Raw genomic sequence first — 56,485 nt, 5'->3', positions numbered from 1 at the left:
GGGCCGTACTGCGTCGGCACGGGCGGGCCGTCCGGCGGCCACCGTGCGCGGGGTCCGCTTGGGCAGCCCCTTGTCGGTGACGGCCTCGGGTCCCGCGTCGGGGTGGCTCCCCTGGCGGGGGACCCAGTCGGCCTCGTCGGGTGCGTGCCGGTGGGGCTCCGCCGGGCCGTCGGGGGCGACGGCGGTGGCGGTCTGCCCGGGGAGCGGCAGTCCTTGTTCCGGTACGTCGGCCCGCGGGCCGGCATCGGGCAGCCGGTCGGCGGGCGCCGGGCCGGGGTCGGACCCCGCGAAGGCCTCCGGTCCCGCGTCGGGGACGACCCGCGCGAGGAGCTCGTCGCCGGGATCCCGCTCGACCGGGACCTCTGCCTCTGCAGCCCGGTCCGCCACGGTGGGCACCTGCTCGGCGGTCGGCGACTCGGGCTCCGCCTCCGCCGGAACGACCCGGGCCAGCAGCTCGTCGGCCGATCCGCTCGCCGCGGTGAACACCTGGTCGGCGGGCGGGAGCCCACCCTCCACGGCCGGCGCGTGCGCATCCCCGTCGGGCTCGAGCCCCCCGGCCAGATCCGGACCGAAGTCCGGGGCCAGGTCCGCGCCCGAAACCTCGGTGGCGGCCGTGGCCTCGTCAAGCGGCACACCGGGGTCGTCACCGGGCCCCGCAGCCGGATCCTGGCCGCCGAAGTCCGGGGCCGGGTCCGGGAGCACGTCCGATTCCGGGGTGAAGTCCGGGAGCTGGGCCAGGTCCGGGCCCAGGGGCTCGTCCGTGGCGGCCGGCGCGGTGGTGTCCCACTCCATGCTCCGCAGGAGCTCCGCGTCCGCCTCCGGGCCCGGGTCCTGGAAGGGGTCGGGCGTGGGCTCGGGGGCGGAGACGGCGGCCTCGGCCTGGGGCTCCGCGTCCCGCTCCACCGCCGGAGGCACCCGGCGGGGCGGGATGGTGTTCTCGTTCGCCTCGGCGATCACGCCCGGCAGCCGGAGCTCCGGCACGCCTGGCGTGGCGAAGGTGTGCACCGGCGAGCTCGGCGGGGTGTCCGGGAGCAGCGACGCCGGCACGACCACCAGGGCCTCCGTGCCGCCGTGCCGCCCCGCGCGCAGCTCCGCGGTGACCCCGTGCCGGGCCGCGAGGCGCCCCGCCACGTACAGGCCGAGGCCCAGGCCGTGTTCCGCTTCGGGCTCCTCGTCGTACGCCTCGGGCGTGGCCAGCCGGGCGTTCAGCGCCTCCAGCCGGTCGGCGGTGACGCCGATGCCCTCGTCCACGACGGACAGCACCACGTCACCCGAGTCGAGCAGCCATCCGGAGACCCTCACCTTGGCCTCGGGCGGCGAGAACGTCGTCGCGTTCTCCAGCAGCTCGGCGAGCACGTGCGAGATGTCGTCGGCCGCGTGCCCCGCGACCTGGGTGAACGGGGGCAGCGCCGCCAGCTCGACGCGCTCGTAGCGCTCGATCTCGCTGACCGCGGCCCTCATGACGTCGACCAGCGGGACCGGGGCGCCGGCGCCGTGGCCGTGCTCCTGTCCGGCCAGGACCAGCAGGTTCTCGTTGTGGCGGCGCATGACCGTCGCCAGGTGGTCCATCTTGAACAGGGTCGCCAGCCGGTCCGGGTCCTGTTCCTTGGACTCCAGCTCCTCGATGACCGCGAGCTGGCGCTCGACCAGCCCCAGCGTGCGCAGCGACAGCGAGACCGACGTCGTCGACATGACGCGGCGGTGCTCTTCGAGGCCGGCCCGCAGCTGTGTCAGCTCCGCCTCCAGCGCTTCCCGGCCCGAGCTCAGCGCCTCGTTGCGGCCGATGAGCCGGCGCGCGTCGGCGTCGAGGCCGGCGATCCGGGTGTGCAGGGAGACCGTCTGGTCGCGGACCGCGTTGAGGTGGCGTACGACCTCGGCGAACTCGTCGTTGCGGCCGGTGAAGCGGACCGGCTCCACCGAGCCCTCGGGGGTAGCCAGCCGGGCCGCCCCGCGGCGCAGGACGGACAGCGGCCGGGTCAGCGAGCGCGCCACGGCCGTCGAGAAGCCGACGGCGACCAGGAACAGCAGGCCGAGGGCCGCGACCAGCATCTCCAGCCGGGTCACGTCGTCGTCGCGCAGGGTGGCGAGCGCGGTGGCCCGCTGCCCGGCGAGGGTGGACTCCACGGACCGCATGCGGTCGATGCGGGCGGTGAGCGCGGGGGCGACGCTGGCGCCGTCGAGTTTGCGGTCGGCGGAGGACAGCGTGGGCCGCTCCGTGAGCCGCTTGAGGTAGTCGTCGGCCGTCTTGACCTCGGGACCGGTGACGGTGGCGGCGAGGGTCTGGCGTACGTCGGGCCGCGCGACCCGGGTGAAGTCGTCGAGGGCGGCCTGCTCCCGTACGCGGGCCCGCTGGGCGGCGGTGGTCAGTTCGTCCACGACCGCGGAGTTGGGGGGCTGCTCGCCGCGGGGGACGGCCAGCGCGGCAAGCAGGAGTCCACGGGTGGCCGAGGCCTGTTCCACGGCCTGGCCGAGGGGGGCCAGCGGGCGGTTGGTGGCGAGGGCGGCGCCTGCCCGCGGCGGGGTCAGCTCGGCGAGCCGGTCGCCCGGGGCGAGCAGTTCCGCGATGACGCCCGCGTACGCCTGGTGGGCGGCGAGGGCGCTGCCCTTGCCGTCGACGGCCTCGCTGCGGACGGCCTGGACCCGGCCGAGGGCCAGGGCGAGCGCCTCGTCGGCCTCGTTCCGGACCTCGGCGAGCTGGCGGTCGGTGAGCGCGGTGCGCTCCTGGACGACGCCCTTCGCCTGTGCGCCGGGGCGGCCCTTGGCCACGTACTCGACGACGGCGTCGCGCTCGTCGCCGAGGAGGTGCGCGAGGGTGAGGGTGTGCTGGGTCTGCTCGGCGAGCGTGACCAGCTGCTGGGAGTCGTTCAGCTCCCGTGTCGCGGAGACCACGGCTGGTGTGCCGGCCGCGAGGACGGTGAGGCCGGCGACGGCGACGCCGAGGACGAGCCTGCTGCGCACGCGGACGCGGCGTCCTGCGGGGGCGGGTCCGTCGGTGGCGGTGCCGTTCTTCCGAGACCGCTTCTTCTGCACCGGTGCTCGCAATCCTGTACGTGTGCTCGTGCTCGTCTACTCGTGTGGCCGAGGTAACGGCCGGTCAACAAGTAAACGCCCCCTGCCCCCTCGTACCGCCTCAGACCTTTGCAGCGTGTTGGGGAGAGAGCCTGACATCGCCCACCCGGCCACTCGAACGAGTGAACATCACGGATGAGTTGGCAACCAACTCGGCAGGGCGCCGTCAGAGGGCCGTCACGGCCGGGTGGTTGAAAGATCGATGGGGGCTTTGGCAATATGCCCGCCCACATCCCGCCGGGGGGCCGCGGAGCGCCTCGGCGGACGGCCGGGCGGCGGCCGTCCCGCCGGTTGCGCATTGGTACGGACTTTTCGGCGCATCACGGCCACCCCGTACATGCGGGGCGGGCAGAATGTCCGCATGCGCATCGACCTCGCCTCGGCCCCCGGCAACCCGGAACGCCCCAACGAGGACTGGCTATCGGCGGCGATGCCCGCTGCGGGCGGCGGAGTCCTGGTCGCCCTGGACGGGGTCACTCCGCCGAGCGGCGAGGTGGGGTGCACGCACGGCGTGCCCTGGTTCACGGCCCGGCTCGGGGGCCGATTGACCGAACTGTCCGGATCGCGACGGGACATGCCGCTGGACCGGATCCTGGCGGAGGCGATCCGCGACACCGCCGACGCACACCGCGACACCTGTGACCTTTCTCACGTACGGACCCCGCAGGCGACCGTGGTGATGGTGCGCTGGGACGAGGCGTCCGTGGAGCACCTCGTGCTCTCGGACTCCGTACTGCTCCTCGAGACGCCCGGGGGCGAGGTGACGCCGGTGCTCGACGACCGGCTGGAACGGATCCCGCGCGAGCTGCTGCGCACGCAGACCTCGGCGGACGCGCTGCGCAATGCGGAGGGCGGGTTCTTCACGGCGGCCGCGGACCCGGCGGTGGCCGCCCGCGCGGTGACGGGCCGGACCCCGCGCGAGCGGGTGCGGGCACTGGCGGCGCTCACGGACGGGGCGAGCCGGTGGACGGACACGTTCCGGGAGGGCGACTGGGCGCAGTGCCTGGCGGTGCTCCGGAAGGAGGGCGCGGAGGGCCTGATCGGCCGGGTCCGCACCCTGGAATCCGATGCGTCCCGCCCCCTCACCCGGGGCAAACGCCACGACGACGCCTCGGCGGCGTACGCGGAGCTGTAGCGAATCCGGCCCCGGGGGCTATTCCTCGCCCTGGTTCAACTGGTTCAGAAGTCGCGCGAGTTCCGCGACCTCCCCCCGGTCCCAGTCGGCGAGCTTGCGCATGTACTGCTCGCGCCGGGCCCCGCGCACCCGCAGGAACCGCTCCCGCCCCTCGTTCGTGAGCCCGACCAGGAACGCCCGGCCATCCGCCGGGTCCGGTTCCCGCGCCACCAGCCCCAGGACCTCCAGCGCCCGCAGCTGCCGGCTCATGGTGGCCTTGCCCACCCCGAAGTACGCGGCGAGCTCGGTGGCCCGCTGGCGGCCCGCGGCCTCCAGGCGGACGAGCAGCCCGTACGCGGCGGGCTCCAGCTCGGGGTGCAGGGCGCGCGCCATCTCCCCGGAGGAGGCCCTGGCGCGCCGGAGGAAGACGGACAGCTCCCGCTCCAGGGCAAGGAACTCCTGGTCTTCACTACCGTGCACGTCCGCTCCCATCGGTGGTGTCCTGAGGCACCAGTATTTCGCAGCGGGTACGGCGACGGCCCGGGGCCCCGCCTGCAGGTCCCCCCGGACGGAGTCCGGGGGGAGGAGGGGTCCCGGGCCGTACACACGCCGGCCGGTGCCGGGCCCGGATCAGGCGGCCGCGGTGACCACGGCCTCCGCCCGGCTGAGCGCCAGTTCCAGGACCTGGCGCACGTCCGTCACCGGGTGCACCTCCAGCCCCTCCAGCACCTCGGACGGGACGTCGTCCAGGTCGGCCTCGTTCCGCTTCGGGATGATCACGGTGGTCAGGCCCGCCCGGTGCGCGGCGAGCAGCTTCTGCTTGACCCCGCCGATGGGCAGGACCCGCCCGGTCAGCGAGACCTCGCCGGTCATGGCCACGTCTGTCCGGACCTGCCGCCCCGACAGCAGCGAGGCCAGCGCCGTCGTCATCGTGATGCCCGCGCTCGGCCCGTCCTTCGGGACGGCGCCGGCCGGGAAGTGGATGTGCACGCCCCGGTCCTTCAGATCGGCGACCGGGAGCTCGAGCTCCGCGCCGTGCGAGCGCAGGAAGCTGAGCGCGATCTGCGCGGACTCCTTCATCACGTCGCCGAGCTGCCCGGTCAGGGTGAGCCCGGCCGCCCCCGTCTCGGGATCGGCCAGCGAGGCCTCGACGAACAGGACGTCGCCGCCCGCGCCGGTCACCGCGAGCCCGGTGGCCACGCCGGGGACGGCGGTGCGCCGCTCGGCGGGGTCCTGTGCGGACTCCGGGACGTGGTGCGGGCGCCCGATGAGCCCCCGCAGGTCGTCGGCGCCGATGCGCAACGGCAACTCCCGCTCCCCCAGCTCGTGCTGGGAGGTCACCTTGCGCAGCAGCCGGGCGATGGACCGCTCCAGGGTGCGTACGCCGGCCTCGCGGGTGTACTCCCCCGCCAGCCTGCGCAGCGCGTCCTCCTCCAGGACGACTTCCTCGGCGCCGAGTCCGGCGCGCTCCAGCTGGCGGGGCAGCAGGTGGTCGCGGGCGATGACGACCTTCTCGTCCTCGGTGTAGCCGTCGAGGCGGACGAGCTCCATGCGGTCGGCGAGCGCCTCCGGGATGGCTTCCAGGACATTGGCGGTGGCCAGGAAGACGACGTCGCTCAGGTCCAGCTCCACCTCCAGGTAGTGGTCCCGGAAGGTGTGGTTCTGGGCGGGGTCGAGCACCTCCAGCAGTGCGGCCGCCGGGTCGCCCCGGAAGTCGGACCCGACCTTGTCGATCTCGTCGAGCAGGACGACGGGGTTCATGGACCCGGCTTCCTTGATGGCCCGCACGATCCGGCCGGGCAGCGCGCCGACGTACGTACGCCGGTGGCCGCGGATCTCGGCCTCGTCCCGGACGCCGCCGAGGGCGACGCGTACGAACTTGCGCCCCATGGCGTGGGCGACGGACTCCCCGAGGGAGGTCTTGCCGACGCCGGGAGGCCCGACGAGCGCCAGTACGGCTCCGCCGCGGCGGCCGCCGATGACGCCCATGCCGCGCTCGGTACGCCGCTTGCGCACGGCGAGGTACTCGGTGATGCGGTCCTTCACGTCGCTCAGCCCGGCGTGCTCGGCGTCCAGGATCGCCCGGGCGCCGCGGATGTCGTACTCGTCCTCGGTCCGCTCGTTCCAGGGCAGTTCGAGCACGGTGTCCAGCCATGTGCGGATCCAGGAGCCCTCCGGGGACTGGTCGCTGGACCGCTCCAGCTTGTCGACCTCCTTGAGCGCGGCCTCCCGTACCTTCTCGGGGAGGTCGGCGCCCTCGACGCGGGCCCGGTAGTCGTCGGACTCCTCGCCGTCCTTCTCTCCGTTGAGCTCGCGCAATTCCTTGCGCACGGCCTCCAGCTGGCGGCGCAGCAGGAACTCGCGCTGCTGCTTCTCGACGCCGTCCTGCACGTCCTTGGCGATGGACTCGGCGACGTCCTGCTCGGCGAGGTGGTCGCGGAGCCAGGAGATGGCCAGCTTGAGGCGCGCGACGGGGTCGGCGGTCTCCAGCAGCTCGACCTTCTGGGCGACGGTCAGGAACGGCGAGTAGCCGGAATTGTCGGCGAGGGCCGAGACGCCCTCGATCTGCTGGACGCGGTCGACGACCTGCCAGGCCCCGCGCTTCTTGAGCCAGCTGGTGGCGAGCGCCTTGTACTCCTTGACGAGCTCGGTGACCGACCCCGGCAGCGGATCGGGCAGTCTCTCGTCGACGCTCTCGCCCTCGACCCAGAGCGCTGCCCCGGGCCCGGTGGTCCCGGCCCCGATCCGGACGCGGCCGACACCGCGGATGAGTGCCCCGGGATCCCCGTCGGAGAGCCGCCCCACCTGCTCGACGGTCCCGAGCACACCGGTGCCGGCGTACTTCCCGTCGACCCGCGGCACGAGCAGCACCCGGGGCTTCCCGCTCCGGACCGCCGCCTGGGCGGCCTCGACGGCCCCCCGTACCTCGGCATCGGACAGGTCCAGCGGAACGACCATCCCAGGCAGCACGACCTCGTCGTCAAGCGGCAGCACGGGCAGGGTGAGCGTTACGGACGTCGAAGCCATGATCTTCCCTCCGGCAGTGAAGTTGAGCTATGCCGACTCAATGCATGTGCGCCCCCCAATGTTCCCCAACACCCGTTCGCCCCCGGCGAACACGGATTCCGACGAGCTCAGGCCGCGGGGGTGATGCGGATGTCGCCCGAGGCCGTGTGGACCGAGAGGCGGGACGGGGCCTTGGGGGTCGCGGGGAGGATGTCCTGCTTGCCTGACGTCGTCACTGTCGTGATCTCGTACGGGGCTTGCGGGACGGTCAGCGTGACGTCGCCCGAGCTCGTCTGCGCCGTCACCGACACCGGGGGCTTCGCGAAGGCCAGGCGGGCGTCGCCCGAGGAGGCCCGGAGCTCCGCGGTCGGGCCGGTCAGGGCGGTGGCGGTGATGGAACCCGACGAGGTGCGGACCCTCAGGGGGCCGGCGATGCGGTCCGCCGTGACGTCGCCGGAGGAGGACGAGAGGTCCGCCGCTGCCACCCCGGCCACCGTGATGCGGCCGCTGCTGCTCTCCAGCCTGACCGTCGCCGAGGCCGGGACCTCGAGGCGGTAGTCGATGTAGCAGGTGTCCGCGCAGTCGTTCGTGAAGGTGAGGACGCCCGCCGAGACCTGCTGGGCCGGCTTCGGTGTCCCGTCGCCCCGGTAGTGGACCGTCCGGTGGATCGTGACCCCCGGGCCCGTGCCGGGGGTGACCTCGATGGAGCCGCGCCGGGTCTCCTTCACCTCGACCGCCGTGACTGCCTCGGCGACCGTCGCGTCGGCGGTCGCCGTCTTCTGCTCGGTGTCCTCGAAGGAGCAGCCGCAGAGCAGCAGTCCGGCGGCAAGGGCGGCAACCGCCGTCCGGCCGAGGCGGGATGACGTGATGTGAGAAGGCATGCGCATCACTTTGGTGCGTCGCGGGCCGCCTGCCGATGGGGGCCGTACCCGGCCTCGGGGTGGGGTTATCCCCCGTCGGCCGGACTCAGATGCCGATCGCTCCGTCGATCCGCTCGCGCAGCAGGTCCGCGTGGCCGTTGTGGCGGGCGTACTCCTCGATCATGTGGATCAGCACCCACCGCAGTGACACCTTCCCGCGCCACCCGTCCTCGCCCTCCACGTCCAGGTCGGGCGCGGCGGCCGTGAACGACTCCGCGAACGCCACCTCCTCCCGCCAGGTCTCCCACGCCGCCGCGACGGCCCCCGGGCCGGACACCGCACCGTCGAAGTCGCCGTCCGGGTTCGCCACCGACGAGAACAGGGCCGGCGCCTCCTGCCCGGCCAGGACCTGGCGGAACCAGCGGCGCTCCACGTCCGCGAGGTGCCGGACCAGGCCGAGCAGCGAGAGCGTGGACGGCTCCACGGACCTGAGGGCCATGGGCTCCGCGCCCAGACCGGTGCACTTCAGCTCCAGCGTCGTGCGCTGCGCCGCCAGGACGTCCGTGAGCAGTACCCGCTCGTCGCCCGTCGCGGGTCCGCTGAACCGGGCCTCCGACGCCCCGAAGAACTCCCCGCGCCGGCCCGTCACCGCGGGCCGCTCCGGGCGCACGGCCCAGTCCGTCCACGAGCCGTCGTACACCGCGAGGGAGGAGTAGCCGGCCAGCGTGGCGCCCAGGGCCAGGACGCAGGCCGTCACGCCCGAGCCGCAGCTGAAGTACAGCCGCTCCCGGTCACCGGCCAACGCGGCGAAGGCCTCGCGGAGTTCCCCGGCGGGCCGCATCAGGCCGCCCTCCCGCTGGAGGTCCCCGAACGGCAGGTTCACCGCGCCCGGCATGTGGCCCCCGCGCAGCCCCGCCCGCGGTTCCGGTGCGGTGCCCGTGAAGCGTTCGCGCGTACGGGCGTCCAGTACGACCGCCGCCGGATCGGCGAGGGCCGCCCCGACCGCATCGGCGTCCACCAGCAGCTCCGTCCGCGGCCGGGCCGTGAACGAGCCGCGCGGGCCCTCGTACGCGGGACCGCACGCCTCGACGGGCAGCCCGGCGGCGGTCCACGCAGGCAGCCCGCCGTCCAGGACGGCGGCCCGGTCGAAGCCCATGGCGCGCAGCATCCACCAGGCCCGCGCACTGGAGTAGATGCCGGCGCCGTCGTAGACGACGACGGTGCTGGTGTCGTCGACGCCGAGCGCGCGTATCGCCTCCTCGAACGCGGCGGCACCGGGCATGGCGTGGGGGGCGGGGGCGTCGTGGTCGGACAGGGCGCCGTCGAGGTCGAAGGGCCGCGCGCCCGGGATCCGCCGGTCCGCGCCGCGGTGGGCGCCGACGGAGGCGTCGAACACGACGAGCCCAGGCGCGCCGAGCCGGCCGGCCAGCCAGTCCACCCCTGCCAACGGTCCGGGCACGGCGACGGGGGCGTCGCCGGCGGCGGGGCGGGACGGGGTCATACGGCACCTCCGGGTGAGTCGGCGGGCCGACAAGCAGGAAGCGGCCCGCACGCATCCCCCCAGGATGCCGAACGCCCTTGCAAAGTGCCTTGCTGGGAGGGGAGTTCGCGAGGATCCTGTGCCCTACATCAGGGCATAGGGGGAGAGACCGTATGGCCAAGAGCGTCGTCACCGATGTCATCGTCAGCCGAAGAGTCCTCTGGATCGGTGCGGAGGCATATCCCCTGAACAACATCGCCCGGGCGACCACCGTCAAGGTCGAGCCGCCGCGCAAGCAGGCGATCTCTCGCTTCGTCAAATCCGCCGTGACCGTGATCATCCTGGCGGTCGCCGCCCTCGCCGCGATCCAGGCCGCCGATCTGACCGGCGACGACCGGTCGACGTACCAGGACGCGGTGCCGGTCGTCGCGCTCGTACTGGTCGGTCTCTTCGTGCTGCAACTCGTCAGCGTCCTGCTGAGGAAGACGTACTACGCGCTGGTGATCGAGACGGCGGGCACCCCGAACACCGCACTCGTCACCACCGACCGGGCGCTCGTCCACGACCTCGTCCGCATGATCATGGAGGCGATCGACAACCCGCAGGCCAGCTTCCACCAGCAGGTCACCAACTACATCGGCCAGGTCGGCGACAACTTCAAGGTGTTCGGCAGCGGCAACGTCGGGAAGGTGGGCAATTGACCGGCAACGAGGACTTCCGGATCGGGCAGGTCGGGGACAACTTCCAGGTCTACGGGACGAACAACATCGGCAAGATCGGCACGCAGAACAACGCGCCGCAGGACCCGCAGGCGGCCCTCCAGGAGCTGATCAGCCTGGTCCAGGTCCTGCGGGGACGCGTACAGGAGGACGACCGCACGGACCTGGACGAGTCCCTGGACACCCTCACCGAGGACGACGTGGAGCGCGGGGCGTTCCGCCGGGCGCTGGGGCGCATCTCCGGCGTCGCCCAGCTGGCCGGCGATGTCGGACTCCCGGTGGCCGAGGCCGTCCGGCGGGTGCTGGCGCTCTTCGGCACGTAGGAATCGGCATGTGGGAAACCGCCGCATCCGCTTAGGGTGCGGCGATGGATCCGGAAACGATCACTGTCCTGGACGGCCGCGAGTGGACCCTCGATCCGGAGCCGGTCCACCGGATCCTCGCGGACCTGGTCGCCGGCGGCGCGGCGCTCGGCTGGGTGGACCCGCCCTCCCCGGAGGAGGTCGCGCAGCTGCTCGAGCAGGTGCTGTCGGCGGCCCGGTCCGGGGATGCGGCCTTGCGCGTCGCCTGCCTGGGCGGCCGCCTCGTCGGGCTGGGCTACTGGCTGCGCTACGCCCGGCCGACGCACCGGCCGCATGCCGATCTGGAGAAGGTCGCGGTGGACGCGGCGGCCCACGGGCGCGGCATCGGCCGGGCGCTGACCGCCGCGCTGCTCGAGGACGCCCGGTCCGCGGGCATCGAGGTCCTCACCCTGGACGCCCGGGGCGACAACGCCCACGCCCTGGGGCTCTACCGCTCACTGGGCTTCACCGAGTACGGCCGCCTCCGCGACTTCGTCGCCGTCGGGGACCGCCGCTACGACAAGGTGTTCTGCATGCAGGACTTGCGCGGTGGGCACGCGGCCGAGGCCCACCGGAAGGCGGCACCTCACGGGCAGCGCCCCGGCTGCGCGTAGACCGCGATCCGGGCCCCCCGGACCTCGTCCACCGAGCAGAGGTCGAAGTGCGAGGCCAGCGTCTGGCGTTTGACCGCTTCCCGGGGGTACGGGTCCAGCGGCTGGCCCGCCGGGTCCAGCAGGGCCACCACCCGGGGGGCGTCCACCAGGCGGGCCCAGATCTCCGCGGTCGCCAGCTCCGTGCCCTGCAGGCCGTGCGAAGCCGCCGGGGTACGGGCCAGGGCCAGGTCTCGCAGGCTCCCGTACACCTCCGGCGAGGACAGCAGCCACTCGCGCCGCCGCGACGGCATGAACAGCACCGCGTCCCCCGGCCGGGCCCGTTCCCGGACCGCGGCGGCCACCGCGAGCACGTCGTCCTTGCGGCTGTCCGGGGTCCGCAGCCACACCGACCACCACCCGAACGGCACCAGCAGGGCGGCCACCAGCAGCCAGGGCCACCACCCCCGCGCCGCCGCCAGCCGGGTCCCCGCGAGCAGGGCGAGCCCGGCCAGCGCGTAGAGCACGTACCGGTCGACGTACCAGGGGTGGACGAGGGAGACCGCCATCAGCAGCCCCGGCGGCAGCAGGGCCAGCGGCGCCGCCACCCGTACGAGCTCCCGCGGGACCGAGGGGCCCCGCGCGAGGAGCAGCACCGCGACCGCGACCACCCCGTACGCCGCCCAGTCCTGCCAGCCCGGCCGCCCGAGCCAGCCCAGCTGCTGCTCCGCCTGCCGGGCGCTCACCACGGCCAGCGGCAGCAGCAGGACCACGACCACCGCGGCGCTCCACCGCCAGCCGCGCGAGCGCCGGGCGCTCACCCCGTGCGCGAGCAGGGCCAGTACGGCGAACTCGTGCAGCCAGCAGCCGAGCAGCAGGACCACGGCGTACGCGACCCACCGCTCGCGCAGCATCAGGTACGTCGCCCACACCACGGCCGCCGCGACGAGGGCGTACGAGCGGCCCTCCTGGGCGTACATCTGCACGGGCGGCAGCACGGCGTAGGCCACGCCGGAGCAGAGTGCGGCCCGCTCCCCCGCGAGCCGGTGGGCGACGGCGGCCACCCCGGCGGCCGCGAGGGCGGTGGCGGCGACGGAGGGCAGGCGCAGCGCCCACAGGCCGCCGGCCGCCGGCCCGCCGCCGTCCCAGACCTCGAAGACCGCGTGCATCAGCAGGTAGTACAGCCCGTGCACGGCGTCGACCTGCCCGAGCAGTTCCCAGATCCCGCCGAGCGGCCGGTGCGCGACCTGCCAGGTGACGGACTCGTCGCGCCACATGCTGCCGCGGCCGCCCGCGCCGGCGCGCTCCAGGCCCCAGAGGCCGAGGAGGACGGCGAGCAGCGGCGGCAGCCAGCGCCAGGCGGCGATGCGGCGGATGTCGTCCTCCTGGTGCTTTCGGTACGGGGGGTGCCGACTCCATACTCGGGGTCGGTCCGGAAACCTGCGGGGGTGGGGTGTGCGCGCGTTACGAGCGGTGGCGGCGGTGCTGCTGGGTGCGGTGGTCCTGAGCGGATGCGGTTCGGGGGGTGGCGGGTCGGCCGACAAGCCGACCACGGGTGCCCCGGCCGGCGGCGGGAGCAGCGGCAATGGTGCGTCCGCTTCTGCGCAGCCGTCTCCCGGACCCGGTTCGAGCGCGACCGCCGAGCCGCCGGGGCAGCCGACGAGTACGCCGACGGCCTCGTCCGCGCCCGTCCCCCCGGCGCCCTCCTCGGCGCTGGAGCGCCTGGTCACGGTCACGCGGACCGGGGGGCTCGCCGGGAGGACGAGCACTCTGCTGGTCAAGGGCGACGGCTCGTGGACCCGGCTGGACGGGCAGGCGCACCCGGCCGGCACCGGGAAGCTGTCGGCGGACGGGGTGGAGAAGCTGCGCGCCGCGCTCCGGCAGGCGGACTTCGCGCACCTGCCCCGGGTCCCGAAGGGCGGGGCGACGATCTTCGACGGGTTCTACTACGCCTTCGTGCACGGCGGTTACGAGGTGGCCGCCGAGCAGGGGTCGCTGACGCCGGGCCTGCAGGGCGTGCTGGACGGGCTGCCCCCGTTCGAGGCGGGGTAGTCCGGCCCGGGGTGGTCGCCCGGGGTGGTCCGGCCCGGGCGGGCTGCTTTGACTTTCCCCAGGTCACGGCATTGACTGAAGGAAGAGCGACTACGGCAACAGAGGTCTGCCGGGACGCCCCGCGAGAAAGGTGGCGGCCCATGTATCGCAGACGTTCGAACGTGGTCGCGCGCACGCTCCCCGTCCTCGCCGCGGCTGCGTTGTCCCAGGTTCTCGTCGTGGGGGGATTCACCGCCCAGGCCTCACCGCTTCCGGCCAGGGCCGCGGTGGCGGCTGCTCCGGATTTCACCTGCCCCGCCGGTCATGACCCTCACGGGCAGGACTGCCGCAAGGGACACGGCGAGGGTTGTCCTCCGCTACGGCCGATCCCCGACGACCCGCCGGCACCGCAAGTGCCGCCCGCACCGCAGGTGCCGCCCGGCGCACGCGCGCACCAGCACACCTGATGACGCAGCAGCCGGGGCAACCGGAGCAGCCCTAGGGGGTGTCCGGCAGGCCCGTTCCCGACGTCGAGATCCCGCGCAGCTGCCGGTCGAGGTATCCGTGCAGCCGGGTCGGCATGTCCACGGCCTCGGGGGCCAGGACCCACTGGATCTGCAGGCCGTCCATGACGGCGAGGGTCTCGCGGGCGACGGCCTCGCAGTCGGTGCCGGGCCGGAGCTCACCCCGGGCGACACCCGCCTCCAGCAGCCGGACGTTGTGGGCGAGCACCCGGGCGTAGCGCTGCGTGAAGTACTCGTGCGCGGGGTGGCCGGGGTTGCCGGACTCGCCGACCAGCGTGTTGTACATCCGTACGAGTCCGGGCCGGCGGGCGTTGTCCGCGGCCAGGGCGACGACGGTGGCGTAGTACGCGGCCACGGACTCCTCCGGCCCGCTGAACAGGCGCTCCACGTCGCGCTGCTCGCTCTGCGCCAGCACCGCCAGGAGCAGGTCCTCCTTGCTGCGGAAGTGGTGCAGCAGCCCGCCCTGGGTGATCCCGCAGTCGTTGGCGATGCGGGCGAGCGAGGAGGCGTGGAAGCCCCATTGCGCGAAGTGCTCCACCGCGGTGTCGAGGATCTTCGCGCGGCGGGCGTCGCCCACCGCGTAGGTCCCCCGGCCGGTGGCCTTCGGGGCGGTCCGCTCCTTGTCCTGTGCCATGCGACCCACCCTAGGTCGTGTCGTTTCCGGCCTCGCGAGGGCGTGATTCAGGTCACTTTTCCAAAACCTAGTGGGTACATGGTTTTCGCGTTTACGGTGAGCACCCTCCGCCGGACCGCACCCAGGAGCCGTACGCCGATGAACGCCACGCCCGACGCCATCCCCCCGTACAAGGACGCCGCTCTCCCGGTGGACGTGCGCGTGGCGGACCTGCTCTCCCGGATGACGCTGGAGGAGAAGGCCGGCCAGCTCTTCCACTCCATGCTGATGATGAATCCGGACGGCACCCCGGTCACCGAGACCGACGGCTCGATGCTTCCGTTCACCACGCCCGAGCTGGTCGGGGACCGCTTCCTCAGCCACTTCAACCTGCTCGGCACGTACGGCGCCCGCGAGATGGCGCAGTGGCAGAACGCGGTGCAGGAGATGGCCGCGGCCACCCGGCTCGGCATCCCGGTCACGGTCTCTACCGACCCGCGGCACGCCTTCACCGACAACGTCGGCGCCTCCTTCAACGCCGGCGCCTTCTCCGCCTGGCCGGAGGCGCTGGGCCTGGCCGCGATCGGCGACCCGGAGCTGGTCTTCCGCTTCGCGGACACCGTCCGCCGCGAGTACCTCGCCGTCGGCTTCCGGGTCGCCCTGCACCCGCAGATCGACCTGGCGAGCGAGCCGCGCTGGGCCCGCCAGACGGGCACGTTCGGCTCGGACGCACGGCTGACGGGCGAGTTGGTGCGGGCGTACATCCGCGGGCTCCAGGGCCCGGAGCTCGGCCCCGGGTCCGTCTCGGCGATGGTCAAGCACTTCCCCGGCGGCGGCCCGCAGAAGGACGGCGAAGACCCCCACTTCGCGCACGGCAAGGAGCAGGTCTACCCGGGCGGGATGCGCGAGCACCACCTGGAGCCGTTCCGGGCGGCCGTCGCGGCGGGCTGCGCGCAGATGATGCCGTACTACGGCCAGCCGATCGGGACGGACTGGGAGGAGGTCGGCTTCGGCTTCAACAAGGGCGTGGTCACGGGCCTGCTCCGCGAGGAGCTCGGTTTCGAGGGGATCGTCTGCACCGACTGGGGGCTGCTCAACGACGCGGCGATCTTCGGCGAGGTCCACCCGGCGCGGGCCTGGGGCCTGGAGCACCTGACGGTCGCCGAGCGGGCGGCCCGGGCGCTGGACGCCGGGGCCGACCAGTTCGGCGGGGAACAGTGTCCGGAGGTGATCGTGGATCTGGTCCGCTCGGGCCGGATCCCGGAGTCCCGGATCGACGCGTCGGTGGCCCGGCTGCTGCGGGAGAAGTTCGTGCTGGGCCTGTTCGAGAACCCGTACGTGGACCCGGACGTGGCGGCGCAGACGGTGGGCCGGGCCGATTTCGCGGCGGCGGGGGCGGCGGCCCAGCGCCGCTCGCTCACGGTGCTGACCAACCGCGGCGGGCTGCTGCCGGCCCCCGGGCGCCCGAAGCTGTACGTGCAGGGCGTGGACGAGGCGGTCGCGGCGGGGTACGGCGAGGTGGTCTCCGACCCGGGGGCGGCGGACCTGGCCGTACTGCGGCTGCGCACCCCGTACGAGCCGCGGGAGAACATCTTCGAGTCGTACTTCCACTCGGGCTCGCTGGCCTTCGCGGAGCCGGAGCTGTCCCGGATCCTGGCGCTCCTGGACGCCGTCCCGACGCTGGTCTGCATCAACCTGGAGCGGGCGGCGGTCATCCCGGAGATCGCCGAGCGGGCGGCGGCGCTGATCGCGGACTACGGCGCCGAGGACGCCGCGCTGCTGGACGTGGCGTTCGGCCGGGCCGTGCCCGAGGGGCGGCTCCCCTTCGAGCTGCCGCGGTCGATGGCGGCCGTGGAGGCCTCGCGGCCCGATGTGCCGAACGACACCCTCGACCCCGTGTTCGAGCACGGACACGGGCTGGCCCTGTAGGGGGTCGACAAAAGCGCGCGGTGGCCGACGATCACCGCGCACCGGGTGGCCGTGCCGTGGGGGGACGGCCACCCGGCATCACCGCCCATATCCCCATTCCCGCCATAATCGGAACCGTTGCCTCCGCTGTTTTCCCTGTCTGAACCCCGCATAGCCGCAGGCCGGTGGCTCCTCTACGCTGCACCCCTACCACGCGGATCTTCAGGGGCGGGAAATGGAACAGACACACACCACCCACAGCGGCGCCGCGGCCACCCCCGGCGCTCAGCGGCGCGTGCTCGTGGTCGAGGACGACCGCACGATCGCCGACGCCATCGCTGCCCGGCTGCGCGCCGAGGGCTTCCAGGTGCAGGCCGCCTTCGACGGCCCGGCCGCCGTCGCCGCGGCCGAGAGCTGGCAGCCCGAGCTGCTGGTCCTCGACGTGATGCTGCCCGGCTTCGACGGCCTCGAGGTCTGCCGCCGGGTCCAGGCGCAGCGGCCGGTGCCGGTGCTGATGCTCACCGCGCGCGACGACGAGACCGACATGCTGGTCGGGCTCGGGGTCGGCGCGGACGACTACATGACGAAGCCGTTCTCGATGCGCGAGCTCGCGGCGCGGGTCCACGTCCTGCTGCGCCGCGTGGAGCGGGCCACCCTGGCCGCCACCGCCCCGCGCGGGGCCACGCTGCGCCTGGGAGATCTGGAGATCGACCACGCGCAGCGCCGGGTCCGGGTTCAGGCCGAGGACGTACACCTGACGCCGACCGAGTTCGACCTGCTGGTGTGCCTGGCCGGCACCCCGCGGGCGGTGCTCTCCCGGGAGCAGCTGCTCGCGGAGGTGTGGGACTGGGCCGACGCGTCCGGGACCCGTACGGTCGACAGCCACATCAAGGCCCTGCGCCGCAAGATCGGGGCGGAGCGGATCCGTACGGTCCACGGCGTCGGGTACGCCCTGGAGACCCCGGCCCAGGCATGAGCGGCGGACGCCCCGGCCGGGGGCACGGCGCCGGCCGCTCCGGTGGAGCCGGTGCCCGCACCGGGGGGCTGAGGCCGTTCTCCCCGTTCTCGATCAAGACCAAGCTGGGCACGCTCGTCGTGGTCTCGGTCTTCATCACGACGGGGCTGCTGATGGTGGCGCTGCGCACGGACACCGAGCTGCGGTTCATCACGGTGTTCTCGGTGATCGCCTCGATGCTGATCACCCAGTTCGTGGCGCACAGCCTGACGGCGCCGCTGGACGACATGACCCGGGTGGCCCGGGCGATCTCCCACGGGGACTACACGCGCCGGGTGCGCGGGGCCGGGCGCCGCGACGAGCTGGGCGACCTGGCCTCCACGATCAACCTGATGGCCGACGACCTGGAAGCCGTGGACCGGCACCGCAAGGAGCTGGTCGCCAACGTCTCGCACGAGCTGCGCACGCCGATCGCGGCGCTGCGGGCGGTGCTGGAGAACGTGGTGGACGGGGTCTCCGAGGCCGACCCGGAGACCATGCGGACGATGCTGAAGCAGACCGAACGCCTCGGCCGGCTCGTGGAGACCCTGCTGGACCTGTCCCGGGTGGACAACGGGGTGGTCCCGCTGAAGGCCCGCCGCTTCGAGGTGTGGCCGTACCTGTCGGGGGTCCTGAAGGAATCGGGCCTCGCGGCCGCCGGCCGGCCGGGCCTGCTCTCCGGCTCCGGCGGGCACACCCGCAACGACGTGCACCTGCATCTGGACGTGTTCCCGCCCGAGCTCACGGCGTACGCGGACGCCGAGCGCCTGCACCAGGTGGTGGCGAACCTGATCGACAACGCGGTCAAGCACAGCCCGCCGCACGGCAGGGTCACCGTCCGTGCCCGGGTCGGAGACGCACCCGGCAGCCTCGCGCTGGAGGTACGGGACGAAGGCCCCGGCATCCCGGAGGCGGAGCGGCACCGGGTCTTCGAGCGGTTCAACCGGGGCAGCGCGAACGGTGGCGACGGCGGTACCGGGCTGGGCCTGGCCATCGCCCGCTGGGCCGTCGGCCTGCACGGAGGGCATATCGGGGTGGCCGAATCGTCACGCGGCTGCCGGATCCTCGTCACGCTTCCGGGCAGCTCCCAGGCGTCACATTGACGTAGGGTTCGAGTGCGTAGGACATGATCTCGGCCACACGTGCCCGGGGTCCGTCAGGGGTGCGAAGCCATGGGGGCCGCAACCACGGTGCCCCCTACCCGAACCAGGCTGGTTTCCCGCCATTCAGAGCGGCGAAACCCGCCGTTCGGTGTGACCTACATGACGTAAGTCCCGCCCGGTCTGCATCCAGCGGCCAGGGAGGCGTAGCCTTTATTCCCGCTGTCCATACCTTGTGAAGCGGAAGAGGGCGGTTGCCGCCGTGTCGCCACAGTCCCCCAGTAACTCGAGCACCACGACCGAAGCAGCAGAGGGCGGGAAGACCCCTGCCTCAGGCTTCGGCGCCAATGAGTGGCTCGTCGACGAGATCTATCAGCAGTACCTCCAGGACCCGAATTCGGTCGATCGGGCCTGGTGGGACTTCTTCGCCGACTACAAGCCGGGGGGCACTGCGTCTCCGGTGAAGCCGGACGAGCCCAAGAAGTCCCCGACGACGGACGGCGCCTCCGCACAGGCCGCCCCTGCCGTCGCCCCACAGGTCTCCGACGCCGCCGCCACGGGGGCGGCGAGCGCCGCCGCGCCCTCTCTTGCCGCCGCGCCCACGCCTGTGTCAGCTCCTGCCCCTGCTCCTGCCACCCCCTCTGGTGCCCCTGCTGTGACTGTCACCTCCCAGGCCCAGGCCGCCGCACCGGCCGCCGCCGCCCCTCAGGCCCCGGCTCCGGCTCCGGCTCCGGCCGCCGCCCCCGTCGCCGCCCAGAAGCCCGCGCCCGCTGCCGCGCCCACCACCGGGGCCCCTGCGGGCCCCGAGCTGGTGACGCTCCGCGGCCCGGCCGCCGCGGTCGCCAAGAACATGAACGCCTCCCTCGACGTCCCGACGGCCACGTCCGTCCGCGCCGTCCCGGTGAAGCTGCTGTTCGACAACCGCATCGTCATCAACAACCACCTGAAGCGCGCCCGGGGCGGGAAGATCTCCTTCACCCACCTCATCGGCTACGCGATGGTGCAGGCCATCAAGGCCATGCCGTCGATGAACTACTCCTTCGCGGAGAAGGACGGCAAGCCCACCCTGGTCAAGCCGGAGCACGTGAACTTCGGCCTCGCGATCGACCTGGTGAAGCCGAACGGCGACCGCCAGCTCGTCGTCGCCGGCATCAAGAAGGCCGAGACCCTCAACTTCTTCGAGTTCTGGCAGGCGTACGAGGACATCGTCCGCCGCGCCCGCGTCGGCAAGCTGACGATGGACGACTTCACCGGCGTCACCGTCTCGCTGACCAACCCCGGCGGCCTGGGCACCGTCCACTCCGTGCCCCGCCTGATGCCCGGACAGTCGGTCATCATGGGCGTCGGCTCCATGGACTACCCCGCCGAGTTCCAGGGCACCTCGCAGGACACCCTGAACAAGCTGGGCATCTCCAAGGTCATGACCCTGACCTCGACCTACGACCACCGGGTCATCCAGGGCGCGGCCTCCGGCGAGTTCCTGCGCATCGTCGCGAACATGCTGCTCGGCGAGAGCGGCTTCTACGACGACGTCTTCGAGGCCCTGCGCATCCCGTACGAGCCGGTCCGCTGGCTCCGGGACATCGACGCCTCGCACGACGACGACGTCACGAAGGCCGCCCGCGTCTTCGAGCTGATCCACTCCTACCGGGTCCGCGGCCACGTCATGGCCGACACCGACCCGCTGGAGTACAAGCAGCGCAAGCACCCCGACCTCGACATCACCGAGCACGGCCTCACCCTGTGGGACCTGGAGCGCGAGTTCGCGGTCGGCGGCTTCTCCGGCAAGTCGATGATGAAGCTCCGCGACATCCTCGGCGTGCTGCGCGACTCGTACTGCCGCACCACCGGCGTCGAGTTCATGCACATCCAGGACCCGAAGCAGCGCCGCTGGATCCAGGACCGCATCGAGCGCCCGCACTCCAAGCCGGAGCGCGAGGAGCAGCTGCGCATCCTGCGCCGCCTGAACGCGGCGGAGGCGTTCGAGACCTTCCTGCAGACGAAGTACGTCGGCCAGAAGCGCTTCTCCCTGGAGGGCGGCGAGTCCGTCATCCCGCTGCTCGACGCGGTCATCGACTCGGCCGCCGAGGCCCGCCTCGACGAGGTCGCGATCGGCATGGCCCACCGCGGCCGCCTGAACGTCCTCGCGAACATCGTCGGCAAGTCGTACGCGCAGATCTTCCGCGAGTTCGAGGGCAACCTCGACCCGAAGTCCATGCACGGCTCCGGCGACGTCAAGTACCACCTGGGCGCCGAGGGCACCTTCACGGGCCTGGACGGGGAGCAGATCAAGGTCTCGCTCGTCGCCAACCCCTCGCACCTGGAGGCGGTGGACCCGGTCCTGGAGGGCGTCGTCCGCGCCAAGCAGGACGTCATCAACAAGGGCGGCACGGACTTCACCGTCCTGCCCGTCGCCCTGCACGGTGACGCGGCCTTCGCCGGCCAGGGCGTCGTCGCCGAGACGCTGAACATGTCGCAGCTGCGCGGCTACCGCACCGGCGGCACCGTCCACGTCGTCATCAACAACCAGGTCGGCTTCACCGCCGCCCCGGAGTCCTCGCGTTCCTCGATGTACGCGACCGACGTGGCCCGCATGATCGAGGCGCCGATCTTCCACGTGAACGGTGACGACCCGGAGGCCGTGGTCCGCATCGCGCGGCTCGCCTTCGAGTTCCGCCAGGCGTTCAACAAGGACGTCGTCATCGACCTCATCTGCTACCGCCGCCGCGGTCACAACGAGTCGGACAACCCGGCGTTCACGCAGCCGCTGATGTACGACCTGATCGACAAGAAGCGCTCGGTGCGCAAGCTGTACACCGAGTCCCTCATCGGTCGCGGCGACATCACCCTGGAAGAGGCGGAGCAGGCGCTCCAGGACTTCCAGGGCCAGCTGGAGAAGGTCTTCGCGGAGGTCCGCGAGGCCGCCACGCAGCCCGCGATCGCCCCGCCGGTCGCCCCCTCGCAGGCCGACTTCCCGGTACCGGTGACCACCGCGATCTCGCAGGACGTCGTCAAGCGCATCGCCGAGTCCCAGGTCAACGTCCCGGACCACGTCACCGTGCACCCGCGTCTGCAGCCGCAGCTGCAGCGCCGCGCGGCGATGATCGACGAGGGCACCATCGACTGGGGCATGGGCGAGACCCTCGCCTTCGGCTCGCTGCTGATGGAGGGCACCCCGGTCCGGCTGTCCGGCCAGGACTCCCGCCGCGGCACGTTCGGCCAGCGCCACGCGGTGCTGATCGACCGGGAGACCGGCGAGGACTACACCCCGCTGCAGTACCTGTCGGACGACCAGGCCCGCTTCAACGTCTACGACTCGCTGCTCTCCGAGTACGCGGCCATGGGCTTCGAGTACGGCTACTCGCTGGCCCGCCCGGACGCGCTGGTCCTCTGGGAGGCCCAGTTCGGTGACTTCGTCAACGGCGCGCAGACCGTCGTCGACGAGTTCATCTCCTCCGCGGAGCAGAAGTGGGGCCAGACCAGCGGTGTCACGCTGCTCCTGCCGCACGGCTACGAGGGCCAGGGCCCGGACCACTCGTCCGCGCGTCCCGAGCGCTTCCTCCAGATGTGCGCGCAGGACAACATGACGGTCGCGATGCCGACCCTGCCGTCGAACTACTTCCACCTGCTGCGCTGGCAGGTCCACAACCCGCACCACAAGCCGCTCATCGTCTTCACCCCGAAGTCGATGCTGCGTCTGAAGGCGGCGGCGTCGAAGGCGGAGGAGTTCACCACCGGTTCGTTCCGTCCGGTCATCGGTGACACCACGGTGGACGCGAACGCGGTCCGCAAGGTCGTCTTCTGCGCCGGCAAGGTCTACTACGACCTGGAGGCCGAGCGCGAGAAGCGCGGCATCACGGACACCGCGATCATCCGCATCGAGCGGCTGTACCCGCTGGCGGGCGCGGAACTCCAGGCGGAGATCGCCAAGTTCCCGAACGCCGCGAAGTACATCTGGGCGCAGGAGGAGCCGGCGAACCAGGGTGCGTGGCCGTTCATCGCGCTGAACCTGATCGACCACCTCGACCTGGCGGTCGGCGCGGACGTCCCGGCGGGCGAGCGCCTGCGGCGCATCTCGCGCCCGCACGGCTCCTCCCCCGCGGTGGGCTCGGCGAAGCGCCACCAGGCGGAGCAGCAGCTCCTGCTGAACGAGGTCTTCGAGGCGTAAGCCTCGCCGTACCGACGGAAGGCCCGGCACCCCTGGGGGGTGCCGGGCCTTCCGGCTGTCGGGTTGTCGGGTGTCCGGGTGTCGGGTGTCCGGGTGTCGGGTGTCCGGGTGTCGGGTGTCCGGGTGTCGGGTGTCGGGTGTCCGGCTTCCGGCTGTCCGCCGGGCTTTGCTTTGCTCGGGGCCTTCACCCCACCACCGCCTGACGGTGGCTGCCCACCCGCCCCCATCGACGGCGAGGTGGGGCGGAGCAGTGGATCGCCCGGACGGGGCCGCGAGCAGCGGCATTCCGCTGAGCCGAGTCGGCCGGCGAGGGGCGGTGGCTTCGGGGGTGCGGCACCCAATCACCCGGAATCAGAGAGGGTTTGGGGGTTTCCCGTCAGTCTCATCGTCTCTCCGGGCCGAGCCGCCCTGTCAAGGGCGCTCCCTGCGGTCGCGTCGCTACGCGATGGCCTTCGGCCACCCTGGACAGACCGTCCCGGCCCGGACATACGAAGACTGCCGGGAAGCCCCCAAAAGAACGGCACGGGTCAGAGTGCAATGAGCGGGGAGATCAGGGAGGGACTGCCGTGTTCCCGGGCCCGGCCGAGGCCCACCACCCCGGCCGGGCAGGGTCGAGGCCCAGGCATCGGGCAGGCTTCCGCCCGGGGCCCATCGGCAGGCACATTCCGGGTCGGGGGCGGCTCTGCCTGCACGAAACAGCGACCAGCAGCCCATCGGGAGCCGCTGATCGCGTCAAATCGCTACGCGCTCCTCATCGACGGCGTCCGCCGGTCGTCTGGGGCTGGGCATAGGCCGCCACAGATCGCTACGCGGCTGAGGTGCCCTGGCGGCGATCAGCCCGCCAGGGCTGGGCGCTCAGCGGCGGGCCCGGAGTTCGGGGTGGTGCCTCATGATCAGCACGTTCATGTCGCTGACGCGGGAGCGGTCACGATCCACCTGGGCCTGGAAGCGGGCCAAGACGTGAGCGGCGCACTCGGCGCAGGAGTCCGGAGGTACCGGCAACCTCGGAAACAGGTCGGCGGCCTCCATTACACGGCCTCGATGTTGGCCACGGCCATGGAGATCTCCCGGCCGGACGGTCCCCGGACGTACGCCAGCTTTACCCAGTGCTCACGGACCGGCGTGTCGGAGACGTCCTCCCGGACCACGGCCATCAGCTCGCCCTCGAGACCGGAGGCGATGTCGCGGACCCGGCGGCGCAGGAGACGGTGGGGTACGTATGCGTACTGCTCACTACTCATCGGACGTTCCCTGCAAGGTGTCGAGGAAGCGCTCCCAGCCAGCCAGCGCCCGTTCCAGTAGACCCGCGCTGGGCTCATGTGCCGCCGCCACCCTCACCGAAACGACGTCCCCCGAGTCGGCGCTGGGTGCATCACGATCTTGCGACATCCAGATCACTCCTCTCTAGAGATGTATCCACTACAGCTGGTGCGCACTGCAGCCGTCAAGAGATCTCTAGAGATCTCAGCCGAAGGGGGTGGACGGTCTGGTGCGTGCGGCGGCCCACTGGTGGCCCTAGGGTGTCTAGAGAGGAGAAGGAGTGATCGGTTTCATGACCAGCCAGGGCAGCGCCCGCCGGCCGAAGTACCAGCGGATCGCTGATGCGCTGAGGACCGCCATCCAGGCAGGCGAGTACGGCCCGGGCGACCGACTGCCAGGGGAGAACGACCTCATGGCCACCTACGAGGTCGCCCGGATGACCGCACGCCAGGCCCTCGGCGTACTGCAGAACGAAGGCCTCGCGGAAGCGCGGAAAGGTGCCGGCGTCTTCGTCCGCGCGTTCAGGCCCCTGCGGCGGCGCGGTATCCAGCGACTGGCGCACGAGCTGTGGGGCTCAGGCCGCTCGATCTGGTCCGCCGATTCCGAGGATCGAGAGCTGGTCGTCGATCAGATCGAAGTACGTGAAGAAGAGGCGAACAACCGGATCTCCGACGCCCTTGCCGTGCCTACAGGGGCTCACGTGTGGGTACGTAGGCGCCGGTTCGTCCTCGAGGGCAAACCCGTGCTTCTCGCGACGTCGTTTCTGCCGTCGGACATCGTTGCGGACTCTGCCGTCACTCAGATCGACACGGGACCCGGCGGTACGTACGCGCGACTGACCGAGCTGGGGCATGGCCCCGTCCACTTCCGAGAGGAAATCCGGTCCCGGATGCCTTCGGCCGACGAAGCCGAGCGACTTTCGCTCGCCATGGGCACACCGGTGATCCAGATCGTCCGTACCGCGTTCGCCGAAGGCGGGCGGCCCATTGAGATCAACGAGATGACTCTGGACTCCGCTTCCTACGTCCTTGAGTACGACTTCGACGCGTGATCCACGGTGGGTCGAGCCACCGGACAGCTTTCATCCCCGAGCGGCCGTCGGCCGCCGTCGTGGAGGAGCGCGTAGCGATCTGCTGCGCTCCTGCCTCCGATGGGCTGCTGAGCGCTGTTTGGTGCAGGTTAGAACCACCACCGACCCGGAACATGCCTGCGTATCCGCCCCGGGCGGAAGGTTGCCTGATGCCCGCGTCCTCGCCCCTGCCCGGCTGGGTGGTGGGCCTTGGCTGGGGAGCTCAGGGAGCGGGCAGTCGGTCCCTGATCTGCCTGCTCATTGCTCTCTGACCCGTGCCGTTCTTTTGGGGGCTTCCCGTCAGTCCTTTGTCTTTCCGGGGTGGGACGGTCGGTCAAGGGTGGCCGTAGGCCATCGCGGAGCGACGTGACCGCAGGGAGCGCCCTTGACGGGCCGACCCGCACCGGAAGGACTATGGGACTGACGGGAAACCCCCAAACCCTCCCTGATGCCGGGTGATGGGGTGCCGCCTCCCGCCGACCCTGCCCGACAGGCCGCCGGGCCCCGGCTTCCGCGCCGGTGGGGGCGCCTAAGGCTGGGGTTCGAAGTCCCAGTACGGGCGGTTCTGCTGGCGGGCCGAGACCGTGTGGACGTGTTGGGGGCCCAGGGTGCGGGTCAGGGCCTTGAGGCCGGCGTCCTCGTGTTTCTGGGCCTCGGTGTCCTCGCGGACCGAGCGGAGGTCGGCCGCCAGGGCGATCTGGGCGCTCAGGGTCATCGGGTGGTCCGGGCCCAGGATCTGTTCGCAGGAGCGCAACGTTTCGCGGCTCAGGTCCAGGGCGTCCGCCAGGCGGCCCGTGATGTTGCGGTGGCCCGTGGCGTTGAGGGCGCAGCCCAGGGTCCACGGGTGGCGGTCCCCGACCGCGCCGCGCATGCCGACCAGGGCCTGTTCGGCCAGGTTGAGGGCCTCGGTGCGCTCGCCCTGGGCGCGCAGGACGAGGCCGAGGTTGCCTACCGTGCCGATGCTGTACGGGTGGGCCAGCCCCAGCTGCGTCTGGTAGCCGCGGACGACCTCCTCCGAGATCCGGCGGGCCTCGCCGATGTCCCCGTACTCCCGCAGGTACGTCGCGTAGTCCGAGGCCACCATCAGCGTCCACGGGAACTCCGCGCCGAACACCCTCGTGGAGCGCTCCAGGACGCTGCGCAGCCGGGCCCCGGCGCCGGGGATGTCCCCGGAGCGGCGCAGGCACATGCCGAGGTTGTGCTCGGCGCGCAGGGTCTGGGGGTGGTTGAGGCCGAGGACCTGGGAGTTGAGCTTGAGGCCCTGTTCCTGCCGGGCGAGGGCTTCGCGGTAGCGGCCCATCAGCCGCAGTCCCATGGCGCAGCCGATGCCGGAGGACAGGGTCGCGATGTGCCGTACGCGCAGTACCCGCTCGCGCCGCCGCAGGGTGTCGAGGTCGGCTTCGTACGCCTCCTGGTAGCGGCCCAGCAGCCTCAGCGCGACGGCGACGTTGTTCTCGGCGTTGAGGGTGGTGGAGTCGTCCTCGCCGAGCAGCTCGCGGTAGCGGGCGAAGGCGTGCTCCAGCAGTTCGCGGGCCTGGTCGAACTTGGCGGTGCTGAGCAGCACCCCGGCGTACGTGCTGGTGGCGCGCAGCGTCTCCAGGTCACGGTCGCCCCGCTCGGCCAGCAGCCGGTCGGCGACCGATTTGGCGAGGGTCTCGGCGCGCTTGAAGTGCCCGAGCATCCGCAGGGCGCCGCCGTAGTGGTAGCTGAGCTCGCGGACCTGGTCGTGGTCGTCGCCGAGCATCGTGCGCCACACCGCGTCGGTCTGCTCGGCGAGCCGCAGGCAGGTGCGGTACTCCCCGGCGAGGATCAGGTAGCGCAGGCAGTGCAGCAGGAAGGTCTGGATCCGCGGGTTGCTGCTGGTCAGCACGCCGGCGGTCTCCAGGTGCGGGATCAGTTCGGCGTAGCGGGGCCACAGCCGGGAGTCGGACGGGCGGCCCGGGTCGGCGGCGGCGAGGACCTGCCGGACGGCGCGGGAGAGGGGCTCGGCCTCGTCCTCGGAGAGGTTCTCGCGGACGATCCCGTGCACCATGCGGTGCAGCTGTACGGTCTCCAGCCCGCCGCCCTCCTCCACGGACAGGTCGGAGTACTCGAGGCGGACGACGGAGAACTGGACGAGCTTGTTGAGAGCGGCGTTCCACCGGATCTGGTCGTTGATCAGCCCGGCGAGCTGCTCGGGCACGTCGTCGGCGGGGAACTCGCGCAGCAGCCGCAGCGGCACCGGCCCGGGGGCGAAGAACACGAACAGCCGCAGCAGGGAGAGCGCGTCGGGGAAGTTCTCCCGGACGTTGTTCAGCAGTATCGCGAGGGCGGTCGGGAAGGGCAGCGGGTAGTCGTCGGAGACGGTGACGGCCTCCCGGGAGTCCAGTCTGCGCTGGAGCAGGGCCAGGTAGTCGCCCACCGTCAGCGGTGAGTCGGCGAGCCAGCCGGCGGTCTGGTCGAGGGCGAGGGGGTAGTCCTCCAGGGCCTCGGCGAGCTGGTCGGCCTCCTCGCCGGTGAGCCGGCGGGCCCGGCGGCGGATGAAGGTGATGGACTCGGGCCGGGCGTACAGCGGGACTTCGAGGAGGCTGGTGTGCCGGGAGGCCCATTCGCGGTTGCGGGAGGTGATGATGACGTCGCCCGCGCCGGACGGCAGCAGGTCGGTGAGGTCGTCGGGGTTGTCGCAGCCGTCGAAGACCACCAGCCAGCGGCTGTACGGGGATCCGCGCCGCAGCGCCTCGAGGACGGCCCGGATCTGCTCGCCGTAGCTGCCGGCGCCGCGCGGCAGGCCCATCGCGGGGGCCAGGTCGGCGAGCCGCTCGCGCAGGGTGGGCCGGTCCTCGGCGGGGACCCACCACACCACGTCGTACTCGGAGGCGAAGCGGTATGCGTACTCGGTGGCGACCTGCGTCTTGCCCACCCCGGACAGCCCGAGCAGGGTGACGGTCGAGGCGCCGGGCGGGGCGTCGGCGAGGGCGGCGCGCAGCCGGCCGATGACGTCGTTGCGGCCGGTGAAGCGCGGGTTGCGGCGCGGGACCCGGCCCCAGATCTCGGGCGGGTCGTTGGGGAAGCGGGGGCCGCGGCGGCCGGTCTCGGCGCCGATCCGGTCGGTGGGCAGTTCGAGCCGGCGCAGCACCCGGTACTCCGCCTCGTACGCGTCCAGCCCCCACAGGTCGGTCTTCTCCAGCACGGCGACGGCGCTGGGCAGCGGCGCGTCCGTGAGGCAGACGGCCGCGAACCGGTCGGGGTGGTGGTCGGTGACGGTGCGCAGTGCGGTGTTCCACTCCTCGTCGGTGTGGGTGCCGGCGGAGAAGTAGCGCTCGCTGAGGATGAGCAGGACCCGGCTGCCGCTGCGGGCCAGGTCGTCGAGGGCGGGGGCGAGGCCGGGGCTGGACTGCGGGTCCCAGCGCGCGAGGGCGACCCGGTGGCCGTGCTCCTCGAGGCGGTGGGCGATCCACACGGCCCAGGGCCGGTTGAACCCCGCGAAGCTGATGACGAAGCGCTGCGGCTGCGCGGCTCCGTCGCGGTCTCGGTCCTGCCGAAGTCCGGTGGTCATGCGGCCGTCTCCCTGGAATCCGGGCGGTGGACGGGGTTGAAACGGTAGCGCAGCGGACGGTCCGTCACCCCTGTGCGAACGGGGCGAGTTCGGGGTGCTGCGCGCACCAGGCGCGGCGTTCCCGGTCGACGGCGCGACGGGCGACGGCGTGCTGGTCCCCCGGCGGCGGCAGGTCGTCCATGGCGCGTTCGGCTGCGGCCATGCCGGCGGTGAACTCCCGGCCGGTGGCGGTGAGTTGCGGATGCCGTTGGAGCACGGGGAGGACGGCGGCGACCTGGGCGCGGATCCGGGCGTGCTGGGCCCAGGCGCCGCGGGCGCCGTAGAGGGCGGCGCGCTGCCAGTATCCGGCCAGGGCCAGGTGGGCGTACGCGCCGTGCAGGAGTCCCTCGAGCGGGCGGGGGTCGCTGCGCCAGGGGGCCCAGTGCCGGGGTGTGCGGTCGGCGGTGTGCAGGGTCAGGACGTCGGCGAGGGCGGTGAGCTTGCCGTGCTGGACCTCGTGGACGAGGGTCGCGGCGAGCGCGGGCGGGGCCTGGGTGCGGGCGAGCACGGACCCGGCGGCCGCGGGCAGCGTGGCGCCGCTGGAGCGGGAGCCGCCGCCCAGCGGGACGACGGAGCGCAGCAGCAGGCCGATCTCCTCGGCGCGGGCGGTGTCGTACCGGTCGAGCAGGGTGAGCGCGCCGGACCACTGGGTGTCCCAGCGCTTGTGGCCCTTGGGCGTGAGCCGGCGGGCGGGGCGCACGGGCGCCGGGTGGGCGGGGCCGGGGGCCCGGTAGGGGTCGAGGTCGTCGAGGGCGGTGCGGCCGCCGGGCAGGGTGTGCAGGGCGAGGGTGGCGGGGTCGTCGGGGTCCCAGGAGCACTCGGTGAGGGCGAGCGGGCCGGGCCGGGCGGGGCGCAGCAGCCCGAGGGTGGGCAGGACGAGCCGGCCGTTGACGGGCCGCAGGGTGGCTTTGAAGGCGATCCCGGAGCGCAGGGCCGCGGCGACGGCGAGGGCGCCGAGGTGGCCGAGGTCGGCCGGGGGCCCGTACGGGGCGTGAAGCCGGCGCAGGGTCTCCTCGGCCCACACCCCGGTGGCCGGGTAGTGCAGTACGTCGCGGACGGCGTCGGGATCGTGCCGTTCGGCCTCCTCCAGCAGGGCCCAGTGGTCGGCGGCCTCCCCTGCCCGCCCGCCGGGGGCGGCGTCGAGCACTCCGCGCAGCAGGACGAGCCGCTTGGAGCGGCGGATGTCGCGGACCAGGCGGGTGCCGCCGACGGAGGGCTCGGTGGAGGCGAGGGCGCTCAGGGTGGCCGAGGTGACGGTGAATCCGGTCAGAGGGGCGCTCATGAGGCGGCTGCCCGCGCGTTCGCCTCGCCGGCGGTGAACGGGCCGAGGGGGCCGACGCCTGGGACGGCGGTACGCCGGGGCGCCTGGCCGACGCCTGAGGCGGCGCTGTGCCGGGGCGTCTGGCCTGCGGCAGCCGGGGCGGATGCCTGCCGGTCTCCCGGCGAGGCCACGGCCTGCCCGCCGGCCGGCGGCCTGGGGACGGCCTGCCGGGGCGCCAGGCCTGCGGCAGCCGGGCCGGACGCCTGCCGGGCTCCCGGCGGGGCCACGGCCTGCCCGCCGGCCGGCGGGCAGGGGACGGCCTGCCGGGGCGCCAGGCCTGCGGCAGCCGGGCCGGACGTCTGCCGGGCTCCCGGCGGGGCCACGGCCTGCCCGCCTCCCGGCGGCCTGGAGACAGCCTGGCGGGGCGCCAGGCCTGCGGCAGCCGGGCCGGACGCCTGCCGGGCTCCCGGCGGGGCCGCGACCTGCCCGCCGGCCGGCGGCCTGGGGACGGACTGCCGGGGCGCCAGGCCTGCGGCAGCCGGGCCGGACGCCTGCCGGGCTCCCGGCGGGGCCACGGCCTGCCCGCCGGCCGGCGGGCTGGGGACGGCCTGGCGGGGCGTCTGGCCTGCGGCAGCCGGGGCGGATGCCTGCCGGTCTCCCGGCAGGGCGGCGGCCCGGCCGTCGGCCGGCGGCCCGGCGGTGGACTGTCCGGGGGCGGTCTTTGCGGGGACCGGCTGCCCGGCCGCGGCCTGCTCGGGCAGGGCCCCGGTGGCGGCAGCGTGCAGCGCCGCCGCGATGTGGCGGATGACGACCTGGAGGTCGGCGCAGTACACGGAGGGCCGGCGGAAGCCCTCGCCGGCGCGGTAGCGGTGCGGGTAGTGGCCGCCGCCGCAGACCTCGACGAGCTCGCACGAGCGGCAGCCGTCGGCGAGCGCCTCCCGGCCGAGCTGGCGAGCGGCGAGCCCGGGGTGGTCGAGGAACGCGTCGAAGCTGTGGTGCTCCAGGGTCATTCCGGTGGCGGCGGCGCCCTCGTAGGCGGATTTGAGCGAGTCGGCCTGTTCGATGGCGCCGTCGGTCTCGATCACGGCGGTGGTGGCGGGGGCGAGGCCGAGGGTCTCGGTGGCGGCGGGCAGTCCGAGCAGCAGGGCGATGATCTCCTCGAAGATCCGGATCCGGGTCGGCAGGACCGCGTCGTGCCACCAGCGTTCGAAGACGGCGAGGAGCCAGTCGGCGTACGGGGTGCCGGGCGGGTGGTGGCCGGGCGGCGGGGTGCTCCAGTTGGCCAGCGGCAGCAGCAGCCCGATGACCGGCGGGGCGAAGGCGAGCAGGGACTCGTACGTCTCCACCGGGTCCTGGTCGAGATCGACGACGCATAGCACGCCGGCGTAGCTCTCGGGGTGCCGGGCCAGGAGGCGCAGGCCCCGGGCGGCGGCGCCGAACCCGGGGCGCCCGGTGTGGTCCACGCGGCGCGTGTTGTGCGCGGGCAGACCGCCGTCGAGGCTGACGCCGATGCGTATGCCGGCGGCGGCGAGCGCCGCGAGCCGGCTGCGGGTGAGCAGGGTGCCGTTGGTCTGGACGGTGGCGGTGACCCGGGTCCGCGGCGAGGTCCGGGCGAGGGCGGCACGTACGGCGTCGACGGGGGCGGCCAGTTCGGCGGGGGCGGTGAGCAGGGGTTCGCCGCCGTGCAGGACGAGGTCGACGCGGGCCAGGTCGTGGGCGGCGGCGTGCTCGGCGATGCGGTCGGCGGCGCGGGCGGTGGTGGCCGGGGACATCGCGGCCGGCTGGCCGCGCCAGCCCTGGTCGGCCATCTCGTACACGTAGCAGTAGGTGCAGGCGAGGTTGCAGCGGCTGCGGGTCTTGAGCACGAACTGCCGTATCGGGTGCGGCCGGTGGCCTGCGGCGCGCAGCGCGGCCACGTCGAGCCGGGCGTACGGCCACGGCGCGTGGATCCGATGGGAGGGCAGCACGGCATCGCTCGTGTCGGTCTGCCTCATCGTTCGTACCTCCCGCGCCGCGGACGGTGCATCCCTGCCCGGCGGACGGCACCGGCTAACGGCGGAAACGGGTCAACTGTGGCTGCTCTGCGTATCCTTGGGAATGCGGTGCGTGAGGGGGCCGCGTCAGGCCACTCCGGAGTCGAACGCGTTGAGGATCTCGGCGGGGTGGGTGACCCGCTGCACCATGCCTTCGATGACCCGGGCCAGCACGGGATGGTCGATCCCGCGCAGTGCGGCCAGGTCGAACCCGGAGAGGTCCGGTAACTGCCCGGAACAGGCGGAGCCCGCCGTTTCCGCTTCCTGCTGCCGCGTCACCATGGGCTGCCCGTCCCCCTGTTGAGTCGCACGTCTGATGGTCCACTACCCAAATCCAGGGGTCACAGCCCCGCCTCCAGGGTGCGGACCCGGGACCCCAGGGCGTCCCGCCGGTCCGCGGCCGGCGGACCGAGCCGGGTCCAGAGCTCCAGCGCCGAGCGGTACGCGTCCAGCGCCGCCCGGGGCCGCGCCAAGCGCTCGAGCACCTCCCCCCGCAGCTCCTGCACCCTCGCCCCCAGTTCCACCGCCACGTCCCGCCGCTCCTCCCGGTCGGCGGCCAGCGCGGACCGCCACGCCCGGCGGTAGGAGTCCGCGGCCCGGTCGAGCCGGTCCAGCGCCCGGGTGTGTGCGTGGATCTCCTGCTGGACGTCGCCGTGCTCGCGCCAGGCGCCGGCCTGCTCCAGCGGGCTGCGGCTCTGCCGGACGGCCAGCTCCAGCAGGTACTCCGCCTCCCGCAGGTCCACCACGTCGCCCTCGTAGCCGTGCCGCAGCCGCAGCCCCGCCGCGAGCCGCATCAGCCGCTGCGCGGAGCGGGGGTCGGACTGCGGGACCGCCGCCCGGCTGTCGCGCAGCACCCGTACGGCCGTCGAGGTGAACCGCCGCCCGTCGGCGGCCCGCGCCCGGTCCAGGAGTACGTCGCCCCACTCGGGCAGCAGCTCCCCGTAGGCCTCCCCGTCGCGGGGGATCAGCCGGCGGGCCCTGCCGTACGCCTCGGCCGCGTCCTCCAGCGCCGCCGGGTCCGCATCCCGCGCGTACCGGGCCCGGTGCACCCGCGCCAGGCAGACCAGCCCGGCCAGCCGCAGCTCCGCGTCGCCGGTGGACTCGGCCAGGGCCAGGTCCAGCTGCCCGGCCGCCTCCTCCAGCCGCGCGGGCAGGTACCGCAGGGCCGTGGCCAGCTCCACCCGTACGCGGGCGGCCGCCGCTCCCGACGGCTCGGCGGCCAGCCCGGCCGCCAGGTGCTCGGCGGCCTGCCCGGCCAGGGCGGTGCGCTCCTGCGGGTCGGGCGTGCGGGGCAGCAGGGCCAGCAGGACCCGGCCGAGGGCCGGCCGCACCGCCGGGTCGGAGGCCGGGCCGCCGGTCACCGCCTCCAGCGCGGACCGTGCCTCGTGCAGCGCGCCCGTGTCCTCGCGGAGCTCGCCGAGGCGGACCAGGGTCTGCGCCCGCCGCAGCACGCAGTCGAGGCGCAGCCGCGGGTCCAGGTCGCCGTCGGCGGCGCCGCCGACGGCCGCGAACTCCCGTTCCGCCGCGGCCAGCAGTTCCGCGTCCGGCTCGGCCGCCAGGGCCTGCTCGTACAGCACCCGGCCGAGCACGGCCCGGGCCGACGGCGTCCCGATCCCGGTCACCGCCCGCTCGGCCTCCGCGAGCAGTTCCGGGTCCCGCTGCCCGGTCCACAGCCGCAGCAGTACCCCGGCCAGCTCGCACTCCGCCTCGCCCGGCGGGTCCTCGGGCCCGGCGGGTGCGGCCACGGCCCGGCGCAGTACGGCGACGGCCTCGTACAGTCCGCGCTGCCCGCCGTCGCCCCCCTGCCGGTCCTGTGCGGCGAGCCGGTCGCGGGCCGTGCGCACCGCCCAGGCCCGGCCGGGCGGGGGCGGTGCGGGCTCGGCGACGGCCGGGTCCCCGGCGGGCGGCCCGGGCAGGTAGCGCCGTACGACGCGTGCCGAGACCTCGGCGAAGGCCTGCGGGAGCCGCCCGGCCGGGACCCGCTCCTCGCCGCCCTCCTCGACCACGGGCGCCCCGGTGAGCTGGGAGACGGCCAGGGCGGGGAAGTTCCGTACGCCCCGCCCGAAGTGCGCGAGCACGTACTCCGAGCAGTGCTTGAGCACCAGCGCGGCCTCGTCCCGGCCGAGCGGACCGAGCAGGACGTCCTGGACGCCGGGCACGAACTCGTACCACTGCCCGGCGGACCGGCCGCGCCGCAGCAGCCCGCTCAGCAGGACCTCCGCCAGGTCGGAGGGTTCGGAGTCCGGCAGCATCGTGCGCTGCACCAGCCGCATCACGGGCAGGGTCAGCGGCGCCGCCGACAGGTACACGGCGAGCTGTACGGCGCGGGGCGAGGCGGAGGCGCGGAAGCGGCGCACGAGCTCGCGCGGCGGGCGGACGGCGCGCGGCGGCGGGACGGGCGCCGCGGGGTGGTCGGCGAGCACCCGGCCCACCTCGGCGGGGACCGGTCCGGTGCCGAGTCCGGCGACGAGACGGGCCCAGGCGCCGAGCGCGGTGGCGCTGGGCGGCAGGACGGGGACGGTCAGCCCGCCGGTGGGCCGCCCGTGGCGGGCCGGCCGGTCGGGCCGGAACCGCAGCTTCCCGGCGCTGCCCTCGGCGCGGGTGAGGGCGCCCCGCTCGGTCGGCAGCCAGCTGCGGCTCCACAGCCGCTGCGGCAGCGGCTGGACGACGACGCAGGGGGTGCACTCGGCCCAGCGGTGCAGCAGCCGCTGGGCCTCGCCCTCGCGCCAGAGCGGTCCGGCGCAGTCGGAGACGACCATGGTCAGGGCTCGCCCGGTCGGGTCCCGCAGCTGGTCCCCGGAGCGGAGCCGGGTGCCGGGGCCGGGTCCGCGTCCGACGGCGGCCCGGCCGTCGCCGAGCCGGTGCAGGTAGTGCACCTGTACGTCCCGGAAGGCGCCGAGGCGCTCGCACACGGACCGCAGTTCCTCGAACATGTCGTGCCACACGGCCATCGACGGCGAGGCGTCCATGACCAGCCGTACGGTCGCCTCGCGCCGGCTCTCGGGCCGCAGCACCGGGATGACCAGCCCGAGGGCCCGGGCGCTGGCCTCGGCGGTGGCCGGCTCGTCGAGGACCAGGCGGGTGGGCGGGCCGGGCGGGCGGTGCCGCTGGAGGGCGCGCAGGGCCCGCTGGATCTCCAGGATCCGGGGCAGCGCGGCGGCTCCGGGTACCCGTACGGGCACTCCGGCGCCGGCCGGGAACTCGGCACCCTCCTCCGCGACGGTTCCCAGGACCCGGGAGGCGTAGAGCCTGACCGGGTCTTCGGGCTCGGGCCCGGGCCGTACGCGCTCCTCCTCCGGCGGCGGTGCATCGCCCGCGGTCCGCGGCCGCCGGGGCGGGGCCGTCCGGTCCCGGTCCGGGGCGGCGGGGCCGGGCGGGCCGATCCGCCCGGCCAGCCACAGCGCGTCGGCGAGCTCCTCGGCGGTGGGGTCGAGCCCGGCGGCGCGCAGCAGCCCGGCGAGGTCGCGGAGGGCGGCGGGGACGGGTGGCGGGCCGAAGGAGCCGGGAACGGGGCCGGGGGAGCCGGGGACGGGGCCGGGGGAGCCGGGGACGGGGCCGGGGGAGCCGGGGCCGGGAGGCCGGTCGGGGGCGGAAGGCCGGTCAGGGACCGGAGGCTGCTCGGGGACGGTTGGCCGGTCGGGGGACACGGGCGCTCACCTCGGGCGGTCGAGGCGCTGGATGAGCAGGTCGGCGAGGTCCTCCCGGGTGGGCGGGGCGGCGTAATGGGTGAGGTAGATGGCGTTCAGCAGCTGGTCGGCCGCGACGAGTTCGGACTGGGACCGGCTGAGGAACTCCCGGATCAGGTCGGCGCCGAGCTGGGCCGCCTCCTCGCCGAGGTGCGCGCGGACCATGGTGGCGAGCCGTTTCTCGCCGGGCTGCCCGAGCTTGAGCTGGATGCACCGGCGCAGCAGGGCGGCCGGGAAGTCCCGCTCGCCGTTGCTGGTCAGGATGATGAAGGGGAAGGCCCGGCAGCGCACCCGGCCGCCCCGGACGGTGACCTTCGCCCCGTCGTCGGTGAGCACCTGCACCTCGGGCTCGGTGTCGGCGACCCGTTCCAGCTCGGGCAGGGCGAACTCGCCCTCCTCCAGGACGTTCAGGAGGTCGTTGGGCAGGTCGATGTCGCTCTTGTCGAGCTCGTCGATGAGCAGCACGCGGGGCCGTTCGGTGGGCAGCAGGGCCGTCCCCAGCGGTCCGAGCCGGATGTATTTCCCAATGCCCGGGGCCTTGCCGATGCCGGGCGGCGTGCCGGCTCCGGCTGCGGGGGCCGCGCCGGGGAAACCCCCGCTCGCCGCGATCTGGACGTCCTGGAGCCGGGCGATGGCGTCGTAGCGGTACAGGCCCTCCTGGAGCACGGTCCGCGAGACCACGGGCCAGCGCAGCACCCGGCCGAGTTTCAGTTCGTGGGCGACGGCGTGGGCGAGGGTGGACTTCCCGGTTCCGGGGTAGCCGGTCACGAGCAGCGGCCGCCGCAGGTACAGGGCCGCGTTGATGGCCTCGAGCTCCTCGGGCTCGGGCCGGTGCAGCTCGGCGGCCTGCCGGTGCGCCCCGAGTCGGCGCGCCACGTTCCCGTCGGCCGTGTCGGCGAGTCCTCCGGGCTCGCCGACGGGGCCGCCGTCGAAGTCCCGCCACGGCGGCGGATCGGGCAGGGCCCGGATCCCGTCGTGGGGTTCGCCGACCCCCCGGTATATGAGCCATTCCTCGTTCACGGCTGCTCCCTCCCCCTCCCGCCCGTCACAGGTCGCCCTGCAGCGGCTCGTCTTCGGGCAGCGCGCGGGCCGGGTCGTCCCATACGAGGGCCATCCCGTCCGCCCAGTACGCGTCGGGGTCGGCCCCGTGCGCGCGGGCCCGTAGTGCCTGGAGCCTGACCGGCAGCGGCGCTCCCCGCCCCGCCTCGGTCAGCTCCTCGCGCAGTCCGCGGTGGAACGGCGCGCAGTCGGCCGCCGGATCGGCCGGGGGCCGGCGGGTGACGGCCACCCCGTATCCGGCGTCGTGGACCGCGTGGAGGGAGCCGCGGGTGGGCTCCGCGTCGGCGGCCCGGCAGTGCACGGGCACGGTGTTGTCCGGCAGGGCGTCGAGCCATTCCGGGGCCGGGGTGCGGGGGCGACCGCGCGCGCAGTCGGCCCGCTCGTCGGCCAGCGGCCCGGCCTGGACGCGCGCCCAGCGGTCGGCCCGGCGGTGGACGGCCTCGTCGTCGGGCGGGGTGTCGCCGCTGCCGGGCGGATAGCGGAACACCACCGGCCGCTGGACGCCCAGCGGCACCCGGCCCGCCACGGTCCAGGTGTCCACGGGCAGGCCGAACAGCTCGGGCGCCACGGCGACTTCGAGGAGGGCTGCCGCCTCGTGGGTGTCGCAGCGCCGGAAGGCCTCGGCGAGCGGGACCCGCAGCGCCTCCGCGAGGCCCGCGCGGGTGACCCGTACGCCGGAGTCCACCGGGGTCAGCCGCCCCGGGTGGGCGGGACCGGCCAGCACCGAGACGCGCCAGTCGTAGACGTCCTCCCAGCCGTGCGCCCACGCCTCCAGCAGCACCGACGGCCCGCGGGTCAGCCCGTCGGCCGGGCGGGCGTGCCCGTTCGTCTGACCGGCCGCCCGGGCCCGCCGGCGCCGGTCCCGCTGCGCCAGGCCCTGTTCGTGGCGCTCGCCCAACTCCCGCCGCAGGGGCCGCCACAGCCGCTCGGCCGTCGCCCGTACCCAGTCCCACAGCTCTTCGTCGGAGCCCGGGGAGGGCGGCTCGCGGTGGTCGGCCACGCTCACGTCGGTCGCGTACCGGAGCATCGCGGCGGCCTCGCCGGCGCCGGCCGGCGGGTCGTGCAGCATGCCGAGCCCGTCGCGCCAGCTGAGCGGGGCCGGCAGGCCCGGGTCGGGTTCCTCGCCGCGGGCCGCCTCGACCAGGGCGCGGACGGCCTCCGAGGAGCGCGGCGGGGGCAGTTCGGCGAGCAGCCCGCACAAGGTGGTGCGCTCGGCGGCGGTGAGCCGTCTGCGGCCCTCGTACGGGTCGCCGGGGGCCGGGAGCTCGTCGTGGACGTCGGTCCAGGTGCGGCGGCTGCCCAGATCGCTCAGGTGCTGGTCGTAGTGGTAGAGGTCGTGGGCCTGCATGACGCGGCGGTAGAGCCCGACCTGGCCGGTGGCGGCCAGCGGCAGGGTGCGTAACTGGACGACGGACACGGCGAGTCCGCCGCCGCCGGTGTGCCGACGGGCCTTGACCACGCCGACGACCTCGCCGCGGGCCAGGTCCACGACCGGGCCGCCGGACATGCCGGGCTCGATCTCGTCGTCGCCGCCGAGGCGCAGGGCGGCACCGCCGGCGGCGGTGCCGCGCAGGCGGGTGGTGCGGCCGGTGATCTCGGGGGTGCCGAGGTCCTCGGTGCAGCCGAAGTACGCGACCTCGTCGAGGCGGGGTCTGGCGCGGTCGGTGAGCCGTACGCAGGCGTGGGTGATCGGTGCGAGGACCCGGACCAGCGCCAGGTCGGGCAGGTCCCACAGGGCGTGCCGGGCGGGCCGGCGCTCCTCGAGCCGCTCGGGCAGGACGCACTCGACGCGGCCGGTGACGGTCCCGGTGGCGCCGTCGGCGCCGGAGGAGAAGGTGATGCCGAGCTCACGCCCCACGAGACGCACCGCTGCACCCCCTTCACCGACGACGTGCGCGCACGTCAGGACCCAGCCCGGGGCGATGAAGAAGCCACTCCCCCAGGTGGGACCGGTCCCATGGGGTGCATACCCGTCCGGGGCCGCGTGGACGCGCACGGTGGCCGCCTGGACGAGGGGTTCGAGGAGCTCGTAGGCGCGCGCGGTGCCGCCCGTGCGCCCGTCCTGCATCCCCTGCCCCCTCAGGTGTCTGGCAGTCCAGGCTAGCGCCGGGTCCGGTAGGGCGGGAGGTCTCGCCGGGCATGCGGATTATCCTGGCGGGAAACATCCCCTGCACACCTTCATCACGGCACGGAGCCCGACTTGTACTTCACCGATCGCGGCATCGAGGAGCTGGAGAAGCGGCGCGGCGAGGAGGAGGTCACCTTCGAGTGGCTCGCCGAGCAGCTGCGCACCTTCGTCGACCTGAACCCGGACTTCGAGGTCCCGGTGGAGCGCCTGGCCACGTGGCTGGCGCGGCTGGACGACGAGGACGACGAGGACGAGTAGTCCCACCAGTGGACGAGTGGTCCACGAGCAGTCCCTGCACGGCGAAGGGGCCCGACCGGTGACGGTCGGGCCCCTTCGTGCCGGAGGGCAGGCCTGGATCAGGCGGCCTTGGTCTCCCAGAAGATGCGGTCGATCTCGGCGATGAGCTCGAGGGCCTTCTGGCCGGTCGCCGGGTCGTTCGACGCCTTGGCGGCCGAGAGGGCCTTCAGGGTGTCGTTGACCAGGGTGTGCAGCTGCGGGTACTTCTCGAAGTGCGGGGGCTTGAAGTAGTCGCTCCACAGCACCGAGACGTGGTGCTTGGCGAGCTCGGCGCGCTGCTCCTTGATGGTGATGGCGCGCGCGCGGAAGTCGGCGTCCTCGTTGGCCTGGTACTTCTCCTGTACGGCCTTGACGGACTCGGCCTCGATGCGGGCCTGGGCAGGGTCGTACACGCCGCACGGAAGATCGCAGTGGGCGGAGACCTTCGCCTTGGGGGCGAAGAGGCGGGAAAGCATGGAGTTTGTCCTCCTCGTGATCGTCTTCTCAAGGGGGAGATTACTCCGTGGGAAGGGGGTTTTCGCGAGCGGCCCCGTGGGCTTGGGACAAAAGTCCAGGGTGGCGTGCAGACCGGTGAGCGAACGTACGGGAGTGTGCGGCAGCATGCGCAGTGGGGCGAGAGCGGGCGAGGAGGTCGGGCACGGTGGAGAGTAGGCGCTCGCGGGCGGCGTTCGAGGTGCTGGAGGTGGCGGGGCCCTCGATGGTGCCGACGCTGCTGCACGGCGACCGGCTGGTGGTCCGGTACGGGGCCGCCGTGCGCCCGGGTGACGTGGTGGTGCTGCGGCACCCGTTCCAGCAGGACCTGCTGGTGGTCAAGCGGGCGGTGGAGCGGCGGCCGGGCGGCTGGTGGGTGCTCGGGGACAACCCGTACAACGAGACCGGCGACAGCACCGACTACGGGACGGTGCCCGAGGAGCTGGTGCTGGCGACGGCGGTGCTGCGCTTCCGGCCGCGCGCGGCGGATCAGAGTTCGCTGAGGGCGCGGCTGTCCTGGGCGGTGTCGGCGCTGCGGCCGCTCTGGCCGGACGCCTCGGCTTCCAGCCGTTTGCGGGCCCGGTAGGCGGCGACGTTGGCCCGGGTGGCGCAGCGGTCGGAGCAGTAGCGCCGGGAGCGGTTGGTGGAGGTGTCGAGGTAGGCATTGCGGCAGGGCGCGGCCTGGCACAGGCCGAGGCGGTCGGGGCCGTGCTCGGTGAGGTGGAAGGCCAGGCCGAAGGACGCGAGCGCGGCGTAGCCGGCGGAGGCGTTCGAGGGGTGGTCGGCGAGGTGGATGTGCCAGTTCGGGCGGCCCTCGTCGTCGAGGTACTCGTGGCCGGAGACCTGCGGGCTGACCGGGAACTCCATGAGCAGCGAGTTCAGCAGGTCGACCGCGAGGACGTGGTCGCCGCCATCGGCGGCCTCGAAGACGGCGCGCAGCCGGCCGCGGACGTTGCGGAAGCGGGTGACGTCGGCGTCGGTGACCCGGCGGGCGGCCTGGACCCCGGTGCCGAAGAGGCCCCGGACGGCATCCACCGAGGTGAGCGAATCCTTGTTGCGGGCCGGCTCCTCGGTGTTGACCAGGCGCACGGCATAGTCCGAGTAATGGGCCAGTTCCACTTGTAGTCCTTACGGCTGCGGCTTAGTGTCTCGGGTAACAGCTGAGACGTATTCGAGGGTATTACGACTGGAGGGGTCAGCGATGGCGGAGACCACGACCGACTGGCAGGCCTGGCAGGAGAGCTGGGACCGGCAGCAGGAGTGGTACATGCCCGACCGCGAGGAGCGCTTCCGGGTCATGCTGGACATGGTCGAGGCACTGGTGGGCCCCACCCCCCGGGTGCTCGATCTGGCGTGCGGTACGGGAAGTATTACGGACCGCGTCCTCGGGCGGTTCCCGGAATCCACCACTACGGGCGTCGATCTCGACCCGGCGCTGTTGACCATCGCCCGGGGCCACTTCGACGGCGACCGGCGCGTCACGTTCGTCACCGCCGACCTCAAGGACCCCGGCTGGACCTCGGCGCTCCCGTACGACACGTACGACGCCGTGCTCACGGCCACGGCGCTGCACTGGCTGCACAGCCCGGACCTCGCGGTGCTCTACGGGCAGCTCGCCCCGCTGGTGCGGCCGGGCGGGGTGTTCATGAACGCCGACCACATGCCCGACCCGGCGACCCCGCGGATCAATGCCGCCGAGCGCGCCCACCGGCACGCCGGGATGGACCGGGCGCGGGCGGCCGGCGCACTGGACTGGGCCGACTGGTGGGCCCTCGCGGCCGCCGACCCGGTGCTCGCCGAGCCGACGAGGCGCCGGTTCGAGATCTACGGCGAGCACGCCGACGGCGACACCCCCGACGACGCCTGGCACGCCCGGACCCTGCGCGAGGCTGGCTTCGCGGAGGCCCGGACGATCTGGCGCTCGCCCTCCGACGGGCTGGTCCTGGCCCTGAAGTAGCGCACTTGTAGGAAAGTGAGAACTTCAGCACGTGCGAGAGGGGCGGTACGGGATTCCCGTACCGCCCCTCTCACGCGTTCGGCGCGGTTACAGCACCTTGGACAGGAACGCCTTCGTCCGGTCGTGCTGCGGGTTGCCCAGCACCTCGCGCGGGTGGCCGGACTCGACCACGACGCCGCCGTCCATGAAGACGAGGTTGTCGCCGACCTCGCGGGCGAAGCCCATCTCGTGGGTCACCACGATCATGGTCATGCCCGACTCGGCCAGGTCCCGCATGACGTCGAGGACGTCGCCGACGAGCTCCGGGTCGAGCGCCGAGGTGGGCTCGTCGAAGAGCATCAGCTTCGGTTCCATGGCCAGCGCGCGGGCGATCGCCACACGCTGCTGCTGGCCGCCGGAGAGCTGCGTGGGGTAGTTCCCGCCCTTGTCGCCCAGGCCCACGCGGTCGAGCAGGCGCACCGCGCGCTCGCGCGCCACGGCCTTGCTCTCGCCCTTGACCATGACGGGGGCTTCCATGACGTTCTCTATGGCCGTCATGTGCGGGAACAGGTTGAAGCGCTGGAAGACCATGCCGATCTCGCGGCGCTGGGCCGCGACCTCGCTGTCCTTCAGCTCGTAGAGCTTGTCGCCCTTCTGGCGGTAGCCCACCAGCTGGCCGTCCACCGAGAGCCGCCCGGAGTTGATCCGCTCCAGGTGGTTGATGCACCGCAGGAAGGTCGACTTGCCGGAGCCGGACGGGCCGACCAGGCAGAAGACCTCGCGCGGGGCGACCTCGAGGTCGATGCCCCGGAGGATGTGGGCGGCGCCGTACGACTTGTGGACGCCCTCGGCCTTGACCATCGGCTGAGTGGTCATCGCGCGACCTCCGTACGGCGGAACATGTTCAGGTTGGCACGCAGGCGCTGGAACGGCGTCGGCGGCAGGTTCCGCGTGGAACCACGGGCGAAACGGCGCTCCAGGTAGTACTGGCCGACGCTGAACACACTGGTCAGAGCCAGGTACCAGAAGGAGGCCACGAACAGCATCTCCATGATGGCACCGGCCGTGTTGCCGATGTTCGACGAGGCCCGCAGGAGTTCCGTGTACTGCACCGCCGAGACCAGGGAGGAGGTCTTCAGCATGTTGATGAACTCGTTGCCCGTGGGCGGGATGATCACGCGCATCGCCTGCGGCAGCACGATCCGGCGCATGGTCTTCGTCTGCGGCATGCCGAGCGCGTGCGCGGCCTCGGTCTGGCCCTCGTCGACCGACTGGATGCCGGCCCGGACGATCTCCGCCATGTACGCGCCCTCGTTCAGGCCGAGGCCCAGGAGGGCGACCATGAACGGGGTCATGACGTCGACGGTCTCGTTCTTGTAGATCGGACCGAGGTTGATGTACTGGAAGATCAGCGACAGGTTGAACCACACCAGCAGCTGCACGTACACCGGGGTACCGCGGAAGAACCAGATGTAGAGCCAGGAGACGGCGCCGGTCACCGGGTTCTTGGAGAGGCGCATCACCGCGAACAGGATGCCGAGCACGAGGCCCAGCGCCATGGCCGAGACGCTGATGATCACGGTGTTGCCGAGACCGCTCAGAACCGCCGGGTCGAACAGCTTGTCGCGGACCGTCGCCCAGATGACGTTGCCGTTGGCGAACGCGTAGACGAGCCAGACGAGCAGCGCGACGACGACGACGCCGCTGACCCAGCGGCCGTAGTGCCGCACCGGGATTGCCTTGATGGCCTCGTACGGGAGGCCCGAGGCGCCGGGTCCGGCCGGCGGGTTCTCGGCCGGACCCTTTTCGATCTTGTCAGTCACAATGACTGCCCTTCAGTGGAGCGTGGAGCGCGGGACTTACTGACCTGCGTTGACCGTCGCGGACTTGACGGCGCTGTCCTGCACGTTCCACTTCTCCAGCGCCTTGGCGTAGGAGCCGTCCTTGATCGCGGCGTCGAGGGCCTGCTTCAGGGCGTCGCGGAGCTGGGTGTTCTCCTTGCTCACGCCGATGCCGAAGAGGCCGACGTCGCTCTGCTGGCCGGCGATCTCGAAGTCGTTGCCGCCACCGGAGGTCTTCACCGTGTAGGCGGCGACCGGGTAGTCGTTCAGGTCGGCGACGGCGCCGCCGGCCTTGACGCGGGTCTGCGCCTCGGCGTCGGTGTCGAAGGCCTGGATGGTGAGCTTCTTGTCACCGCACTTCTCGGCCTGGGCCTTGAAGGTGTCCTCGTAGATCGTGCCGCGCTGGACGGCCACGGTCTTGCCGCAGAGGTCGTCCATCGACTTGATGCCCTCGGGGTTGCCCTTCTTGACGAGGAGCGAGAGGCCGGAGGAGAAGTAGTCGACGAAGTCGATCCCCTTGCCGATCTTCTGACCCTTGTCGTCCAGGCCCTCCTGGCGCTTCTTATTGTCGGTGATCGACGACATGATCGCGTCTTCGCGGCCGGTGTAGATCGAGGTGATCAGGCCGTCGAAGGTGCCCGCGGTGAACTGGAACTTCACACCGAGCTGCTTGCCGAGCGCCTCGGCGATGTCGGGGTCGACACCGACGATCTTGCCACCCTCGACGAATTCCATCGGGGCGTAGGCGGAGTCCGTGCCGACCTTGATGACACCGGCGTCCTGGATCTTCTTCGGCAGGGCCGAGAAGAGCGGGGCGGAGCTGTCCTTCGACGTACCACCGGAGGGCGTCGACGAGGAGCCCTTCTCCGTCTGGTCGCCACAGCCGGTGAGGATCAGGGCTCCGGCGACCGCGATCGCGCCGACCGCGGCGATCCGGGACCGGGCGGCGGTCGTACGACGGGTGGTGCTTGCGGTCATGAGCTGGTTCCTCCGGCTGGCTGGTGGAGCATCCGAGAACGGTCGGGCACGCACCTTCGAGTGTCGCGACCTCGTGTGATTACGGCATCTTGCCATTCGGACTGACGCATTCAGGCAGTTCGTCAGGTCAAAATCGGATAACGGGTGGGTGGGGGTACCCAACAGGACTGCGGAATGGGGGCTTCCCGGCCGCAGGAACCGCTGTGACCTGGCCCTTTTGACGGACTATTTGCGGTCCGTCTCGCCCATCGGACACAGGTGTTTGGACCTTTCGCCAAAAACAGGACAAGAGGTCTGCAGTCGAGCTGGAATCGACTCGTCTGGGTGAGCGTTCTTCGGGTACAACGGATCCTTACACCCCTCATCCGGGGCTCAGGGCGCGCGTGCGGCGCGCCCGCGCGTACGAACCTCCCCTTCGCGGAGACGGGCCAACCGTCGATGCGGAGTACGGACGCGGTGCCCGCCCACCCCTTAACCAGGTGTGGTCACCCTCAACGATTCAAAGACTTAAGGGGCCAAGAAAGTGGCAGCGGAGATCGTCAATCCTCGCAGCGACAGCGCGACGGACAACAACCCGGACGCGGTGTTCGCGCTGCACCGGGGCGGCAAGATGGCCATCCAGGCCACGGTGCCGGTCCAGAACAAGGACGACCTGTCCCTCGCGTACACGCCCGGCGTGGCAAAGGTCTGCAGCGCCATCGCAGAGCAGCCCGAGCTGGTGAACGAGTACACCTGGAAGTCCAACGTGGTCGCCGTCGTCACCGACGGTACGGCCGTGCTCGGACTCGGTGACATCGGTCCCGAGGCCTCCCTCCCCGTGATGGAGGGCAAGGCCATCCTGTTCAAGCAGTTCGGTGGTGTGGACGCGGTGCCGATCGCGCTCGCCACCAAGGACACGGACGAGATCATCGAGACGGTCATCCGCCTCGCGCCGTCCTTCGGCGGGGTCAACCTGGAGGACATCTCCGCCCCCCGCTGCTTCGAGATCGAGCGCCGGCTCCAGGAAGCCCTGGACATCCCGATCTTCCACGACGACCAGCACGGCACGGCGATCGTGACCCTGGCCGCCCTGCGCAACGCCGCGAAGCTGACCGGGCGCACGCTCGGCGACCTGCGCGCCGTGATCTCGGGTGCGGGCGCGGCGGGCATCGCCATCGCCAAGATCCTCGTGGACGCGGGCATCGGCGACGTGTGCGTCACCGACCGCAAGGGCGTCGTCTCCGCGGACCGCTCGGACCTGACGGACGTCAAGGCGGAGATCGCGGGCCTGACCAACAAGACCGGCCAGACCGGCTCGCTGGAAGCGGCCCTGAACGGCGCGGACGTGTTCATCGGCGTCTCCGGCGGCACGGTGCCCGAGGAGGCGGTGGCCTCGATGGCGAAGGACGCCTTCGTCTTCGCCATGGCCAACCCGAACCCGGAGGTCCACCCGGACGTCGCGCACAAGTACGCGGCGGTCGTGGCCACGGGCCGCTCGGACTTCCCGAACCAGATCAACAACGTGCTGGCGTTCCCGGGCATCTTCGCGGGCGCCCTGAAGGTCCGCGCCAGCCGGATCACCGAGGGCATGAAGATCGCCGCCGCCGACGCCATCGCCGGTGTCGTCGGTGACGAGCTCGCCGCCGACTACGTGATCCCGTCGCCGTTCGACGCGCGCGTCGCCGAGGCCGTTGCGGCCGCGGTCGCCGCGGCCGCCAAGGCCGACGGCGTGGCCCGCCTGGTCTGACCCGGCAGCAGAAGCGCGGAAGAGGGGCCCGGCCGGATGTTCATCCGGCCGGGCCCCTCTTCCGTTGGGCACACCCTCCCCGCCCCCGAACCGGGAGGGGATGCTCCGCCTCAGCGCCTCGTCGAAGCTGACGCTCCGTCAATGAGAATGCGGCCACAAGGTGGCAGGCTCATGACGAGCCGGGCGGCATGGCGTGAATATTACCGCCACCTGAGGCTTGATTCTTACGCTCCGCTTCCAACTCCCGGTCACACAAGACCGCACGTGGCGCGCTTAGTTGAGTGCGCAACGAACGATTCCGCTCGCCCCCCGGACGGCCCAGCACAGACGCAGGAACACCCCCGTCCGGTTCCCGCCGACGGCCACCGGTCCGTACGGGCGGCCGTGCGACGAAGGCCTCACCCACAGAGCCCCGACAGGGCTGGTCCACCGCGCTACCGGGCGGTAGCGTCGCGGCATGTTCGCTGCCTACGCCGCCCGAATCGACCGTGACCAGCCGCTGAGCGGCCTTGTGCTGGGCGAGCGCCCGGCCCCCGAGGCCCGCCCCGGCTGGGTGACCGTGAACGTCAAGGCCGCCTCCCTCAACCACCACGACCTGTGGTCGCTGCGCGGGGTCGGCCTCGGCGAGGACAAACTCCCGATGATCCTCGGCTGCGACGCCGCCGGCATCGACCAGGACGGCAACGAGGTCGTCCTGCACTCCGTGATCGGCCAGAGCGGCCACGGAGTCGGCCCCGACGAACCGCGCTCGATCCTGACCGAGCGTTACCAGGGCACCTTCGCGGAGCAGGTGACCGTCCCCGCCTGGAACGTGCTGCGCAAGCCCGCCGAGCTGTCGTTCGAGGAGGCCGCCTGCCTGCCGACGGCGTGGCTGACGGCGTACCGGATGCTGTTCACGAACGCGGGCGTGCGACCCGGCGACTCGGTACTGGTGCAGGGCGCCGGCGGCGGGGTCGCGACGGCCGCGATCGTCCTCGGCAAGGCGGCGGGCCTGCGGGTCTTCGCCACCAGCCGGGACGAGGCCAAGCGCAAGCGGGCGGTGGAGCTGGGCGCGGTGGAGGCGTACGAGCCGGGGGCGCGGCTCCCACAGCGGGTGGACGCGGTGATCGAGACGGTCGGCGCGGCCACCTGGTCGCACTCGGTCAAGTCCCTGCGTCCGGGCGGCACCCTGGTCATCTCGGGCGCCACGAGCGGGGACCGCCCGGCGCACGCCGAGCTGACCCGGATCTTCTTCCTGGAGCTCAAGGTGGTCGGCTCGACGATGGGATCGAAGGACGAGCTGGAGGACCTCCTCGCGTTCTGCGCGGCGACCGGGGTGCGTCCGGTGATCGACGAGGTCCTGCCGCTCGACCGGGCGCGGGAGGGCTTCGAGAAGCTGGAGGCCGGAGACCTGTTCGGGAAGATCGTCCTGACGGTCTAGCCGGGGACCCTCCCGCCGCGTCAACGGTGGTTGACATCGCATGCCTGTCAATCTAAATTGACAGGCATGACAGAAGCAACCGATCTCGCCGAGCGGGCCGGGGACCGCGACCCGCGCGTGGGCCTGCGCGCCGTGGCCGCGCTCCGGAGGCTGCTGGAGCAGCTGGAGGCCGTACAGGTACGCAGCGCCCGTGCACAGGGGTGGTCCTGGCAGGAGATCGCGGCCGAACTGGGCGTCAGCCGTCAGGCCGTACACAAGAAGCACGGGAGGGTCTGATGTTCGAACGCTTCACGCAGGACGCCCGGGACACCGTGACGGGCGCCGCGGGCGAGGCTCGCCGGGCCGGCGCCGCCACCGTCACCGAGGAGCACCTGCTCCTGGCCCTGCTGGACCGGGGCGCACTGGACCCGCTGGGCGTGGACCGCGCCGCGGTGACGGCCGACCTCGCCGCGGCCCGCCGCCGGGGCGGCATGTCCCGGGCGGACGAGGAGGCCCTCGCGGGCCTCGGCATCGACCTCACCGAGATCGTCTCCCGGGTCGAGGAGACCCACGGCGAGGGCGCACTGGCCTCGGCGGCCCCGCGGCGCCGGACCCTGGGTTCCTCGCTCCGCTCCGCACTGGGCCGCCCTGAACCGGAGAGCCGCCACGTCCCCTTCGCCCAGGGCGCGAAGAAGGCCCTGGAGCAGTCCCTGCGCATCGCGCTGGGCCGGCGCGACCGTCACATCGCCACCCTGCACCTGTTGCTCGCGCTGCTCTCCCGCCCAGGCACGGCCGCCGAGGTCCTGGCGGACCACGGCGTCACGTACGCGGCGGCCGAGGCGGGCCTGGCGGCCTGATCCGCGATCGGATCCCCCAGGCCGATCCGCGACCTATCGCGACGGCCGGAGCGTCTCCGCGAGGCGGTCCGCCGCCGCCGCGAGGTGGGCCCGGGCCTCGGCCAGCCCGGCCGGGGTGACGCCGTGGTCGCGGGCCGCGTCGCGGACGTCGTCGCGGAAGCGGTCCAGCAGGCGGTCCAGGTCGCGGGCCGGGTCGCCGGTGGGGGCGAGGTCCTCGGCCCAGTGCGGGTCCGCCGCCGGGGCGCCGGTGCTGCCCGCGCCGGCGCCCGTACTGCCCGTACTGCCCGTGCCGCCCGCGCTGCTCGTGCCCTCCGTACCGGCGCCGCCCGTACCGCTCGCGCCGCCCGCGCTTCCGCCGAGCCAGGTGCCGGCCAGATTGCCCAGCACCCCGCCGGACTTCGCGAACTGCTCCTGCAGCTGGCCCGCGATGCGCATGACCTCCTCGCGCGCCCGCTCCTGCGCCTCCTTGGCCTGGCGGCGGGCCTGCTGTGCCTCCTCGCGGGCCCGGCGGCTCTCGTCCTTCGCCCGGCGCGCCTGCTCCTTCCACTCCTGCCTGGCCTTGCGCAGCTCCTCCTTGGCCGCCGCCCAGGACGCGTCCTCGACCGGGGTCGCCGTCGCAGAGGCCGCGGCCCGCATCTCGCGCCGCAGGGCACCCGCCGCGCCCCGCACGTCGTCACGGATCTCGGCGGCCAGCTCGGAGACCGAGTCGCGGATCTCCAGCTCCAGGTCGGCGAGTTCACCGCCGCGGTCGGCCAGTTCGGCGCGGCCCGCCTCGGTGATGGAGTACACCTTGCGCCCGCCTTCGGTGGCGTGCGTGACCAGGCCCTCGGCCTCCAGCTTGGCCAGCCGGGGGTAGACCGTGCCCGCGGAGGGCGCGTACAGGCCCTGGAAACGCTCCTCCAGCAGCCGGATCACCTCGTAGCCGTGACGCGGAGCCTCGTCCAGCAGCTTGAGCAGGTAGAGGCGGAGGCGGCCGTGGGCGAAGACGGGCGGCATGTCAGAGCACCTTCTTGTCGAGCACGAGGGGGGCGGCCGGGGCGTCGGCGGCCGGGCGGCGCAGCAGGGCGATGGAGCCCGAGACGGTCGTGGCCCGCAGGGTGCCGGTGCCGGCGCCGAGCGTGCCGGTGATCCTCTTGGCGGCGAACTGGCCGGAGACGAGCAGGTCCTCGAAGGCGTTGGAGACGCCGCCGGTGGCCGTGTTGGCCTCCACCCGCGCGTCTGCCGGGTGCGGAAGGCGGATCGCGACCTGCCCGGACACGGAGTTGAGAGAGATGTCCACCGGCCGCGGATCGGCCGCGTCGAGGGCCAGGTCGATGAGCATGTCACCGCTGACGGAGTCGGCGCGTACGGTGCCGCCGGCGCCGTCGACCACGGTCAGGCCGCCGGAGACGGAGTGGAAGCCGAGCCCGCCGGTCAGGGACTGGGCCTCGACGCTGCCGGAGACGGTCTTCGCGTTGGCCTTGCCGGACAGGCCGACCAGCGTGACGTCGCCGGAGACCCCGTGGACGTCGGTGTCGGCTCCGATGCCGGAGACGACGGAGGTGGCGCTGACCGTAGCCAGCTGCACGTGGGTGGCGGCGGGGACGGTGAGGGTGACGGTGGCCCTGCGCTCCCAGGCCTTGCGGCCCTTGCCGGAGCGGGACCAGGCCTTCCAGGGCTTGCCCTCGAACCACTTCTTGAGGTCCTGGGAACCGTTCCAGGGCAGGTCTTCGTAGGACACGGTGAGGGTGCCGCCCTCCTGGACGACGTACAGCGGCGGTCCGTCGACGGCGGCCACCTCGAGGCGGGCCGGACCCTCGTCGGCGACGACGTTCACCGTGCCGCCGACGAGGCGGACGCGGAGCTCGGTCACCGGCTCCTCGAAGGTGAGCTTCTGCGGTTCGGCGACCGACCACGTCTTCTGCTCTGCCATGGTGCTGATCCTCCTCGGCGTACGGACACGGCACGCAACATATCGCGTCTTCTGGATAACACGATATATCGCGGATGCCCGAAGTCAAGCCTGCTTCGGAGCTCGGGTCCGCTCCATGTCGAGGAGGTGGCCCGCGCCGTCGACGACGTACTCCTCCACGTCGGGCACGTTCGAGCGAAGGAACTCGGCGACTTCGACCCACAGCGGCCGGGTGTCGCCGCCGAGGGCCGGTGCCGCGTGCACCGGGCGGGAATCCTGCGCCTGCGGGCTCGCTGCGCGGCCGCCGAGCAGCAGGTGCTCCTCGCCTTCGACGAGCCGCGTCCCCACGTACGGCGAGAGCCGGGCCGGCCGCTGGCGGAGCCGGGCCGCATCCGGCTGCGGCGCGGGGATCCGACCGGTGCGGAAGCGGCGCTGCTCGCCGCCCACCGCCTCGGCCGGGACCCCGGGCCCGGGCTCTCACTCGTCCGGCTCGCCGACGGCGGCGTCGGCGCGGCGGCCGCCACGATCCGGGAGGCATTGATCCGGCATCTGCCGGTTCCGCCGAAGGAGCTTCCCCCCACCACCGGGCTGCGCCGGGCGCCGCTGCCGGCCGCGCAGGCCGAGATCGCCGTGGCCGGCGCGGACCTGGAGACGGCGCGGGAGGCGGCCCGCGAGCTCGAGGAAGTGGCCGACCGCTTCGCGAGCAGCGCGCTCAGCGCCTCGCACGGCAGGCGCGCGGTGCGGTCCTGCTCGCGACGGGCGACGCGGTCGGCGCGTCTGCGCTGCTCGCCGATGCCGTCCGCTCCTGGAGCGAGGCCGGGGCGCCGTACGAGGCGGCCCAGTGCCGGATCCGGCCGGCGGACGCCCACCGCGCCCTCGGTCACCGCCCGGCCGAGACCCTCGAGCGGGAAGCAGCGCGCATCGAGTGCGAGCGGACCGCCGGACACGTTCGCCCGGGAAGGGGACCACTGGAGGGTCGTCTTCGACGGCAGGTGCATGAACATCCGCGACAGCAAGGGCATGCACCATCTCGCCCGCCTGCTCGCCGTGCCGGGACGGGAGTTCCACGTCCTCGACATCGAGGAGGCCCGGTCCGACAACGACAACGACATCGGCAGGCGGGCGGGCGGGCGGGCGGGCGCAAGCTTCCCCGTGGTCCGCTTGACGCGCAGGGGCGCAGGGGGCGCAGGGGCGCAGGTCTCCCCGCCACCGGCGGCTACGCCGCCAGGAGGGGGCTGGCGTGGTGGTGGAGCCAGGCCCGGTACGGCGGCGTGCGGAGGGCGGCTTCGCGGTAGGCCGCCCGGAGGTCCTCGAAGACCTCGGCATGCGCACCGGGCCGCGTGGCCAGCAGCAGCCGCACCGCCAGGGGGTCGCCGGACAGCGGCCGTATCGCCATGTCGTCGCGCGGCCCGGAGGTCGGCTGGCAGGGGGCCACCGCCTCGCCGGAGACGATCAGCGAGGTCGCGGTGTGGTAGTCGGCGTGCAGGACGGGCGGGTCCAGTCCGGCGCCGGCGAACACCCGCCGCAGGCCGTCCCATTCACCGTCCACGGAGGGGTCGACCGTCCACCGGTCGGCCGCCAGGTCCTGTAACTCCACCACCGGCCGGCGGGCCGCCGGATGGTCCCGGGACATCGACACGAACTGCGGCTCCCGCTCCATCAGGACCCGTAGCTCCAGCCCGGCCGGAACCCGCAGCGGGCTGCCCTCCACCTCGTGGACGAACGCCACGTCCAGCTGCCCCGAAGCCACCATCCTCAGCAGGGCGTTGGCGGACACGTCCACCACCAGCGAGGTCTCGAAGTCCGGCATCCGGCGGTGGATCCGGCGCAGCCACCCCGGGATCGCGCGGCTGGCGGTGGAGCCGATGTTCAGCCGCGGCCCGCGGGCCAGCGCCCGGGCCTCGGCCACGAGCGCGGCCATCTCGGCCAGCAGCGGGCGGGCCCGTCCCAGGACCGCGCGGCCGAACGGGGTGGGCCGGCAACCGGTGCGCTCACGCAGGAACAGCTCGCCGTCCAGGGCGCGTTCGATGCGGCGCAGCTGGGTCGTCAGGGAGGGCTGGCTCACGCCGAGCTGCCGCGCGGCTTTGTGCAGACTGCCGGCGTCGGCAATGGCGCACAGTGCGCGCAGGTGCCTCACCTCGAGCTCCATGACCCGAGAGTAGGCCGGTCCCGGCGGACCGCACCAGCCACTGATACCCCACCGAATCCCGCCATTCTCACGGAAGTTGACCTTCCGAAATCTCCCCGATAGGCCGGCGCTATCGGTGGCTGACATCATCCGCCGGCCGTTCCCGCTCCCGCAGACTCCGGTACCGAACGACCCACCCCCCACCGGATCGAGTAGGAGCCCCCCACATGCGCCACTCCCGTATGTCCCGAAAGGCCGTACTGGCCACCACCGTCGGCCTCGGCCTCGCGGCCGCCCTCGGCGTGGTCCCCACCGCCAGCGCCGCCTCCGCCCCCGCCCCCGCCCCCGCCGGCAATGCCGCCAGCTACGCCGCGTACGAGCACTCGCAGGAGAACCAGGACGCCAACCGCGCCTTCTTCGAGGCCGTGCAGCGCTCGGTCGCCGAGCAGCGCGCCGCGAACCCGGGCGTCCTCGCGGTGACCGTCACCTACAACACGCGCAACGCGCCCAGCTTCCGCAGCCAGATATCCCGCTCCACGCAGATATGGAACAGCTCGGTCTCGAACGTGAAGCTGCAGGAGGTCTCCTCCGGCGGGAACTTCTCGTACTACGAGGGCAACGACTCGCGCGGTTCGTACGCGAGCACGGACGGCCACGGCCGGGGCTACATCTTCCTCGACTACCGGCAGAACCAGCAGTACAACTCCACCCGGGTGACCGCGCACGAGACCGGCCACGTGCTGGGGCTGCCGGACCACTACTCGGGCCCCTGCTCCGAGCTGATGTCGGGCGGCGGCCCGGGCACCTCGTGCCAGAACGCCAACCCGAACAGCGCGGAGCGCTCGCGCGTGGACCAGCTGTGGCGCAACGGGCTGGCCGCATCGGGGCTGGGCACCAAGAGCTAGGGCGCCGGGAGCCGGGGAACCAGGGGCCGGGGCGCGGGGAAGCGAGGGATTCGCAGAGCTAGTGCAGCTTCCCCACCTCGGGTACGTACTCCGCGCACTCCGGGTTCCGGCAGGGACCCGGCACCCACTCCGGAATGAAGATCCCCAACGACTTGCGCCGCCGGACGACGGTGTCGACGGGGCGCCCGCAGACCGGGCACGCGAGCTGTTCGTGCGCGGTCTGCGGGGCCACGGCCTCCGGCGGATGCGGGTGGCGCCGATCCTGCTGTTTGTGCTGTTCGCCGGCCATACCTCCACGGTAGGCCGGTTCTGCGCGTTCGGCCGGTTTCAGCGCTTGCGGGGCGTTCGCCGCGACGCCGAAATCGCCCGGGCGGAGCACTGCGCATGCAGTGGTCAGTCCGTACGGGACGAGGTCGTCCCCTGCGGCTTGCGCCACATCGGCCACATCAGCGGCCCCTGCGGCAGCTGCACCGCCGCGCCCGTGAACTCCCAGCCGAGCCGCTCGTACAGGCCCTTGCTGCGCTCGCTGCTCGCCTCCAGGTACGCGGGCACGCCCTCCCGGTCGCAGCGCTCGAGCACCGGCCGCATCAGCTCGGTCCCGAGCCCCTCGCCCTGCCGGCCCGGGGCGACCGCGATCATCAGCAGGTACTCGTGCTCCTCGGCGGTCGGGTGCACCGCGCCCGTCAGCCTGCCGACCAGCTCGCACCGCTCGTTGTCGGGGTCGGCGACCGCGCGCATCCTCGCCGGGACGTCGTCCTCGGCGGCTTCCCCCTCCGGATCCCCGGCCGGGATCCGCAGCCACAGCGCCGCCGCCGAGCCGTCCACCGCGTAGTCGATCCGGCCCTCGGCCAGCGCCACGTCCACGAAGACGCCCAGGAACCTGCCGTGCACCGCGGCCCGGTGCTCCGGATCCGGGAAGACCCAGCTGCTCACCGGGTCGGTGCGGAAGGCCTCGTCGAGCAGCCGCGCCACCGCGTCCCGGTCCGACTGATCCGCCTGACGTATCTCCAGCGCCACTGGTCACACCCTTCGCTCACGTTTCAACTGCCGCGGGCGATCCTAGAGTTGGCCCGGAACAGCGGAAAGCCCCGTTCCGGCACGATGCAGTGCCGGAACAGGGCTTGCGCACGGGCTCGGGTACGGCCTTCTCCGCGCTACGGGCTCACCGCGTACGCCGCGTGACGAACTCCGCCAGCGCCAGCAGCCCGCCCGCCGCCCCGAGGTCCGGCACGGCCCGGGACAGCAGCTGCACCGCCCGGCCCATCCGGTCCGCGGCATGGGCCTGCGCCCAGTCGCGCCCGCCGGCCCGGTCCACCGCGTCGGCCGCCTTCCGCACGTCGTCCTCGGCCATGGGACCCGCGTACAGGGCCGCCAGCTCCTCGCCGGCCGCGGTGCCCGAGGTGAGGGCGGCCACGACCGGGAGGGACTTCTTGCGGGCGATCAGATCGGCCCCGGCGGGTTTGCCGGTGTGCCCCGGATCCCCCCAGATGCCGATCAGGTCGTCGATCAGCTGGAAGGCCAGCCCGGCCTCCCGCCCGAAGGCGTCCATCGCGTCGACCTCGTCCGGCCCGGCGCCCGCGTAGAGCGCGCCGAGCGCACAGGCGCAGCCCAGCAGGGCTCCGGTCTTGGCCGTCGCCATGGTCAGGCACTCGTCGAGCGAGACGTACGGCCGCTGCTCGAAGGCGCAGTCCGCCTGCTGGCCGGCGCACAGCTCGATGACACAGGCCGCGAGCCGCGCCGAGGCCCGCGCCGAGGCGGGGTGCGGATCCTCCGCCAGCAGCCGCAGCGCGAGCGCCATCATGGCGTCGCCGGTGATGATCGCGTCCGGTAGCCCGAAGACGGTCCAGGCCGTGGGCCGGCCCCGGCGCTTCGTGTCCTTGTCGATGACGTCGTCGTGCAGCAGCGTGAAGTTGTGCGCGAGCTCCACGGCCACCGCCGCCCGTACCGCGCTTTCGGCCGTCTTGGCGTCCGGGCCCCGCAGGGCCTGGGCCGCGGCGAGCACGAGGGCGGGGCGGATGGCCTTGCCGGCGTTGCCCGCGGCCGGGGTGCCGTCCGCGTGCTCCCAGCCGAAGTGGTACATCGCCACGCGCCGCATCGCCCCCGGGAGGTTCTCGACGGTGCGGCGCAGTTCCGGGTTGACCGTTTCTCTTGTCCGCTCCAGCAGGGCCGCGGCCTCCTGCCCCTCGCCGGTCGTGATCGCCTCAGTGGTCCCCATGGCGTGTCCTCGATCCCCGGTTGTGCTGCTCGGCCGGCCGCTCAGCGCCAGCGGGCGATCTCGACGTTCTCCAGGATGCCGAGCGCGTCCGGCACGAGCACCGCGGCGGAGAAGTAGGCGGTGACCAGGTACGAGATGATCGCCTGCTCGCTGATGCCCATGAAGCGCACCGACATGCTCGGCTCGATCTCGTCCGGGATCCCCGGCTGGTGGAGGCCGATGACGCCGGACTCGTCCTCGCCGGTGCGCATGCAGAGGATGGACGTGGTGCGGGCGTCGCTGATCGGGATCTTGTTGGACGGGAAGATCGGCACCCCGCGCCAGGACGGCACCCGGTGCCCGTCGACGTCGATCGACTCCGGGTACAGGCCGCGCTTGTTGCATTCGCGGCCGAAGGCGGCGATGGCCTTGGGGTGGGCGAGGAACAGCTTGGAGCCGCGCCGCATGCTGAGCAGCTGGTCCATGTCGTCGGGGCTGGGCCCGCCGTCGTGCGGCTGGATGCGCTGGTCGTAGTCGGCGTTGTGGAGCAGGCCGAAGTCGCGGTTGTTGAGCATCTCGTGCTCCTGGCGCTCGCGCAGCGCCTCGACCGTGAGCCGCAACTGCTGCTCGGTCTGGTTCATCGGCTGGTTGTAGAGGTCGGCGACGCGCGTGTGCACCCGCAGGACCGTTTGTGCAATGGAGAGTTCGTACTCGCGCGGCTTGGCCTCGTAGTCCACGAAGGTGCCGGGGAGGACGGCCTCGCCCCGGTGGCCGGCGGAGAGGTCGATCGCGGCCTCGCCGTACTTGTTGGTGCGCTGGGCCGGCAGGGACCGCTGGGCCTCCACGTGCGCGCGCAGCGAGTCGACCCGGTCGGCGAGGAGCTGGAAGTCCTGGCGGGACAGGACGAGCGCGGTGCCGGAGGTGGCGGCGCGGGCGGTGTACTCCCAGATCGCCTCCTCGTCGACGAGGGAGTCCTCACCGAAGTAGGCGCCGTCCGCGACGGTCCGCAGGACCGCGTCCTCGCCGTACGGGCCGGGGCCGACCTGGTCGATGCGTCCATGGGCGAGCAGGAACACCTGGTCGGAGGCGCTCCCGAAGGAGGTCAGTTCCTGGCCCGCCTCGAAGTCGACCTGCCGGCACCGCTGGGCGAGCTCGGAGAGCACGTCCAGGTCCTCGTAGGTGCGCAGCAGCGGGAGCTCGCCGAGCTCGGCCGGGATGACCTGGACCTGGGTCCCGGTCTTGATGAACTCCACGCGTCCGTCGCCGACCGAGTAG

Annotated in this window: 45 protein-coding genes and 2 pseudogenes (2 of these 47 running past the window's edge); 18 read left to right on the top strand and 29 right to left on the bottom strand. The window is 73.1% G+C overall.

Annotation, left to right across the window (positions count from 1 at the left end):
• A protein-coding gene (locus ACZ5WG_RS02445; RefSeq protein ID WP_468720024.1) for a sensor histidine kinase crosses the window boundary here: on the bottom strand, nt 1–3,030 show its 5' portion. The gene continues 147 nt to the left of window position 1, outside the view; only the first 3,030 of its 3,177 coding nucleotides appear in the window; its start codon is at nt 3,028–3,030; its stop codon lies off the left edge, out of view.
• A 400-nt stretch (nt 3,031–3,430) separates the two neighbouring features.
• Between ACZ5WG_RS02445 and ACZ5WG_RS02440 the strand changes: the two genes are divergently transcribed.
• Nucleotides 3,431–4,204, top strand: a complete 774-nt coding sequence (locus ACZ5WG_RS02440; protein WP_468720022.1) for a protein phosphatase 2C domain-containing protein — start codon at nt 3,431–3,433, stop codon at nt 4,202–4,204.
• A gap of 18 nt (nt 4,205–4,222) precedes the next feature.
• On the opposite strand, the gene ACZ5WG_RS02435 is transcribed toward ACZ5WG_RS02440, so the two are convergent.
• The 5 genes and pseudogenes from ACZ5WG_RS02435 to ACZ5WG_RS02415 form a co-directional block, all read right to left on the bottom strand.
• On the bottom strand, nt 4,223–4,675 hold the full coding sequence (locus ACZ5WG_RS02435) for a MarR family winged helix-turn-helix transcriptional regulator (protein ID WP_468720020.1): 453 nt from the start codon (nt 4,673–4,675) through the stop codon (nt 4,223–4,225).
• 138 nt (nt 4,676–4,813) lie between these two features.
• On the bottom strand, nt 4,814–7,210 hold the full coding sequence (gene lon, locus ACZ5WG_RS02430) for an endopeptidase La (protein WP_468720018.1): 2,397 nt from the start codon (nt 7,208–7,210) through the stop codon (nt 4,814–4,816).
• Between the two features lie 107 nt (nt 7,211–7,317).
• Nucleotides 7,318–8,070 carry a DUF4097 family beta strand repeat-containing protein gene (locus tag ACZ5WG_RS02425; protein ID WP_468720016.1) on the bottom strand — a complete coding sequence of 251 codons (753 nt, stop codon included), beginning with the start codon at nt 8,068–8,070 and terminating at the stop codon, nt 7,318–7,320.
• An 85-nt stretch (nt 8,071–8,155) separates the two neighbouring features.
• Nucleotides 8,156–8,698: a DinB family protein gene (locus ACZ5WG_RS02420; protein ID WP_468720502.1), complete on the bottom strand. Its 543-nt coding sequence runs from the start codon at nt 8,696–8,698 to the stop codon at nt 8,156–8,158.
• Nucleotides 8,690–9,550 (bottom strand): annotated as a pseudogene (locus ACZ5WG_RS02415) (sulfurtransferase); the annotation flags it as partial. The gene ACZ5WG_RS02420 and the pseudogene ACZ5WG_RS02415, both read right to left, overlap by 9 nt.
• Before the next feature lie 152 nt (nt 9,551–9,702).
• Here ACZ5WG_RS02415 and ACZ5WG_RS02410 point away from each other — a divergent pair.
• Genes ACZ5WG_RS02410 through ACZ5WG_RS02400 form a run of 3 tightly spaced genes read left to right on the top strand, consistent with a single transcriptional unit; the run spans nt 9,703 to nt 11,203 of the window.
• Nucleotides 9,703–10,230 (top strand): DUF6232 family protein, encoded by a 528-nt coding sequence (locus tag ACZ5WG_RS02410; RefSeq protein ID WP_468720014.1) that lies wholly within the window; start codon nt 9,703–9,705, stop codon nt 10,228–10,230.
• Nucleotides 10,227–10,571 (top strand): hypothetical protein, encoded by a 345-nt coding sequence (locus ACZ5WG_RS02405; RefSeq protein ID WP_468720013.1) that lies wholly within the window; start codon nt 10,227–10,229, stop codon nt 10,569–10,571. The genes ACZ5WG_RS02410 and ACZ5WG_RS02405 overlap by 4 nt, the downstream gene beginning before the upstream one ends.
• Before the next feature lie 44 nt (nt 10,572–10,615).
• Entirely contained in the window at nt 10,616–11,203 is a 588-nt protein-coding gene (locus tag ACZ5WG_RS02400; RefSeq protein WP_468720012.1) for a GNAT family N-acetyltransferase, read from the top strand.
• Here ACZ5WG_RS02400 and ACZ5WG_RS02395 read toward each other — a convergent pair.
• Nucleotides 11,176–12,456 (bottom strand): glycosyltransferase family 39 protein, encoded by a 1,281-nt coding sequence (locus ACZ5WG_RS02395; protein ID WP_468720011.1) that lies wholly within the window; start codon nt 12,454–12,456, stop codon nt 11,176–11,178. The genes ACZ5WG_RS02400 and ACZ5WG_RS02395 overlap by 28 nt on opposite strands.
• Nucleotides 12,457–12,634: 178 nt before the next feature.
• Here ACZ5WG_RS02395 and ACZ5WG_RS02390 point away from each other — a divergent pair, with 178 nt between their 5' ends.
• Complete coding sequence (locus ACZ5WG_RS02390; protein WP_468720009.1) at nt 12,635–13,231, top strand: hypothetical protein; 597 nt, start codon at nt 12,635–12,637, stop codon at nt 13,229–13,231.
• A 477-nt stretch (nt 13,232–13,708) separates the two neighbouring features.
• Here the strand turns inward: ACZ5WG_RS02390 and ACZ5WG_RS02385 are convergent, their stop codons facing one another.
• Complete coding sequence (locus ACZ5WG_RS02385; protein ID WP_468720007.1) at nt 13,709–14,368, bottom strand: TetR/AcrR family transcriptional regulator; 660 nt, start codon at nt 14,366–14,368, stop codon at nt 13,709–13,711.
• 138 nt (nt 14,369–14,506) lie between these two features.
• Here ACZ5WG_RS02385 and ACZ5WG_RS02380 point away from each other — a divergent pair, with 138 nt between their 5' ends.
• The 4 genes from ACZ5WG_RS02380 (at nt 14,507) to ACZ5WG_RS02365 (ending at nt 22,517) form a co-directional block, all read left to right on the top strand.
• Nucleotides 14,507–16,276 carry a glycoside hydrolase family 3 protein gene (locus tag ACZ5WG_RS02380; RefSeq protein WP_468720005.1) on the top strand — a complete coding sequence of 590 codons (1,770 nt, stop codon included), beginning with the start codon at nt 14,507–14,509 and terminating at the stop codon, nt 16,274–16,276.
• 214 nt (nt 16,277–16,490) lie between these two features.
• On the top strand, nt 16,491–17,231 hold the full coding sequence (locus tag ACZ5WG_RS02375; protein WP_030303523.1) for a response regulator transcription factor: 741 nt from the start codon (nt 16,491–16,493) through the stop codon (nt 17,229–17,231).
• On the top strand, nt 17,228–18,352 hold the full coding sequence (locus tag ACZ5WG_RS02370; protein WP_468720003.1) for a HAMP domain-containing sensor histidine kinase: 1,125 nt from the start codon (nt 17,228–17,230) through the stop codon (nt 18,350–18,352). The genes ACZ5WG_RS02375 and ACZ5WG_RS02370 overlap by 4 nt, the downstream gene beginning before the upstream one ends.
• Before the next feature lie 259 nt (nt 18,353–18,611).
• On the top strand, nt 18,612–22,517 hold the full coding sequence (locus ACZ5WG_RS02365) for a multifunctional oxoglutarate decarboxylase/oxoglutarate dehydrogenase thiamine pyrophosphate-binding subunit/dihydrolipoyllysine-residue succinyltransferase subunit (protein WP_468720001.1): 3,906 nt from the start codon (nt 18,612–18,614) through the stop codon (nt 22,515–22,517).
• A gap of 1,028 nt (nt 22,518–23,545) precedes the next feature.
• On the opposite strand, the gene ACZ5WG_RS02360 is transcribed toward ACZ5WG_RS02365, so the two are convergent.
• Nucleotides 23,546–23,758: a hypothetical protein gene (locus tag ACZ5WG_RS02360; RefSeq protein ID WP_468720000.1), complete on the bottom strand. Its 213-nt coding sequence runs from the start codon at nt 23,756–23,758 to the stop codon at nt 23,546–23,548.
• A gap of 311 nt (nt 23,759–24,069) precedes the next feature.
• Between ACZ5WG_RS02360 and ACZ5WG_RS02355 the strand changes: the two genes are divergently transcribed.
• Nucleotides 24,070–24,828, top strand: coding sequence for a GntR family transcriptional regulator (locus ACZ5WG_RS02355; protein ID WP_468719998.1), 759 nt, complete (start codon nt 24,070–24,072; stop codon nt 24,826–24,828).
• A 547-nt stretch (nt 24,829–25,375) separates the two neighbouring features.
• Here ACZ5WG_RS02355 and fxsT read toward each other — a convergent pair.
• From fxsT to ACZ5WG_RS02320, 7 genes and pseudogenes are all read right to left on the bottom strand, one after another.
• Nucleotides 25,376–28,381, bottom strand: a complete 3,006-nt coding sequence (gene fxsT, locus ACZ5WG_RS02350; RefSeq protein WP_468719997.1) for an FxSxx-COOH system tetratricopeptide repeat protein — start codon at nt 28,379–28,381, stop codon at nt 25,376–25,378.
• A 64-nt stretch (nt 28,382–28,445) separates the two neighbouring features.
• A complete protein-coding gene (locus ACZ5WG_RS02345) occupies nt 28,446–29,702 on the bottom strand; it encodes an HEXXH motif domain-containing protein (protein ID WP_468719995.1) in 1,257 nt (418 codons plus the stop codon).
• Between the two features lie 719 nt (nt 29,703–30,421).
• Nucleotides 30,422–31,675: pseudogene (locus ACZ5WG_RS02340) on the bottom strand (FxsB family cyclophane-forming radical SAM/SPASM peptide maturase); the annotation flags it as partial.
• Between the two features lie 126 nt (nt 31,676–31,801).
• On the bottom strand, nt 31,802–31,996 hold the full coding sequence (gene fxsA, locus ACZ5WG_RS02335; RefSeq protein WP_362634845.1) for an FxSxx-COOH cyclophane-containing RiPP peptide: 195 nt from the start codon (nt 31,994–31,996) through the stop codon (nt 31,802–31,804).
• A 59-nt stretch (nt 31,997–32,055) separates the two neighbouring features.
• Entirely contained in the window at nt 32,056–35,361 is a 3,306-nt protein-coding gene (locus tag ACZ5WG_RS02330) for an SAV_2336 N-terminal domain-related protein (protein ID WP_468719994.1), read from the bottom strand.
• A gap of 6 nt (nt 35,362–35,367) precedes the next feature.
• The gene (locus ACZ5WG_RS02325; RefSeq protein WP_468719992.1) at nt 35,368–36,420 is read right to left on the bottom strand and encodes an AAA family ATPase; all 1,053 of its coding nucleotides are present in this window, start codon (nt 36,418–36,420) and stop codon (nt 35,368–35,370) included.
• 25 nt (nt 36,421–36,445) lie between these two features.
• Complete coding sequence (locus ACZ5WG_RS02320; RefSeq protein WP_468719991.1) at nt 36,446–38,527, bottom strand: VMAP-C domain-containing protein; 2,082 nt, start codon at nt 38,525–38,527, stop codon at nt 36,446–36,448.
• A gap of 132 nt (nt 38,528–38,659) precedes the next feature.
• Here ACZ5WG_RS02320 and ACZ5WG_RS02315 point away from each other — a divergent pair, with 132 nt between their 5' ends.
• The gene (locus ACZ5WG_RS02315) at nt 38,660–38,845 is read left to right on the top strand and encodes a DUF6104 family protein (protein WP_010061466.1); all 186 of its coding nucleotides are present in this window, start codon (nt 38,660–38,662) and stop codon (nt 38,843–38,845) included.
• A 98-nt stretch (nt 38,846–38,943) separates the two neighbouring features.
• Here ACZ5WG_RS02315 and sodN read toward each other — a convergent pair whose 3' ends face one another.
• Nucleotides 38,944–39,339, bottom strand: coding sequence for a superoxide dismutase, Ni (gene sodN / locus ACZ5WG_RS02310; protein ID WP_008741558.1), 396 nt, complete (start codon nt 39,337–39,339; stop codon nt 38,944–38,946).
• Nucleotides 39,340–39,581: 242 nt separating this feature from the next.
• Between sodN and sodX the strand changes: the two genes are divergently transcribed.
• A complete protein-coding gene (gene sodX / locus ACZ5WG_RS02305) occupies nt 39,582–39,941 on the top strand; it encodes a nickel-type superoxide dismutase maturation protease (RefSeq protein ID WP_468720501.1) in 360 nt (119 codons plus the stop codon).
• On the opposite strand, the gene ACZ5WG_RS02300 is transcribed toward sodX, so the two are convergent.
• A complete protein-coding gene (locus ACZ5WG_RS02300; RefSeq protein WP_053784645.1) occupies nt 39,845–40,474 on the bottom strand; it encodes a CGNR zinc finger domain-containing protein in 630 nt (209 codons plus the stop codon). The genes sodX and ACZ5WG_RS02300 overlap by 97 nt on opposite strands.
• Nucleotides 40,475–40,556: 82 nt before the next feature.
• On the opposite strand from ACZ5WG_RS02300, the gene ACZ5WG_RS02295 reads away from it, so the two are divergent.
• Nucleotides 40,557–41,312 (top strand): class I SAM-dependent methyltransferase, encoded by a 756-nt coding sequence (locus ACZ5WG_RS02295; protein WP_468719990.1) that lies wholly within the window; start codon nt 40,557–40,559, stop codon nt 41,310–41,312.
• Nucleotides 41,313–41,399: 87 nt separating this feature from the next.
• Here ACZ5WG_RS02295 and ACZ5WG_RS02290 read toward each other — a convergent pair whose 3' ends face one another.
• From ACZ5WG_RS02290 to ACZ5WG_RS02280, 3 genes are read right to left on the bottom strand one after another with little or no spacing between them, the layout of a single operon-like run.
• Complete coding sequence (locus ACZ5WG_RS02290) at nt 41,400–42,167, bottom strand: amino acid ABC transporter ATP-binding protein (protein WP_323139554.1); 768 nt, start codon at nt 42,165–42,167, stop codon at nt 41,400–41,402.
• On the bottom strand, nt 42,164–43,114 hold the full coding sequence (locus ACZ5WG_RS02285) for an amino acid ABC transporter permease (RefSeq protein ID WP_468719988.1): 951 nt from the start codon (nt 43,112–43,114) through the stop codon (nt 42,164–42,166). Before ACZ5WG_RS02285 ends, ACZ5WG_RS02290 begins: the two co-directional genes overlap by 4 nt.
• A 36-nt stretch (nt 43,115–43,150) precedes the next feature.
• A complete protein-coding gene (locus tag ACZ5WG_RS02280) occupies nt 43,151–44,110 on the bottom strand; it encodes an ABC transporter substrate-binding protein (protein WP_468719987.1) in 960 nt (319 codons plus the stop codon).
• 523 nt (nt 44,111–44,633) lie between these two features.
• Between ACZ5WG_RS02280 and ACZ5WG_RS02275 the strand changes: the two genes are divergently transcribed.
• The 4 genes from ACZ5WG_RS02275 to ACZ5WG_RS02260 all read left to right on the top strand — a co-directional run bounded on the left by ACZ5WG_RS02275 (nt 44,634) and on the right by ACZ5WG_RS02260 (nt 48,092).
• Nucleotides 44,634–45,836 carry an NAD(P)-dependent malic enzyme gene (locus ACZ5WG_RS02275; protein ID WP_030291341.1) on the top strand — a complete coding sequence of 401 codons (1,203 nt, stop codon included), beginning with the start codon at nt 44,634–44,636 and terminating at the stop codon, nt 45,834–45,836.
• Nucleotides 45,837–46,293: 457 nt separating this feature from the next.
• Nucleotides 46,294–47,256: a zinc-binding dehydrogenase gene (locus ACZ5WG_RS02270; protein WP_053691791.1), complete on the top strand. Its 963-nt coding sequence runs from the start codon at nt 46,294–46,296 to the stop codon at nt 47,254–47,256.
• Between the two features lie 66 nt (nt 47,257–47,322).
• The gene (locus tag ACZ5WG_RS02265; protein ID WP_008741547.1) at nt 47,323–47,532 is read left to right on the top strand and encodes a helix-turn-helix domain-containing protein; all 210 of its coding nucleotides are present in this window, start codon (nt 47,323–47,325) and stop codon (nt 47,530–47,532) included.
• The gene (locus ACZ5WG_RS02260) at nt 47,532–48,092 is read left to right on the top strand and encodes a Clp protease N-terminal domain-containing protein (protein WP_468719985.1); all 561 of its coding nucleotides are present in this window, start codon (nt 47,532–47,534) and stop codon (nt 48,090–48,092) included. Before ACZ5WG_RS02265 ends, ACZ5WG_RS02260 begins: the two co-directional genes overlap by 1 nt.
• Nucleotides 48,093–48,125: 33 nt before the next feature.
• Here ACZ5WG_RS02260 and ACZ5WG_RS02255 read toward each other — a convergent pair whose 3' ends face one another.
• The 4 genes from ACZ5WG_RS02255 to ACZ5WG_RS02240 all read right to left on the bottom strand — a co-directional run bounded on the left by ACZ5WG_RS02255 (nt 48,126) and on the right by ACZ5WG_RS02240 (nt 52,132).
• The gene (locus ACZ5WG_RS02255) at nt 48,126–49,088 is read right to left on the bottom strand and encodes a PadR family transcriptional regulator (protein ID WP_468719984.1); all 963 of its coding nucleotides are present in this window, start codon (nt 49,086–49,088) and stop codon (nt 48,126–48,128) included.
• A 1-nt stretch (nt 49,089) separates the two neighbouring features.
• Nucleotides 49,090–50,004, bottom strand: a complete 915-nt coding sequence (locus tag ACZ5WG_RS02250) for a DUF4097 family beta strand repeat-containing protein (protein ID WP_468719982.1) — start codon at nt 50,002–50,004, stop codon at nt 49,090–49,092.
• 84 nt (nt 50,005–50,088) lie between these two features.
• Nucleotides 50,089–50,430: a hypothetical protein gene (locus ACZ5WG_RS02245; protein WP_468719981.1), complete on the bottom strand. Its 342-nt coding sequence runs from the start codon at nt 50,428–50,430 to the stop codon at nt 50,089–50,091.
• A gap of 769 nt (nt 50,431–51,199) precedes the next feature.
• Nucleotides 51,200–52,132, bottom strand: a complete 933-nt coding sequence (locus ACZ5WG_RS02240) for a LysR family transcriptional regulator (RefSeq protein WP_468719980.1) — start codon at nt 52,130–52,132, stop codon at nt 51,200–51,202.
• 206 nt (nt 52,133–52,338) lie between these two features.
• Here ACZ5WG_RS02240 and snpA point away from each other — a divergent pair, with 206 nt between their 5' ends.
• On the top strand, nt 52,339–53,016 hold the full coding sequence (snpA, locus tag ACZ5WG_RS02235) for a snapalysin (protein WP_468719979.1): 678 nt from the start codon (nt 52,339–52,341) through the stop codon (nt 53,014–53,016).
• Between the two features lie 58 nt (nt 53,017–53,074).
• Here snpA and ACZ5WG_RS02230 read toward each other — a convergent pair whose 3' ends face one another.
• From ACZ5WG_RS02230 to ACZ5WG_RS02215, 4 genes are all read right to left on the bottom strand, one after another.
• A complete protein-coding gene (locus ACZ5WG_RS02230; RefSeq protein WP_468719977.1) occupies nt 53,075–53,305 on the bottom strand; it encodes a hypothetical protein in 231 nt (76 codons plus the stop codon).
• A gap of 104 nt (nt 53,306–53,409) precedes the next feature.
• Entirely contained in the window at nt 53,410–54,033 is a 624-nt protein-coding gene (locus ACZ5WG_RS02225) for a GNAT family N-acetyltransferase (protein WP_468719975.1), read from the bottom strand.
• A gap of 145 nt (nt 54,034–54,178) precedes the next feature.
• Complete coding sequence (locus ACZ5WG_RS02220) at nt 54,179–55,231, bottom strand: family 2 encapsulin nanocompartment cargo protein polyprenyl transferase (protein ID WP_468719974.1); 1,053 nt, start codon at nt 55,229–55,231, stop codon at nt 54,179–54,181.
• Between the two features lie 41 nt (nt 55,232–55,272).
• On the bottom strand, nt 55,273–56,485 hold the 3' portion of the coding sequence (locus ACZ5WG_RS02215; protein ID WP_468719973.1) for a family 2B encapsulin nanocompartment shell protein. 194 nt of this gene lie beyond the right edge of the window; only the last 1,213 of its 1,407 coding nucleotides appear in the window; its start codon lies off the right edge, out of view; the stop codon is at nt 55,273–55,275.

It is taken from the genome of Streptomyces sp. NPDC032745 (assembly GCF_055579465.1).
The sequence above is the reverse complement of the archived record's forward strand: the minus strand, read 5'-3'. Positions and strand labels throughout refer to the sequence as shown.

Coding starts and splice junctions, on each gene's coding strand:
- ACZ5WG_RS02440 (WP_468720022.1), top strand. CDS start 3,431: ATGCGCATCGACCTCGCCTCGGCCCCCGGCAACCCGGAACGCCCCAAC.
- ACZ5WG_RS02435 (WP_468720020.1), bottom strand. CDS start 4,675: ATGGGAGCGGACGTGCACGGTAGTGAAGACCAGGAGTTCCTTGCCCTG.
- lon (WP_468720018.1), bottom strand. CDS start 7,210: ATGGCTTCGACGTCCGTAACGCTCACCCTGCCCGTGCTGCCGCTTGAC.
- ACZ5WG_RS02425 (WP_468720016.1), bottom strand. CDS start 8,070: ATGCCTTCTCACATCACGTCATCCCGCCTCGGCCGGACGGCGGTTGCC.
- ACZ5WG_RS02410 (WP_468720014.1), top strand. CDS start 9,703: ATGGCCAAGAGCGTCGTCACCGATGTCATCGTCAGCCGAAGAGTCCTC.
- ACZ5WG_RS02400 (WP_468720012.1), top strand. CDS start 10,616: ATGGATCCGGAAACGATCACTGTCCTGGACGGCCGCGAGTGGACCCTC.
- ACZ5WG_RS02395 (WP_468720011.1), bottom strand. CDS start 12,456: ATGTGGCGCGACGAGTCCGTCACCTGGCAGGTCGCGCACCGGCCGCTC.
- ACZ5WG_RS02385 (WP_468720007.1), bottom strand. CDS start 14,368: ATGGCACAGGACAAGGAGCGGACCGCCCCGAAGGCCACCGGCCGGGGG.
- ACZ5WG_RS02380 (WP_468720005.1), top strand. CDS start 14,507: ATGAACGCCACGCCCGACGCCATCCCCCCGTACAAGGACGCCGCTCTC.
- ACZ5WG_RS02375 (WP_030303523.1), top strand. CDS start 16,491: ATGGAACAGACACACACCACCCACAGCGGCGCCGCGGCCACCCCCGGC.
- ACZ5WG_RS02370 (WP_468720003.1), top strand. CDS start 17,228: ATGAGCGGCGGACGCCCCGGCCGGGGGCACGGCGCCGGCCGCTCCGGT.
- ACZ5WG_RS02360 (WP_468720000.1), bottom strand. CDS start 23,758: ATGAGTAGTGAGCAGTACGCATACGTACCCCACCGTCTCCTGCGCCGC.
- ACZ5WG_RS02355 (WP_468719998.1), top strand. CDS start 24,070: ATGACCAGCCAGGGCAGCGCCCGCCGGCCGAAGTACCAGCGGATCGCT.
- fxsT (WP_468719997.1), bottom strand. CDS start 28,381: ATGACCACCGGACTTCGGCAGGACCGAGACCGCGACGGAGCCGCGCAG.
- ACZ5WG_RS02345 (WP_468719995.1), bottom strand. CDS start 29,702: ATGAGCGCCCCTCTGACCGGATTCACCGTCACCTCGGCCACCCTGAGC.
- fxsA (WP_362634845.1), bottom strand. CDS start 31,996: ATGGTGACGCGGCAGCAGGAAGCGGAAACGGCGGGCTCCGCCTGTTCC.
- ACZ5WG_RS02320 (WP_468719991.1), bottom strand. CDS start 38,527: ATGCAGGACGGGCGCACGGGCGGCACCGCGCGCGCCTACGAGCTCCTC.
- sodN (WP_008741558.1), bottom strand. CDS start 39,339: ATGCTTTCCCGCCTCTTCGCCCCCAAGGCGAAGGTCTCCGCCCACTGC.
- sodX (WP_468720501.1), top strand. CDS start 39,582: ATGGTGCCGACGCTGCTGCACGGCGACCGGCTGGTGGTCCGGTACGGG.
- ACZ5WG_RS02295 (WP_468719990.1), top strand. CDS start 40,557: ATGGCGGAGACCACGACCGACTGGCAGGCCTGGCAGGAGAGCTGGGAC.
- ACZ5WG_RS02290 (WP_323139554.1), bottom strand. CDS start 42,167: ATGACCACTCAGCCGATGGTCAAGGCCGAGGGCGTCCACAAGTCGTAC.
- ACZ5WG_RS02280 (WP_468719987.1), bottom strand. CDS start 44,110: ATGACCGCAAGCACCACCCGTCGTACGACCGCCGCCCGGTCCCGGATC.
- ACZ5WG_RS02270 (WP_053691791.1), top strand. CDS start 46,294: ATGTTCGCTGCCTACGCCGCCCGAATCGACCGTGACCAGCCGCTGAGC.
- ACZ5WG_RS02265 (WP_008741547.1), top strand. CDS start 47,323: ATGACAGAAGCAACCGATCTCGCCGAGCGGGCCGGGGACCGCGACCCG.
- ACZ5WG_RS02260 (WP_468719985.1), top strand. CDS start 47,532: ATGTTCGAACGCTTCACGCAGGACGCCCGGGACACCGTGACGGGCGCC.
- ACZ5WG_RS02255 (WP_468719984.1), bottom strand. CDS start 49,088: ATGCCGCCCGTCTTCGCCCACGGCCGCCTCCGCCTCTACCTGCTCAAG.
- ACZ5WG_RS02250 (WP_468719982.1), bottom strand. CDS start 50,004: ATGGCAGAGCAGAAGACGTGGTCGGTCGCCGAACCGCAGAAGCTCACC.
- ACZ5WG_RS02240 (WP_468719980.1), bottom strand. CDS start 52,132: ATGGAGCTCGAGGTGAGGCACCTGCGCGCACTGTGCGCCATTGCCGAC.
- snpA (WP_468719979.1), top strand. CDS start 52,339: ATGCGCCACTCCCGTATGTCCCGAAAGGCCGTACTGGCCACCACCGTC.
- ACZ5WG_RS02230 (WP_468719977.1), bottom strand. CDS start 53,305: ATGGCCGGCGAACAGCACAAACAGCAGGATCGGCGCCACCCGCATCCG.
- ACZ5WG_RS02220 (WP_468719974.1), bottom strand. CDS start 55,231: ATGGGGACCACTGAGGCGATCACGACCGGCGAGGGGCAGGAGGCCGCG.